Raw genomic sequence first — 57,671 nt, forward strand, 5'->3', positions numbered from 1 at the left:
ATATAACATTACACTCAGACCAGGGATGGCAATATCAAATGCGACAATATCAGCAACTCTTAAAGGAAAAAGGAATTAAACAAAGTATGTCAAGAAAGGGCAATTGTCTAGATAATGCAATCATTGAAAACTTCTTTGGAATACTAAAATCGGAGTTGTTTTATCTTAAAAAGTACAACTCTATAAATCAATTAAAAAAAGAGATTAAAGAGTACATATTATATTATAATAACGACAGAATTAAATCAAATTTAAACAAAATGAGCCCGATACAATATCGAGCTCACTATTATCAAAATTAATTATAAATTTGTCTAAACTTTTGGGTGCAGTCTAATCGAGAAGCTTTTTTTTGTTTAATTATTTAATAAATTTTAAAATAACGTATGCTTCATCTCTTTAAAATTTTTTAAAATAATTAAGTCTAATTAATTCATTTGAAAGGGAACTAATTATATAAAAATAATAGCTCTCATTATAAGGAGCTATTATTGTTTTTATTACTTTATTTTTCAGCAATCCAAGCATCGATATTTTTTTCTAACAAGGCTAGTGGCATGACACCTGATTCCAACACTTTTTCATGGAATTTTTTAATGTCAAATCGAGTTCCCATTTTATCCTGTGCTCGTTTGCGCAGCTCCATGATTTTTAATTGCCCTATTTTATAAGACAACGCCTGCCCCGGAATGGCCATATAGCGTTCGATTTCTGTGGTGATACTTGCTTCGCTTTCGGCTTCGTTTGCTAAGGAGTACTTTATGGCTTGTTCTCTGGTCCATCCTTTGCTGTGCAATCCTGTGTCGACAACTAGTCGTACTGCGCGGTGCATTTCGTTTCCTAACATCCCAAAATACTGATACGGATCTTGGTACAAGCCTAATTCTTTTCCTAAACTCTCGGTGTATAATGCCCAACCTTCTCCATAGGCACCAAACCAATTGTATTTTCTAAAATCAGGTAAGTTTGCGTTTTCTTGTTGTAGCGAAATCTGAAAATGATGTCCCGGAATGGCTTCGTGCAAGAATAGATCTTCGTCTCCGTACATATTGTATTCCGTAACATTTGGAATAGGGACATAAAATATCCCCGGACGCGATCCATCAGTAGCTCCTGGGCTGTATTCTGCACTGGCAGTTTGTTCTCTAAAGGCTTCTGTTCTTCTAATTTCAAATTTGGTTTTCGGCTGTAACGAGAATAGCTTGTCTACATTGGGTTTGATAACCGTGTAGATTTTTTCGAAATTGGCAATGACTTCTTCCGGCTTTTTAAACGGTTTTAATGCTGCTTGGTTTCTTACGTAGTCAAAAAATTCGAGTAGTGTTCCTTTGAAACCTACTTGTGTTTTTACTTTTTCCATTTCGGCATTCAAACGCGCCACTTCACTTAATCCCAACTCATGAATTTCCTCAGGAGTCATGCTCGTGGTTGTCCATTGTTTTACATACACAGCATAAAGGTCTTTGCCAAAAGCTAAACTTCCTATTCCGCTAGTTTTGCGAGAAGCGGGTAGGTATTCCTTCTTGAGAAATTCGGCCATTTTCTTGTATTGCGGAATCAGTTTGTTAGTAATGGTTGCCGTATATTTTGCTGTCAAGTCTTTTTTAGTTTCTTCTGAGAAAGCTGCGGGCATGATTTTTATAGCCGAATAAAAGAGATTGTCTTCGATATTCGGCGTTGCCATTTTATCAAACTGCGGAATCACTTTTTCTGTTAGTGATTGCGGTAGAACAGCTCCTTTGTCAATACCTTTTTTCATGTACACCATCGCCGAATCAATCCAAACACTATACAAATCCATTCTTTTCAAGAAATTGGTATAATCTTTTTCAGTTTTAAAAGGTTGGCCACTGCTTCCTCCAGCATATTGTCCCATGGTAAGGTGGGTTCCCCAAAACTGATGAATAGGCATTAAATTAGTGGGTTGGTTCAATAATTCTTTACCCATCGACAGTTCCCATTTTAAGATTTCGTAACTATTCAACTCTTCTGCAGCTAAGCTTTTTTGATCAACAGCATCGATTGTTTTCTGGTATTTATCAAAAAAAGCCATTTGTGATTTTCTATAGCCATCGGTCATTTCAAATTGCAACTGATCGTTGTACTGATTTTGTCCGTTTTGAGTCGCACTTAAAGGATCGAGTGCATTTTTATCATCAAAATAATTTTTAGTAATCGCCGTAAAATCGATGGTTTTTTTAGCATCGTCTTTTTTGCAATTGCTAAACAGCAAGCATACCGCCGAACCTAGTACGATGAGTTGTTTTGTTTTCATATAAATTAGTTTTAGAATAAAGGAAATAGGATTTAAAAAGAATGTATCACGAGCTTGTTCTCAATAATGGGTTACTCAAAAATAGGCAATATTATGATAGCTTTAGGTAGCGCTTTAGTTTAAACTATTTTTAGAATGCGTGGTAAATAAAAAATTCCATTTCGAGAATATCAAAATGGAATTTTTAAAAGCTGTAATAACATTGTTTTTCAAACCAAAAGCATTGCTACGGTTAGCCGTGGTAGACTCTGGAAGCAACAATTTTGTCTTCTCTAATGTCCAGTACTTCGGCTACTAGTACATCAGCTTCGTTGGCTACTGTTCTAATGTATTCCATGAAAACACGGTCTCCATTTGCGGTAAGTGATTTTAATTGGTACTGCAAACTAGGCGTTTTCTCAAATGCATCTTGCCACCAAGCACGCATAGCGTCTCTACCGCTAATTAAACCATTAGTTTCTGGTTGTTCAATTTTTAATCTCGGACTAAAATGTTGGGCGTCATCATCATAAAGCGATAATAATTTTTCAAGCTCTTTGCTGTTGCATGTTTCGATCCACTTAAAAGCGATCGATTGTAATTTTTCTGGGGTCATGGGGTGGGGGCGTTATAAAAAAAAATCCTATTCACGAATGAAAAGGATTTTTCTAATTATATTGTTTTCAAAGTCGGTTATTAAACGTTCTTTAAATTGATAATTTCTTGCTCAGTAAGCAATCTCCAGTTTCCTCTTGGTAAGTTTTTCTTAGTCAAACCTGCAAAAGAAACTCTGTCAATACGCAATACATCGTAGCTAAAGTGTTCAAATATCGAACGAACAACCTTAACGTTTGCTGATCTTAATTTCAAACCTATTTCGCTTTTCGCTTCTCCTTCGATATAGCTAATATCTTCTACAAATACACGGTGTCCGTCAAGAACTAGTCCTTTGTTGATTTTTTCTAAATCTTCAAATTTCAAGTTTTTGTCTAATGAAACGTGGTAAATTTTAGATGATTTGTTGGTAGGTAAAGTAAATTTACGAATCATGTCAGTATCATTGGTAAACAATAATAATCCAGTCGTATTTTTATCCATTCTTCCCACAGCACCAATTTTGGCAGTCGTAGAACCTTTAACCAACTCTAATACGTTACGAAATTCTTGACCTTCGTCAAAAGCAGTCGTGAAGTTTTTAGGTTTGTTTAGTAAGATGTATACTTTTTTCTCTGGAGTCAATGTTGCTCCGTCAAAGTTCACAACATCTCCTGGTTTTACCATGTATCCCATTTCGGTTACAGGAATTCCGTTCACTTTTACTGTCCCTGATGTAATATAAATATCAGCATCACGACGCGAGCAAGCACCAGAATTTGCAATATATTTATTCAAACGAATTTCGTCTTTTACTTTAGGTCTTTTTGGCGCTTGATTTGGTTTTTTCTCAACCTTATCAGTAGCAACTTCGGCTACTTTAGTGTTAACTTTCACTTTCTTTGGCCCTTGAGCGCGCTTCTGCATCGCAGGTTTTGGCTTATTCGAATGTGGTCGTGAGCTATTTGCTCTTCCGCCACTACTCTTATTATTGCCTTCCTTGTTATTCATAATAATCAATAATTTGCGCAAAGATAGTATTTATATAATTGGCAATCAATAACTACTAATTAAAATGCTAAAAGGTTAATGCAGAGTGATGTTAAATAAGTTCTCACAAGTTTTTTTAGGAGCTATTTCCTGCTTTCCGCTATATCTTTTACTTTTTAAAGAAAAAAGTTAAAGGATGCCGCTGCAATCAGGGCTAAGCATTCGATAAAAATAGCGGTTATAATGAAGTAACTATTAGATAAGTAAGAGTAGCTTTTTACCGTTCCACAATACGGTAGGGTTAATCAAAACAATGCAAAATACGCCTGCTACAATCAAGAATTTCAACACATTGTGTAGTAGCAAGTATTGTGCTTTGCTGCTGGCGCTCCATAAATAAAGCGAGAACAAAATCAGGATGATAAAACAGCTGTAAAAATAAATATCCATATAGCCTACGTCATAGACATCGATTAAAACGTAAACGGGGATAATAGTGACTATGATAAGTGCAGTAATAATCTTCTTAGAAACAACTTCTCCATAACGAATAGGGATGGTTTGATAATTGTTAACCAGATCACCTTTTAAATTTTCTAAATCTTTAATCATTTCCCTAATCAACAGTAATAAGAATAAAAAACTCGCATGTGCAAAAATTACCGCAAAGTGTCCTTTGTAATTTTCTATTTCTTCAAAACTAAGGTTGTTGTAATAGTGTAACAAAATAGCAAAAAACGGAATAACTGCCATTATAGCAGCTGTTAGATTTCCTACCACAGGGTATTTTTTGATTTTGTGAGAGTAAAACCAAATCATGAAAATATAAGCCGAGAAGAACAGGAAGGCTTGCCAAGAAGCCCACAGCGCAAGTAAGGCAGCTACGAAGTTCAAGGCAAAATACACTTTTAATTTGGTTGACTGACGCACTAAACGATCTAACATCGATTTGTTAGGTCTATTGATTAAATCCTTTTGGCTGTCGTAAAAATTGTTGATTATATATCCAGAGGCAATAGTAATCGCTGAGGCAAAAACAAGTAGAAATAAATTGAAGTCTAATAAAATAGCAATGGCACGTTTCTCAGGAGCTAAAATAAAAATAGCCGATAAGTATTGTGCTAATATTATAATTGGAATGTTATACCCTCTAATGACTGAGAATAAACTAATTACTTTTTTTAAAAAAAGCTTGCGCTTTCTACTTAATGCCATATATTATTAAAATAATAAAGCTTAAAATCACCAAGAATTTTAAGCTTTAAATTTATGTTTTGTGTTGGATTAAAACTGATAAACTACTTCAAGTTTGTAGTCGTTCAAGGATGCTTTTGCTTTTTCTAAATCTTCTGTAAATCCTAGAATGTAACCACCACCACCTGAACCACAAAGTTTTAAATAGTAATCGTTTGTATCAATCCCTTTTTGCCAAATGGCATGAAACTGTTCTGGAATCATTGGTTTAAAATGACTTAAAACCACTTTAGATAGTTTTTTAGTGTTACTAAACAATGATTTCATGTCCCCACCAAGAAAATTCTCCACGCAAGCATCGGTATGTTTCACAAACTGATTTTTCAACATGGTACGGAACCCTTTGTCTTTCAAGTTTTCCATGAAGATGTTAACCATAGGTGCTGTTTCTCCTACGATTCCAGAATCGATTAAGAAAACGGCTCCTTTACCATCAAAACTTTGATTCGGAATTCCGGTTGCTTCAATATTGTCTTTAGAATTGATCAAAATCGGAATGCTTAAATAACTATTCAAAGGATCTAAACCAGAACTTTTTCCATGGAAGAAACTTTCCATTTGAGAAAAGATAGTTTTCAATTCTAACAATTTTTCTCTCGTTAAATTTTCTAAAACCGTGATTTTGTCTAGAGCGTACTTATCATAGATAGCTGCAACTAATGCACCGCTACTTCCTACACCATATCCTTGAGGAATGCTAGAGTCAAAATACATACCTGATTCGATATCACTTTTTAAAGCAGCTAAGTCAAATGAAACTAGCTCAGGTTGCTCTGTTTGTAAAGTGTCAAGGTAAGTAGCAAAGCGATTCAAACTTGCATTAGAAGCAATTGCTTCTGCCGATGGGTTTTCATCTCTTTTTAAAGCCCCGTTGTAAAAATTATAGGGAATCGATAAACCCTTAGAATCACGAATAATTCCGTATTCTCCAAAGAGTAATATTTTTGAGTAAAATAAAGGTCCTTTCATATTATTTTAAATTAACAATTTGGGGTTGGTAATTATTCTGTTTTTTTAATCTTATTTGGGTCTTGTCTTGTATCGAAAATGCGAAGAATGTTTAAATTTTTTTCGTCAAAGTCATAATACAAGCTTATCTGTTTTGAAACCACACATTTTCGTGTATTTCGTACCATTGATTTTGGAAATAATTCAGGATTTAATCTGATTTTTTCAATATTTTTATTCAACTTCTGTGCGACTTTCTTACGAATACTGATAGACCATTTATTGTCTAGAAATTTAAATAAATCTTCTAACTCATATGTTGCTCGTTTAGAAATCACCACCTTACGCATTAAAGATAGTTGATTATAAAGTCATCCCAAGATGTTGTATTGCCGTTTTTAAAATCTTCAATTCCTTCTTCGATTCCTGCTTTCTCTTCCTGTGTCAACTCCTCCCAAAAATCTTTTTTTTCTTTTGTTAAAAGGGATTTAATAGACGCAATAATTGATTCGTCATTGGTTTGCAATAACCGTTCAATAATTTCCTGTTTTTCTAATTGAATATCCATGCTTAACGCTTTAATCTCATAAAGATACGAAAATTATAATAGGATTGCTCCATTTCCAATTTCGTCACAAATGTACTGCCCATTTTGACAATAGCCAACTAATTCGTCTTTAATAAATTGCAAAACTTTTTCGGTAACGTTTTCGGGGTATAAAACATGCACATTTGCTCCTGCATCAAGGGTAAAACAAACGGGTATTTGGGTTTCATTTCTGAATTTCCAAATTGTATTAATAATCTGCAAGGTGTTTGGTTTCATCAAAATAAAATACGGCATCGAAGTCATCATCATCGCATGCAATGTTAGGGCTTCGCTTTCTACTATTTTAATGAATGCGTCTAAATCCCCGCTCTTAAATATCGCTTTTAAAGCATCTAAATTTTCGTGAGCTTGAGCAAAACGGCTGCTGGCATAAGGATGATTATGCATCAAATCATGACCTACCGTACTTGAGACTTGTTTTTCACCTTTGTCTACCAGTAAAATAGTGTCTTGGTAATTCTTGAAGTTAGCATGGATTTCGTTAGGGAATTCCACACCATATAAATCAGTACTGCCTTCTATGTTCGCTTGTTTTCCCCAAACTACCACCTGTCCTTTTACGCTACGGCAAGCGCTACCTGATCCTAGTCGTGCTAGTAAGGAGGCTTTTTGGTAAAAGTACGCATCAGTCATTGCTGGATTTAGTGCTTTTTCTAAACTTATGAAATTCATGGCTAGCGCAGCCATTCCTGACGCTGATGAAGCAATGCCTGAACTATGCGGAAACGTATTTTGTGTGTCTATCGTAAAATGATACTCTTTTAGAAAAGGAAGGTACACTTCGATTCTTTCTAAAAATTTCTGGATTTTTGGTTTGAAATCTTCTTTCGGTTGCCCTTCAAAAAGCAAGTCAAAAGAGAGACTGTCTTTATTTTCCTTTTTGGCGAAAGCCAACTTAGTAATGGTTTTACAATTGCTCAAAGTAAAACTCACCGATGGATTTGCTGGAATTTGGTTGTCCTTCTTTCCCCAGTACTTCACCAAGGCGATATTACTAGGTGCGCTCCACTGGTACTCACCACTTTCTATAGTTTGAGAATAGGCCGCTGGGATAAAGTCTTTTGCTGTTAACATGAATGGTAAAATTTTCACAAAGATACTTTTTTTGGTGAACACATCAATTGGTTTATTTGTCGAAAACTCTTGAATTTTCATTAATTTTGGTTTCTCAAAGAAATAGAAAAATGAATAAGATTACAAAAATACTTACCGTAGTGGTTACCTGCTTGGCTGTTGGTTACTTATCAAGTACAGTTACAAAATCAGCAATAACAACTTGGTATCCTACCTTAGTGAAACCAAGCTTTAATCCGCCTAATTGGGTTTTTGCGCCAGTGTGGAGCACACTGTATATTATGATGGGAGTAGCGGCAGGACTAGTGTGGAATCGCATTGATTTTGAAAAAGAGATTGTGAGAAAAGCATTGGTTGTATTTGCCGTTCAGCTAGTGTTGAATGCTTTGTGGTCGTATTTATTCTTCGGATTAAAAAACCCTATGCTCGCCGGAATCGAAATCATTATTTTATGGTTGATGATTTTTGAAACGTACACGCAGTTCTCAAAAATTAATAAAATTGCAGGGTACTTATTGTTGCCTTATTTAGCCTGGGTGAGTTTTGCTATGGTTTTAAATGAAAGTATCTGGTGGTTGAATAGGTAGGTTTCAGTCTTGGTTTGCGGTTATTAGTTTGCAGTCTCAGTCTCAGTTTTCAGTTTTCAGTTTCAGCCTGTTCTGTTGTGTGATCAATTAACTATGTTTAGATTTTTAAAGGCGGTGTTTTTTTCGAATAAAAAGTCCATTAAACTCAGGGTATTTTGGTCGGCGGCGATGGTTTTTGATTTAGGGTCAGCATCGCAAAACTGAAGAAAAAGTTCTATTTGATCCGGTTGTAGCATCAAGGTTTTGATATAAAAGTTTTGGTCATAGCTATTTTTGGCAAGGGTGTAGAACGCAATTTCAGGAACTGTTCTTTTAATTGGTTCTTTCTCTTTTTTGAGTTTGTCCACAATAAAACCCACTACTCGTATTACATTCAGTCCCTTATTTATACTTAGATCGTCAACATTTAAAGGTTTTAATTTTCTTTCTTCCCTGTCTGCTTTAATTTCATCTCTTTTTATTTGCTCAATTTTTGTATTTGTTTTCAGTGTAACAGCAGTAGTATTTGTAATTAAAATTTCATTTAACTCTTCCGCTACCAAAGTTACTTTAACTATAAGTTTATCGTTTACTAATAGCGCTGGGTTGAAAGGCAGTTGTTTTAATTCGTGGTTCTTTGATACAAATACCAGTAAATCACCCTTTTTTGCAGAAATAGAAAAATTGCCATCAGCATCGGTCAAAGCGAACTCTTTAGTGTCATAATTAATTACTTCAACATTAGAAAGTACAAATTTATTAAACATCACTGTTCCGTCAATTTTTTGGGAAATACTTTTGATGGAGAACAAGAGGAGTACAATTAATAGATGGTTTGTTCTCATGGGATGTAGTCTTAGGTTTTAGTCTTGGTTTGCGGTTTGCAGTTTTCAGTCTCAGTTTTCAGTTTTCAGTCTCAGTCTTCAGTCTCAGTCTTCAGTCTCAGTCTTCAGTCTCAGTTTCAGTTTGCGGTCACAGTTTTCAGTCTCTGTCTCAGTTTGCAGTCACAGTCTCAGCCTGCTTGTGTGTGGTTAGTTTGCTGTGGCTAGATTTTTAAAGGCGGTTTTTTTTTCGAATAAAAAGTCCATTAAACTCAGCACATTTTGGTTGGCGGCGATGGTTTTTGATTTAGGGTCAGCATCGCAGAATTCTAAGAATAATCCAATCTCTTCGGGTTGTAGGTGTAGTGTTTTTTTGAGATAAACGGTATCACATTTTGATTGGGCAAAATCTTTGAATGCTATTTCAGGTGCTTCTTTTTTGGCGGGTCCTTTATCTTTAAGGAATAGGTCTAGAAGCATTCCGCCTATTCGCATAAAGTCAAGACCATTTACTATTGTTCCTGTATAAACGCCCTGTACTTGCGGAGCAGCAGTTGTTTTTTCTAATGTGTATTGGTCTAATTTAGTTTGTTCCCACTTCTGGTCTGTGCCTAATTTTATTGAAGGTATATTTGTTACGACAACTTCACTCAATTCTACGGCCTTTAAAATTAGATCAACTTCTAACACGCCATTAGTATATAGCAAAGGATTTAGCATCAGTTTTTTTAGTTGGTACTGTTTAGAAACAAAAATCAAAATGTCATTGGTTTTTGCATCGATGGTAAATTCTCCTTTAGCATCTGTAATAGTTAGTTGCCTTGTGTTGGAGTTGATTACTTCCACATTAGGAATCACATAGTTGTTATAGAGAACCGTGCCTTTTACTTTTTGTGAAAAACTATTTAAGGTATGTAAAATAACAACTAGGGAAAGTAGTTTTGTTCTCATAAATTATCGTCTAATAGCTTAACTGTAAAAGTATTAGATTGTTCTTAATGAAAACTTATCAATTGTGTAAATTCTTGTTAATTAATTTTAAGATATTAAATAGCATTCGCTACTATAAACCCACTTGTCCACGCATTCTGGAAATTAAAGCCACCCGTAATCGCATCGATATTGACTATTTCTCCAGCAAAATAAAGATTTGCATGTAGTTTACTTTCCATGGTTTTAAAATTGATTTCTTTTAAATCGATTCCGCCAGCAGTTACAAATTCTTCTTTAAAAGTACTTTTTCCATTGACTTGAAAACTTCCATTTGTTAGTTGATTGGATAGATTTTGCAGTTGCATTTTAGAGAGGTCTGCCCATTTTGTCTCGGAATCAATTCCTGATGCATGTACGAGACTCTCCCACAAACGATTCGGAAAATCAAAAGGGGATTTTTTAGAAACGGCTTTTTTGGCATGTTCTTGCTTGAGTTCTTTTAGTTTTTTCTCGGCTTCATCTGCATCGACATCATTTAGCCAATTCACACTAATAGTAAATTGATAGTTTTTGTCATGCAATATTCTTGCACCCCAAGCGGATAATTTTAAAACCGCAGGACCGCTCATTCCCCAGTGGGTGATTAATAAAGGCCCGGTTGATTCTAGTTTTGTGTCTTTTACCTTCACGGTTGCTAAAGCGGCAACACCTGGCAATTCTTTAATTCTAGGATCTTTGATATTGAAGGTAAACAAAGATGGCACCGGATTCACAATGGCGTGACCATAAGTTTGTAGCATTTCCCAAACTTTAGGGTTGCTTCCAGTAGCTAGAATAAGTTTTTCTGCTACATAATTTTCAGTTTGTGTTTCTATTTTCCAAATGTTTTCTCCCGAAATTTCGGGATTAAAAATAGACTGTACACTTTGTCCTGTCAATACTTTGATGCCTAGTTTTTGAGTGGCTTGCAAAAAGCAATCAATGATCGTTTGTGAGGAATTAGAAACCGGAAACATTCTGCCGTCATCTTCAATTTTTAACTCAACACCATGTTTTTCAAACCAATCGATAGTATCGCCGGAGCAAAATTGGTGAAAAGGACCACGCAATTCTTTCTCTCCACGTGGATAGAATTTTACTAATTCGTTAGGTTCAAAACAGGCGTGCGTCACATTGCAACGACCACCACCAGAGATGCGCACTTTTTGCAAAACTTCGGCACCACGTTCTAGTATGGCCACTTTTAATTTTGGGTTCTTCTCCACGATGTTTATGGCTGTAAAAAAACCTGCTGCACCACCACCTACTATAATTATATCAAAATCTTGATTCATGTTGTTTTTGTTTTTGCTTGAAGCAAAATTTATAATCTATCGGGAAAATCAGAAATGATTCCGTCTACTTTGTATGATTGTATTTTTTTTATGTCTTCGATTTCGTTAACCGTCCAAGGGAAAACTTGAAACCCTGCTTGCTGCATTGCACTAACATTGTATTTTGAAAGCAACTGAAAATCAGGGTTTATCGCTTGCGCTCTTATCTTTTTGGCGAAAGCCAGAGCATCTTCTATATTCGTGTCCGTCAAAACACCAATCGAAATCTCAGGATTCAATGAGCGCACTTTTTCTAAAGTATCCCACTCAAAACTAGAGACGATAAACTGGCTGAATTTCCAATGTTTTTTAGTTATGAATTGCTCGAGGACTGTGACTAATTTGTCAGCCAAATTAGTACTTTTTATTTCGATATTAACAGAGCATTTTCGATCAATAAGATTTAAAACTTCGATTAATGTTGGAATATGCTGCTGTTCTTTGATTCGGAATTGTTGTAATTCCGTACAAGTCAAACTATTTACACAGCCGCTACCATTGGTCGTTCTATCTATAGTTTCGTCATGAATTACCATGATTTCACCATCAGCACTGAGATGTATATCTAATTCGATTTGGTCAACACCTAGCGCTAGTGCTTTTTCAAAACCAATCAAAGTATTCTCAGGTTCGTAACCTTTAGCACCACGATGACCTATTTTGAGCATAGTTTAATTTTTTACAAAGGTAGCTAAAATAAAAAAGCACAAACCGAGTTGGTTTGTGCTTTTAAAGTTTAAAAAGGTGGTGGTATTCTTTGGGAAATCTATTCTTTCAAAAATTTGCAGCATTAGAATTCTGCGGTAATCCTTTTAATCTGCATCCAACTATTGTTTTTCTAAAAGTGCAATGTCAAATGGGGTGTCAAGACTAACTTTTCCGTCTGTTACAGTGACTAATTTTCCAGAGTAAGCATCTATTAATGTAATTCCGTTTGCGAAAATTGATCCAACAGATAACTCTTTTTTGCCTATTGGTAAATTTAGTCCCACGACTACTTGATCCGTGTACTTGTCGTTATAGAAAGTTCTCGAAAATGTATATGGTTGTGCGGTAATCTCTTGATGTACACCGGCTCCAATTGATGGGTGATTTTTTCTAAACTGTCCTAGTTTTTGCCAATGCAAAAGCGCTTCTTGAGTTGCTTTGTCTGACTTAATATCTTCCCAGTTCATGAATGAGCGCAAAGTTGCATCACCTTCAGTTCCTTCAACAACAAGTGAACGTGCCGATTCATCTCCATAAAAAACCTGCGCTAATCCTGGCGAAAGCAATAATTTTGTTGCCGTTTCTTTGTTCTTAGTTCTATTAGCGTCAAACGGACTTCCATCATCATGAGACGATAAGTAGTTTAAAACACTGTGTCCTTTTAATTCACCATTTAAGGCATTAGAATATTTAGAGAATATAAATTCGTACCCTTTTAATGCATCCGATTTGAATTCGAAATTGATCATATTGCTAAAACCATTGTCGTAATAATTGACTTTTTTATCTCCAAAATCAAAATATTTTCCAGCACTAATATTATAATTGTACACTTCGGAGATGGTATAAAATGGGTTGTTGTCTAATACTTTTGTTGGATTGTTTTTCTTCCAAGTGGCAAAAGCATAATCACATTGCGTTTTAAAGTCGCTCCAAACACTCAAATTGGTGTGTTTAACCGTATCGGCTCTGTAGCCATCAATTCCGTAAGTGACGATGTAATCTGTCAACCATTTAATAATGTAGTTTTTTGAAGTTCTTGGATATCCTGTTCTCTTAAAAAAGGCATCAAGTGAAGCGACTTCTTTTTCGTAACGGCCTTCTGCTTTCCATTTTTGGATTAAAAAAGGAGGGAGGGCAACCTCTTGATTGCTTTCGGTTTTAATATCTGGTAAGTTCTTCACTAAAGTGCAAGCCGTTGTAGTTTCAAATGTTTTGTAATCACATTCGGGATCTGTTCGTACCCAATCTTGTGGCCATACCGAATCCTCAGGAGTTACCGGCCCGGTGTGATTAATTACGCCATCAAGAATAATTCTTATTCCGTGAGCATGTGCTTTTTCAACTAATGCTGCAAGATCATCTTTAGTTCCAAAATTAGGATCTAATGCCGTCCAGTCTCTCGTCCAGTATCCATGAAACGCATAACTGTACCCTGTTCCTTCATCAACACCATCGTGAATTTGCTCTACTATTGGTGTAAACCAAATCGCATTTATCCCCAGTTTGTCAAAATATCCCTCGTCAATTTTTTGCGAAATTCCTTTGATGTCACCACCTTGAAAACCACGCAATTTGCCGCTAGTTTTAGTTCGGTTGTAATTCTGGTCATTTGCTGTGTCTCCGTTATTAAAACGATCAGTCATTAAAAAATAGACACTTGCCGCTTCCCAAATGAATGGCGTTTTGGTTTCTTTTTTAGTTGTAGAAACCATTTTTGAGCTGCTACAACTTGCTAAAAATGCTAGAGCAAATAATAGCACATATGTATTTTGTTTTTTCATGTTGCTAATATTGAATGTTTATTTTTTGTGATGATTCTTTTGTCCATTTTACTGGAATGTTAAGTTGGTTGCTTGCCGCTGTCCAAGTGAAATCAATCACTTTATTGTTTTGTTTTATCTTCTTTGGTTTTTTTGCGCTGTTGTGAATTACAAGTACGATGTCACGATCAATACTTTCATAATTTGCGCCTATTTGAGACTTTAAGTCTATAGTCAATTTACTGTTTTTATTTGTTCCCGTAAAATGTAAAATTTCAAAATTTCCTTTCTCGAAAGCTTCTGGTGTTTTACCATCATCGTTGTACATTTTACCAGTGCTTACTTTTAGATCGTTGTCCTTGTAATAATGCAGTGTTAGTTTTGAAGTAGTGTAATCACGTGTCGTTTGTACCAAATCTGCCATGGGGATAAAAGCACCGCCTCGTACAAATACCGGAATGTGCTCAGGTACTACTTTAATGTTTTCTGTGCTTGCTGCCGCATATTTCTTGTCAGAGTAAAAGTCGAACCAATTGCTGCTTTTAGGAAAATAAATTGTTTTTTCAGTTGTTCCAGCATGTGTAATAGGAGTAACGAGAAAGTCATTTCCCCATAAGTAGGTTTCGTTTACTTGTTGGATAACGGTATCATTAGGTTCTTCAAAAAGCAGCGGACGCATTAATGGTGTTCCTTTTTGATTGTTTTCGAAAGCGATAGTGTAATTGTACGGAATCATTTGGTAGCGTAATTCGATGGCTTTGCGCGTTCTGTTTTTTGTGATTTCGTCTTTAAAAATCGGTTCAGATGGAACGTCTTCCTGAGCATGTGGACGAAAAACAGGTTGGAAAACGCCATATTGCAACCAGCGTGTGTACAATTCATTGTCATCCGTTGCTCCAGCAAAACCACCCAAGTCAGAGTGCATGTATCCCATACCTTGCATTCCCATTTGAAGTGCAATTTCTGTTTGTGCTTGCAATCCGCCCCAAGAACGACTAACATCTCCTGACCACGGAATCATACCGTATCTTTGGGATCCAGAGTATCCTGCGCGCATTAAAATAAAAGGTCTTTGATTTGTAAAATCCTTTTTATAACCGTCCAGAACAAGTTTTGCCCAATTGTGGCCATAGATATTATGAACTTCATCTGCTTTTCCAGCAGCGGTAATTGCTTCAGACGGAAAAACTTCGGGTTCGCCAAGATCACCCCACAATCCAGCAACGCCTTGATTGATTAAATTTTTATAAATATCCCAAAACCATTGCTTGCCTTCGGGTTTAAAAATATCGATGATTCCAGTATTTCCAAAATAGAAATCGTAGGTAAATGGTTGACCAAGGCTATCCGTGGCTAAGATTTTTTTATCAACTGCTTCTTGCCATTTGCTTGAAGTAGTTAAAATAAAAGGTTCAGTGATTAGAATTGTTTTGACGCCTGCTTTCTCAAGATTGGCAATCATATTTGTAGGCTCAGGAAAACTTTCTTTATCCCATTCCAGGTTTCCCATAGTTCCTTGAACTGTTTTTCCGAACCAGTATAAATCCAGAATTACAGCGTCTACAGGAATTTTTTCATCTCTAAATTTTTGAATTGTTGCTTCGGTTTCAGCTTGGGTGTGGTAACCAAAACGACTGGCAAAATTACCAAATGCCCAGCGTGGAGGCAGGGGTTGTTTTCCAGTTAAGTTGGTGTAGCTGTCTATCAAGTCAGTCCAACTGTCGGCTGCGATAACTTGATAGGTTTTTCGGCCAGATATTGTTTCGTATGCTAATATGTTGTCTTTTTTACTGTCTAAATCTAAGTATCCAATCGCGGCATTGTCAAAATGGACTGCGTAGATTTTTGATGACATCACTAGTGGCATGGTAAAATTCATTAATTCTGAATGTGTTTCATAACCGTAATGTGCACGATTGTACAATTGCAATCGGTTCCCACGGCGGTTCATTCCTAAAACGCGTTCGCCTGTACCATAAAGCATTTCGGTCTTATCTAAATTAAAATCGAGCACTTCAGTGCTGTCTTTTTTTACATAGCCATTTTTCTCAGAAAGTAGTGCTTTGGACTTATAGAAATAATTAATTTGGAAAGGAGATTTGGTTACCGTAACCGCAATTCCTTGAGTAGACAAAACGATTTGTGTATTTGTTTCTTTTACTTTAGCAATGTTGTTTTCAGGTTCAAGAACAACTGCGTGCGATGTTGCGTTTGGCTTATTTTTTTCGAATGTTGGAATAAAAGTAGTCGCTACAATTTTGTCAGAATATGCAGTGATACTATAGTTACCATCTGAAGTTGTTATATCTAATGTGTTGTGGTTGTAACTGCTGTTTTTAAATTTTCGGTCTGCATTTTGCGCAAATGAAAATGTGATTGTAAAAACCAGTAGTAAGATGCTGAGAAGGAATTTGTTCATAGTACTTTTTTTTAGCCCTGATAGGACCGATATCCTCGTAACGTAGTGAAGAGATAAAGGGGATAGCAGGAAATAGCTTCTAATAATTACAAGCAAAAAATAGTGTTGTTGCTACTTGAAATGTTCAAAGTAGGCGAGAATTATAAATAATATTGAGACATTACGTACTTTGAAAAAATCATTTGGGTAATGCCTCGATATCATTTATTCATTGGGAATTTTATGCTGTAGCATGTTCGTTTGCGCGTACTAGCACCGGTTGGTCATTTACATAAACGGTTAAATCTTGCGAACCTTCAAGCGTGATTTGAGTTTCGTTATGGTTTATAATTACTTTCAAAATTTGGTTTCTAAAATTAATTTTGAACGAATAACCATCCCATTCTTTAGGAATTTTTGGGGAGAAATGTAGTGTGTCATTCTTAACACGCATTCCGCCAAAACCTTCAACAATACTCATCCAAGTTCCTGCCATCGAAGTGATGTGGCAACCCTCTTCAACCTCTTTGTTGTAATCATCAAGATCCAACCTAGATGTTCTTAAATAGAACGTGTACGCCATGTCCATTTTGTCTAACAATGCTGCTTGAATAGAGTGTACGCAAGGCGAAAGCGAACTCTCATGCACTGTGAATGACTCGTAAAAATCAAAGTTTTTATTCAGCTCTTCTTTAGAGAAATGATCTTCAAAAAAGTAGAAACATTGCAGAACATCGGCTTGTTTTATGTATGGCGAACGCAACACTCTATCCCATGACCATTTTTGATTGATGGGTCTTTGTGAAGGATCTAGATCTTTTACAGGAACCAAATCTTTGTCTAAAAAGTTGTCTTGCTGCAAGTAGATTCCTAGTTCTTTTGATTTAGGGAAATACATGTTATCAGCTACTTTTTTCCATTCTTGGATTTCGCTATCACTTAATTTTACTTTCTCGATGATTCGCTTATGATCAGAAGCATATTCTAATGATACTTTTTGAATTTGTTCGAAAGCATAATCAATACACCATTTTGCAATGTAATTAGTGTAGAAATTATTGTTGATATTGTTTTCATATTCATTAGGACCCGTAACTCCAAGAATCACATATTGGTTTTTGGCTGTCGAAAAAGAAGCTCTTTGATGCCAGAAACGAGCGATGGCAATCAATACTTCTAAACCTTTTTCGGGAATATAAGAGTAGTCGCCTGTAAAACGGTGGTAGTTGAAAATGGCAAAAGCGATGGCGCCATTTCTATGAATTTCTTCATGAGTGATTTCCCATTCGTTATGACATTCTTCCCCGTTCATCGTCACCATAGGGTAGAGGGCAGCACCGTTTTTAAAGCCTAAATTTTTCTCGGCATTTTCAATAGCTTTGTCTAATTGGTTGTAACGATACGTCAATAAATTACGTGCTACTTGCTGGTCTTTTGTCGCCATGTAAAAAGGAATACAATACGCCTCTGTGTCCCAGTAGGTAGAGCCACCATATTTCTCGCCAGTAAATCCTTTTGGACCAATATTTAAACGACTGTCCTTACCTAAGTAGGTTTGGTTTAATTGAAAAATGTTAAAACGAATTCCCTGTTGTGCTTTTACATCGCCATCAATTGTAATGTCTGACATTTCCCAAATCTTTGCCCAAGCAGCAATTTGGTCTTGTAATAATTGATTATATCCTTTGGCTAGAGCCGCTTGAATTGCTTTTTCGGCAGCTGTTTGCGTGTTGTTGTGATTTAAAGAAACCGTGTAACCAGCGATTTTTTGGATCGAAGACGTTTTTCCTTTAGCCACAATCACTGCATACAAACTTTGAATTTTGTCTGAGGTAGTATTGAAATTTGTTGGAGAAAGATTCAAGTTTTTACCATTTTCGAAAACGCTATTGTGCATAAAAGTAGTCACCTTAAAATGCGTCTTGAAAGTTTGTGCCGTTACATAGGCTTCGTTTCCAGAATGTTTAACTTCTAATGGCTCCCAGAATTTCTCGTCCCAGTTGGCATCTTCATTTGTAACACCTGCATCTACATAAGGTTTGTAAACAATTTTGGCATCTTTATTAAGAGGTGTAATTTCGTAATGAATAGCTCCAACCTCATCTAAATCAAGAGATAAAAAGCGCATTACATTTATGGCAACTTCAGTTCCGTTTTTTAAGGTAGCTTCAAGAGAGCGGCTATACCAACCCTCTTTCATATTCAACTCTCTACGAAAATTTTTAACGTTAGTACACGCATTTAGATCGAAAAGCTCATCGTTGATTTCGATTTCGATTCCAATCCAATTGGGTGCATTCAGCACTTTTGCAAAATATTCAGGATAGCCATTTTTCCACCAGCCTACTTTTGTTTTGTCTGGATAGTAGATTCCGGCGATGTAACTTCCTTGAAAAGTGTCTCCAGTATATGTCTCTTCAAAATTGGCACGTTGCCCCATGGCGCCGTTCCCAATACTGAACAAACTTTCAGATGATTTTACACGCTCTACATCAAATCCTTCTTCAATGATAGACCAGTTATTTGGTTTTATATAATCTTGATTCATTTTTTCTTTTGTTTAAAGTTTAAGCATAACTTGTCCTAAAGACGGCTTTACTTTTCTTCCTTTTATCAATTATTTTTTAATCAAGTCTTCGACGAAACTTGTTTCCATTTGGCTGAAGTTGGCAAAAATGTGCTGCGCTTCAAAGAGTGTTTTTTTGTCTCCAATCCCAATGCTGGTCATTTTTGCGATATTTGCAGCTTGCACACCAGCAACCGAATCTTCAAATACGATCGCATCATGAGCTGGAATTTGCAATAGCTGAGCAGCAATAAGGAATACTTCAGGATCTGGCTTGGCGTTAGTAACATCATTCCCGTCAACAATTGCGTCAAAATAATGTAGAATTCCTGTTTTTTCTAAAATAGGTCTTGCATTTTTACTTGCAGATCCAAGAGCTATTGGTTGGTTGTTTTGTTTCAGAAATTCTAAAACGGCTAATACACCAGGAAGGAGTTCGCTTTGATCCATATCTACCAAGTAAGTAAGATATTCTTCATTTTTTTGAACGAGCCACTTGTTTTTATCTTCTTGTGAAGCTTCGACATTTCCTAGTTCTAAAATGATATCCAAAGAACGCACACGGCTAACGCCTTTAAGAAGTTCGTTATGCTCTAGTGTGAACTCGATATTTAATTCTTGGGCAATTTTTTGCCACGCTAAAAAGTGGTATTTGGCGGTATCGACAATGACTCCATCAAGGTCGAATATAAATGCTTTTTTACGCATGTTTGTTGGAATTTTAATGTAATGTGTAATTGAGAAAGCTGTTATCTCCTATTGAAAAATAGTCAAGTAGTGTATTTAAATTATCGTTTTACGACATCATCAACATCTTTTACTTTAGCTACAAGTGCAGCCGCAATAAGGAAACTTACACCACTAGTAACTAGTGCAAATATGGCATCATCATTGTATAGATATTTGACTAATGGACCACCAATTAAGGCGTTGATAATTTGCGGAATCACTATAAAGAAATTGAAAATCCCCATGTAAACTCCCATTTTTAAAGGCGATATCGATCCAGCTAATATTGCGTACGGCATGGATAATATACTTGCCCATGCGATTCCTACACCAACCATAGAAAGAATTAACCAATCTTCGTTAGGCATAAAATACATTGAGATCAATCCGATACCTCCAATACTTAGTGAAATAGAGTGAGTGAGTTTTCTACCAATTTTTTTAGCGATGTATGGTAAAGCAAAAGCATAAAAAGCAGAAACAAGATTGTAGATCCCAAAAAGGACACCAACCCAGTCACCAGCATTTTGATAGGCTTCGCTTTTACTATCGTTGATAGGCAAACCATAAATGTGATGTGCGATAGCAGGAGTAGTAAAAACCCACATCCCAAAAAGTCCAAACCATGAGAAAAACTGTACCCAGCTTAACTGCCTCATAGTGGTTGGCATTTTTCTAAAATCTTCAAAAATATCTAGAAGGCTAGATTCTTTTTCGATTACAACAGTATCTTGATGCGCTTGCTCATCTTCAAACTGTGCTAGTTCTTCAGGGGAATATTCCTTAGTGGTAAAAATGGTTACTAGTATCGAACTAATTAAGATTACTGCACCAATCACAAACGAAAGGATCAAGTGCATAGGAACGCCACCATCTTCATCTCTATTAGAAACTCCAAACCAGTTAGTCAAGACATAAGGAAGCCACGAACCAATTACGGCTCCAAAACCAATTAGGGCAGTTTGAACGCTAAATCCTAATGTACGTTGATCTGTTCTTAGATTGTCACCTACTAAAGCTCGGAAAGGTTCCATAGCAATATTAAAGGAAGCATCCATAATCATGAGCATACCAGCTCCAACCCATAAGGCAGGGAGTAGTGCGATAAAAATTTCGGCTTGTGGCATTAATATCAGTCCCACTGAGGCTAATACTGCACCTACTAGAAAGAAAGGTTTTCTTCGTCCAAATTTCCCCCAAGTCTTATCACTATAGTGACCTATTATGGGTTGGACAATTAAGCCCATCAAAGGAGCAATAATCCAAAACCAAGAAAGTTCGTGGACATCGGCACCAAAAATTTGAAGAATTCTACTAGCGTTCGCATTTTGAAGGGCAAAACCCATCTGTATTCCCAGAAAACCAAAACTCATGTTCCAGATTTCCCAAAAACTTAATTTACGCTTTTCCATTATCGTAATTTAAATATTAATACGATAAGCGCGATGCTTATCAAAACTTAACTTGTTTTTCGAAGTAAAAGTAAAAGCTTTGATTGGGGTAAATGTAGAAATTTATTTCAAACATTTGTTTTTTGGATCTAAAAAAATCTAAAGATTAACAACTACAAGGTTGTAGTAATGAATAGTATAGCGGTAAAATATTAATTTGTTGATTCTCTTTCGACCAAATGGGTTTCTATAACCTCTGTTTTGTAATTTTCATCTTCCTCTTCGTCATCCTTATGTTCTAGTTCTAAACGTTCTATTAACATTTTTGCTGCCCTATTTCCCATTTTCTTACCACTTTGACTTACAGTGGTAATTGTAGGAGTCGAATATTTAGAGATAATTCCATCAGTAAAAGCGATAACGGCTAGATCCTCTGGAACGTTTAATCCCATTTTGTTTGCCGCTTTAATACTCGTTACAGCAAAAAGTTCGTTCACAGCAAAAACAGCATCGATCGCTTTGTCCTCCAGTAGTTTACCAATAATTACTTCACAGGTGTCTACATCTTCAATCTTGATGATGAGGTTTTCATTAAAAGGTAAGCCGTTATCAAGTAATGCTTTAGTATATCCATCCGTGCGTAGTTTCCCCACACTAACGTAATCGACTGTTGTGACTAGTGCAATTTTCTTTCGACCTTTGTCAATCAAACTTTGCACCGCTTCATAAGCTGCGGATTTGTCGTCGATAATCACCTTGTCACACAAAATTTCACTAGTGACACGATCAAACATAACCACTGGCATTCCTTGATTGATCACTTCGGTGATGTGATGAAAATCTCCTTTTAACTGTGTCTCCTTAGAAAGAGACATGATAAAACCATCAATACTACCATTAGCAAGCATTTCCATATTTCGAACTTCCTTATCGAATGAATCGTCAGACAAACAAATGATTACGCTGTATCCATTTTCATTTGCTACTTGTTCGATACCATTAATAACTGTAGAGAAAAAGTAGTGTACAATCTCTGGAATGATAATCCCGATTGTCTTCGTTTTTCGGTTTTTTAAACTTAAGGCAATATTATTGGGTTTATAATTATAGAATTTGGCAAACGCTTGCACTTTTAGTCGCGTTTCCTCTCCAATTTCTAAACTGTTTCTAAGCGATTTTGAAACGGTTGAAATAGAAACATCTAGTTCCTTTGCAATTTGTTTAAGCGTTACTTTTCTTTTCATAATAATAAAACTGATAATAGTTATTTTCGTAATAAAGGTATGTTTTGTTTTTATTAATGACAATTTTACCTTTAAAAAATTGGATTATTCAGAAAGTTTTCAACACTATTACGTTTTCGTAAACCTATCTGAGATGCGCTTTGTCGAGAGTGTCAAAATTTACATAATTTTAACATTCGAAGTAAGAGTAAAGTTCAAATAAAACTAATCAATTTAAACAAAAAGTATGAAAACAATTTATAAAAAGTTGTTATTTTTATTACTATTACTACCAGTAAGTATTCTAGCACAGAATACTTTAAATGGAGTTGTTGTTGATAAAGCATCAGGACAACCTATTCCCGGAGTAAATGTAAATATTCAAGGCGCCATAAATGGAGTTTCAACTGATTTTGATGGAAAATTCCAACTAACAAATTTGAAAAGTGGAAACAAAGTAGTTTTCTCATTTATAGGATACGCTAATTCGGAAATCACGTATACGAATCAAAAAACCTTGACGGTATCTTTACAAGAAGACCAAAATGTATTGCAAGAAGTTGTGGTACAAGTAGGGTATGGAACAGTGAAGAAGAAAGATGCAACAGGATCTGTATCGCAGATTTCATCTAAGGAATTCAATAAAGGACAAAATGTAACTCCTGAAAGCTTAATTAGCGGAAGAATTTCTGGTGTAAATGTAACAGGCGGTGGATCTCCAGGAGCTAAGGCAGATATTCGTATTCGTGGAGGATCATCTTTAAATGCTTCAAACGAACCTTTAATTGTATTAGATGGTTTGCCATTAAGTAATACAGTGCCATCTGGTTCTACAAGTATTTTGTCAACGATTGACCCAAATGATATTGAGTCATTTACCGTTCTAAAAGATGCTTCTGCAGCAGCAATCTACGGATCTAGAGCAGCAAATGGAGTTATTGTAATTACTACTAAAAAAGGAAGTAAAGGCGCTGTGAAAGTGAATTTTAGTTCGCAAGTGGGAATCAATACCGTTGCTGACAAAGTAGATGTTTTAAATGCGGATCAATTTCGTGCTCTTGTAAACGAAATAGGATCAGATGCTCAAAAAGGATTGTTAGGTACAGCAAACACGAACTGGCAAGATGAGATTTTTCAAACGGCTTTAACTACAAACAACAATATCTCTGTAAGCGGTGCTTTGTTTAACAAATTGCCTGTGAGATTATCTGTTGGTAATGTTTCTAATCCGGGTATTCTTAAAAACACATCATTCGAAAGAACAACGACTTCATTGTCTTTAAACCCAGTTTTATTTGATAATCATTTAAAAATTGATATCTCTGGAAACTTATCTTTTGGTAAAAACAGATTTCAAGATGAAGGTGGTGTGATAGGAAGTGCTATAGGTTTTGACCCTACGCAATCTGTATATGATGCAACTTCTCGCTACGGAGGATACTTTGAGTGGCTAGAGCCAAATGGTAACTTACCATTATTGCCAGCTAGAAATCCAGTGGCTAGATTGAATCAAGATGAGAGAAGAGCGACTTCGACTAGAAAATGGGGTAATGTAAGATTAGATTATAAATTGCATTTCTTTGAAGATTTAAGAGCAGTTGTTGAAGCAGGAATTGACCGTTTTGATAGCAGTGGTTCTACTACAGTAAGTACAGAAAGTGCTTTAGGTTTTCAACCAAAGGCGTTCTCTGATCCTGAGTATGTGAACTTAGGAAACTATTCGACTTACACAGATGCAGTTCAAAATAAAAACTTAAATGCGTATTTTAATTATACCAAAGATTTAGGGAAAATTAAACTTGATGCAACGGCAGGGTACAACTACCAGTTATTCCAAAAGGAAAAATATGAATCAGGTGAAACAAGACAACCTAATCCTAATGAAGATGTAACGACAGATCCAGATATTAACTTACAATCATATTTTGGACGTTTGAATATAGGATATGACAGCCGTTATTTATTGACTGTTAATTATCGTAGAGATGGTACATCACGTTTTTCTGAAGAGAACAGATGGGGGAATTTTGCGGGAGCTGCATTTGCATGGAACTTGTCTGACGAGGCATTCTTGAAAGATAATGAAACACTTTCGAACTTAAAATTAAGAGTGGGTTACGGTACGACAGGTCAGCAAGACATTTCGGCTCAGTACGATTATTTACGAAGAGTGACTATTGGGAACATTAACTCTCAATATATTTTTGGTAATACAATATATTCAACTGCGAGACCAGAAGGATATAATGAAAATATCAAATGGGAGGAGCTTGCTGAGATGAACGTAGGTATTGATTACGGTTTCTTAAATGATAGAATTACAGGGTCAATCAACTATTTTGATAAAAAATCTACAGACCTATTAGCAGATATTGCCGTTCCTGATGGAGCCAATCTACGAAATCAAGGTTTCTTTAATATAGGAAGTGTACGAACAAAAGGTCTTGAATTTAGTATCGCTTCAGATATCGTTAAAAACGACAACTTGACTTGGAATTTGGCTTTTAATACGACTTACATTGATCAAAAAATCGAAGAATTAGGAATTACAGTTCCGGGTTTTCAAGGATATTTAACTGGAGATAATATCTCTGGAGGTAACGGAAATAAGATCCAAATTAATAGTGTAGGCTTTACGCCAAATTCATTCTTAGTGTACGAACAGTTATATGACGCTGACAATAGACCAATTCAAGGAGCTTACGTAGATAGAAATAACGATGGTAAAATTGATACGGCAGACAGATACCGTCATAAAAAACCAGCTCCAGATTACACTTTTGGATTTTTCTCTACAGTAAATTATAAGAATTTTGACTTTACAATGAATTGGAGAGCGAGTTTAGGAAATTATATTTTTGATAACGTGAGTTCTAATTTAGGATATTCTGATGCGGGATTAAGAAGACAAACTGACTTATCAAACATTAGCAGTGATTATTACAATACAGGTTTCAAATTTGAAGATAATGGAACACAACGTTACCTGTCTGATTATTTTGTAAAAGACGCTTCTTTTGTGAAATTAGACAATGTAACAGTTGGTTACACCCTTAATAAGTCTTTATTAAAAGCAGCAACTTTGCGATTTACAGCTGGTGTTCAAAACGTGTTTACACTGACAAAATACAACGGTTTAGATCCAGAAAAATTTAACGGAATTGACAATAACGTGTATCCAAGAGCGAGAGTTTTCTTGGTAGGTGTAAATGCTAATTTCTAGTAGTATACTGATAAATTAATTTTAAAAATAAACGAAATGAAAATATCATTTAAATATATATCTTATTTCCTCCTGTTGATAATGGGAGTGAGTATGACGCTTTCATCGTGTACAAATGATTTGAATGTAACGCCAGGAGATGATGACGAATTCTTATCGGAAGCTTTCTTTCAAGATCCTGCTTCTTATAAGCAAGTGCTAGCAAAACTATATGCGGGTTTGTATGTGGGAGGTAATGATGGAGATTCTAAAGCAGATATCGCTGGTATTGGAGGAGACTTTAGTAGCTACTTGCGTTTGCTTTTTGTGACCCAAGAATTTTCTACCGATGAAGCAATCATTGCTTGGGCAGATGGTACTTTGCCAACTTTAAATGCTCAAACTTGGTCGCCAGCTAACGAATTCTTAGAAGGAACTTTTTCTCGAGCATTTTATCACATTAGTGTTGCTAATGAATTTTTAAGACAAACTACTGAGGAGAAATTAACTGCTAGAGGTGTCGATGAAAGCTTAAAGGCTGAAATAGCTACTTTTAGAGCTGAGGCACGTTTCTTGAGAGCCTTTTCATATTACAACTTAATGGATTTATTTGGTAATGTGCCTATTACTACAGAAAATGATCCTGTTGGTTTTTTCTACCCTGAACAAAAAACAAGAGCAGAGGTTTTTGCTTTTGTAGAATCGGAATTGAAAGATATAGATGGTAGTTTGGCTGCATCTAGATCAAATGAATATGGGCGAATTGATAAAACAGCAGCTAAGTTTTTATTAGCTCAAGTATACTTAAACGCTCAGGTTTACATAGGTGAAAACAAGTATAATGAAGCAGCAACAATAAGTAATGAGATTATCACAAGCTCAGGATATACATTTGCTCCTATTTACAAAAATATTTTCTCAGCAGATAATGATAGAAATGGTGCTCAAAACGAAGTAATCTTTCCTATCGTAGGAGATGGAAATGCGATTAGAGCAACTGGTGGAGGAATGAGTTTTATTATGCACGCATCAATAGGTGGTAGTATGGATGCTGCCAGCCGCGGTATGGACGGTGGATGGCAGGGGATACGAACTCGTAGAGAGTTTGTTAATCTTTTTCCTGACGCTAACGGAATTGCCGACAAGAGAGGCTCTTTCTATACTGATGGGCAGTCACTAGATATTAATAATGTAGGGACTTTTACAGATGGTTATGCAGTAACTAAATACATTAATAAGAACTCAGATGGAACAGCGGCACAAAGAAACGATATTCCAGATATTGATTTCCCAATGTTTAGACTGAGTGATGTGTACTTAATGTATGCCGAAGCTACTGTAAGAGGAGCCGCTTCTGGAAACATGGCGACAGCTTTGACTTATGTGAATAAAATTAGAGCTAGAGCAAATGCATCAGCAATTACAGCGAGCAACTTAACTTTAGACTTTCTGCTGGATGAGAGAGGTAGAGAACTTCACTGGGAATGTCACCGTAGAACAGATCTTATCCGTTTTGGAAAATTCACAGGAAGCTCAAAAATCTGGCAATGGAAAGGTGGAAGCATCAATGGAACAGCTACTGAATCATATCGTGATTTAATGCCTATTCCGGCTCGTAACATTCAAGCAAATCCAACATTGAAACAAAATCCAGGGTACTAACCACTGATAAAAAATAATAAGATGAAAAAGATAAGTAAATTTCTAATCGCATTTGTCAGTGTATTAACGGTGGCTTGTAATGCAGATGATGTTGATAGCCGCCCTATTTTAAGTGGTACAGCTATTCCAGAAGTGCTAACGCCTAAAACTGGTGATGCATTTGTTTTACTAGAGGAAGATGCTACAAAGGAGGCTACTATGTTTTCATGGTCAGCAGCTGAATATAGTGCAGTAGTCCCGGTAGATTACACCGTTTTAATGGATAAACAAGGAGGTGATTTTTCAGCACCAATTACATTAGCAACTACAAAAAATGCATTGACTACTTCAATATCAGTAAAACAATTAAATCAATCAGCAATTGATCTAGGGGGAAAGCCAGATGAGACTACTTCATTTGATATTATGATTAGATCAAAAGTTGCCACAGGCGCGTTGTTACAATCGACAAAAGTGGCTACAATTACGGTAACGCCATACTCAGGTAAGGTTGCTTACGATTTTGAAGAATGGTATTTAGTAGGTAATGCTACAGTTTCTGGTTGGGACAACAACAAAGGAAACCAAATCCTTTTTAGAAGTGCTACTGATCCTAAAGAATATAAATTCACAGGATACTTTACAGCAGGTGCGTTTAAAACGATTAAAGATTTGGGAAGTTGGATACCTATGTACGGTGGAGAAAAAGGAGCGCTAGCATTTCGTGGTACTGATGCAGATGCAGATCCTGTTAGTTTTGTAATTGCTACTAGTGGGTACTATACTTTTTCAATGAATATCGAAACGTTGAAATATAGTCTAGTGGCTTATAATGCAACTGCAGCTCCTGCTTACAATACTATTGGGATTATAGGAAGCAGCACTCCAAAAGGATGGGATGCTTCTACTGCAATGGTACAATCAACTTTTGACAAACACATTTGGTCTCTAGCAATTACTAGTCTTAATGAAGGGGAGTTAAAATTTAGAGCCAATGATAGTTGGGATGTAGCATGGGGTGCAACAACTGCATTCTCAGGTGTGAGTTCAAACGCTGCAGGAAGTGCAAATATTCCGGTAGCAAAATCTAAATATGTCGTTTACTTCAATGATTTAGATGGTAGTTACTTAATGATTCCTAATCAAGGATAAAGGGTATTCTTAAACCTACAATTTTTTAACAATTACAAGGTTATAAAAAAAGCTACTTCAATGATGAAGTAGCTTTTTTTGTTTCTTTTTCGAATATGCAAATTATAATTTCCCTTGTTTGATTTCTTCCACAATCTCAGGATTTAGTAAGGTGGTAATATCACCAAAATTATCAAATTCTCCTTCGGCTATTTTACGCAAGATTCTACGCATAATTTTTCCAGAACGCGTTTTAGGTAATCCAGACACAAACTGTATTTTGTCTAACTTGGCTATAGGTCCTATCTGGTTAGAAATTTGTTGGTTAATTTCTTTGATTAAGTTGTTACGATCTCTTTGTTCACCAGTTTCTTTTAAAATTACAAAACCATATAAAGCATTTCCTTTTACATCGTGAGGGAAACCTACAATTGCACTTTCAGCAACAGCCGGATGTTCATTTATAGCATCTTCGATAGGAGCAGTTCCTAAATTGTGTCCTGAGACAATCACTACGTCATCCACACGACCTGTTATTCGATAATAACCTACCTCATCACGTAATGCTCCATCACCCGTAAAGTATTTTCCTGGAAAGGCAGAGAAGTAAGTGTCTTTATAACGCTGGTGATCTCCCCAAATAGTGCGTGCAATTCCAGGCCATGGAAATTTAATGCACAAACTTCCCACCACTTGATTTTCTTCAATTTCATTTCGCTTTTCATCCATCAAAACGGGTTGAATTCCTGGTAAAGGTAATGTGGCATATGTTGGTTTTGTTGGAGTTACAAAAGGAATAGGCGAAATCATAATTCCTCCAGTTTCTGTTTGCCACCAAGTATCTACTACCGGGCATCTTTTATCTCCTACGTGGTCATTGTACCAGTGCCAAGCTTCTTCATTAATAGGTTCACCCACAGATCCAATTACTTTCAACGATTTCAATGGGAATTTTTGAACGTAATCTAAACTCTCTTTTGCAAGCGCTCTAATGGCTGTAGGAGCAGTATAGAACTGTGTAATATGGTGTTTTTCGATAATTTCCCAAAAACGGCTGTAATCTGGATACGAAGGAACTCCTTCAAATATTACTGTGGTCGCTCCGTTTAATAAAGGACCGTATAAAATGTAGGAGTGACCAGTAATCCAACCAATATCTGCAGTACACCAGTACACGTCATTTTCTTCGTAGTTAAAAACGTTTTTAAAAGTATAAGCGGTGTAAACCATATAACCAGCAGTGGTATGTACCATTCCCTTTGGTTTTCCAGTAGATCCAGATGTGTAGAGGATAAATAAAGGATCTTCAGCATCCATTATCTCAGCTACATTATTTTCTAAAGCTACGTCTAGTAGAGGCTGCAACCACTGGTCACGACCTTCTTTCATCGTCACCGCATTGTTTGTTCGCTTAACCACCAATACCGTTTTGATACAATCGCATTCTGTCAAAGCTTCGTCGATAATTTCTTTAAGATCAATCGTTTTGTTTCCGCGGTAACCACCATCAGAGGTAATGACTATTTTACATTCGCTATCTTTAATTCTAGTTGCTACTGCAGAAGCTGAAAACCCTGCAAAAACTACAGAGTGAATGGCTCCAATTCTTGCACAGGCTAATGTTGCTACTGCTAGTTCAGGAATCATAGGCAAGTAAATGCACACGCGATCTCCTTTATTGACACCTTGTTCTTTTAATACATTTGCCATCTTGCTCACACGTAAGTGTAAATCATTGTAGCTAATGTGTTGTGCTTCTTCTGCAGGATCGTTTGGTTCGAAAATTATGGCGGTTTTATCCCCTTTTTTAGCTAGGTGCCTGTCGATACAATTTTTTGTAATATTCACCTTTGCTTCGGTAAACCATTTTACTTCGGCTTCAGCCAAATTAAAGTCGACTACCTTGTCCCATTGCTGGTACCAAGTAAAATTTTCTGATGCGATTTTGTCCCAGAACTTTTTAGGTTCGCGCACTGATTTTTTATATTCTTTAAAATATTCTTCGAGGTTATTTATTTTATAGCGACTCATTTTATTTCCTTTTATGTGGTTTTGTAAAAACCAATTTTATATTCCTTTAATACTTGTTCAATTTCTTCAATAATACTTTCATCGTCAATGGTAGAAGGGATTTGGTACGCTTCTCCATCAGCTAAGCTACGCAATAATCGCCTTAAAGTTTTGCCCGATCTTGTTTTTGGTAACCTTTTAACAACAACGCAACTTTTTAAGGATGCAACAGCGCCAATCTGGTGTCGCACTAAGTTTTCTATTTCTTGTTGCAGTTGAAAATGACTCATTTCGGTATTTGATTTGGTTACTACTAATGCAAAAGGTACTTGACCTTTTAATTCGTCGTGAATACCAATGACTGCACACTCTGCAATTTCTTCATGTGAAGATACAACTTCTTCCATATCTGCGGTCGAAAAACGGTGCCCAGCAACGTTTATCACATCATCAACTCTTCCTGTGATAAATATATAATCATCATCATCTTTGTATCCTCCATCACCAGAGAGATAATAGCCTTCAAATTTAGTAAAATAACTGTTTTTAAAACGTTCTTTATTTTTCCAAATTCCAAGCATATTTCCAGGAGGGAGCGGCAATTTTATAACCACAAAGCCTTCTTCATTGGGACCTAATTCTTCACCGTTTTCATTGAAAATTTTTAAGTCATATCCGCAAACAGCTTTAGTAGCAGAGCCACTTTTTACTTTCATTTTTTCTAAGCCTAGTGAATTAGAAACCATGGGCCAACCTGATTCTGTTTGCCACCAGTGGTCAATGACTGGAATGGGTATGTGTTTTTGATACCATTCTATCGTCGCACTATCGCATCGTTCCCCCGCAAGAAATTGCTTTTTTAAATTGCTGAGGTCATAATTTTTGATGAATTTGCCATCAGGATCTTCTTTTTTTATGGCTCTAATGGCAGTAGGAGCAGTAAACATGGTGTTGACTTTGTGATCTGCAATTACGCGCCAGTAAGTGCTTGCATCTGGAGTTTTTATGGGTTTTCCTTCAAAGATGATTGTAGTCGTTCTGTTGAGCATTGGTCCGTACAAAATGTAACTGTGCCCAACAGCCCAGCCCATATCTGATGCTGCCCAAAAAGTTTCCTCTGGTTTTACATTATAGATATATTTCATAGAAAATAAAAGCGCCACTGCATAGCCTGCAGTATCTCTCACAATTCCTTTAGGTTTGCCGGTTGTGCCTGAGGTGTATAATATGTAAGAAGGGTGATTTGATTTTAATGGAACGCAAGGGATTTCTTCTGAACCATAAACTAAATTGTCATAGTCAACATCGTATTTCTTAAAAGGAACTCGAGCGCCTAACTTTCGATTAAAAACAATCACTTTTTTAGGGCTGTGCGTGGCGAGTTCGATAGCTTCATCTACAAGAGGTTTGTAAGCAATCAAGCGGTCAAATTCAATTCCAGATGAGGCGGTAATAATCAATCGAGGTTTGCAGTCATCGATTCTAACTGCTAATTCGTGAGGAGCAAATCCGCCAAAAACCACGGAATGAATCACACCAATTCTAGCACATGCTAACATAGCAAAAGCCGTTTGCGGAATCATAGGCATGTAAATAATAGCTGTGTCTCCCTTTTTTAAACCTAGAGCGAGCATGCCACTAGCAAGCTTTGCGACCTCTGTTTTTATCTCGCTATAAGTGTATTTTTTAACTGTTTGTGTGACTGGCGAATCATAAATCAACGCAACTTGATCACCATATCCATCTTCAACATGTTTGTCTACACTAAGGTAACAAAGGTTGAGTTCTCCGTCTTCAAACCATAAAGGGTAATCATCTTCATCTTTTGATAAAATAATTCCTGGCTTTTTATACCAAGCAATTTGTTCGGCTTGTTTTGCCCAAAATTGCTCTGGCTCATGAATGCTCTCGTTGTGAAAATCGTTGTAATTCATAAGGCAATTATTTTTTATTGGATTAAATCATTTACTTGTTCTACTAATTTTTTTATCGAAAATGGTTTTACTACATACAAATTAGCGCCTAATTCGAGGCCTTTGTCAATGTCTTGCTGTTTGTTTTTTGCCGAAAGAAAGACGACTTTACAATGAGTAAGTTTTGGATTGTTTTTAATTTGTTCTATTGTGGCGTAGCCATCAACCATGGGCATCATTACATCTAAAATGATAATATCAGGTTGCTGTGTTTTTAGGATTTCTAAAGCTTCTAAACCGTCACGAGCAATGAAAACCTCGAAATTATTTTTTTTAAAAGTATATTCGAGTGACATGACAATGTTAGGTTCGTCGTCTACAATTAAAATTTTTTTCATAAAGGGCTGTTTTCTTTTGTGTTGTAATTGGGTAATGTGAATATAAAGGTTGCGCCAGCACTGGTTTTTTCTGTCCAGATTTTGCCTTTATGCAGTTCAATAATTTGTTTGCAAATCGCAAGACCGAGTCCGCTACCAATAGGTTTTTTTACATTTTGATCGCGTGATTGATAGAATTTATCAAAGATGCTTTCCCTGTCTTCGGCTTTAATTTCGTTCCCATTGTTATAAATTTTAACTACTACATTCTGCTGTTCTTCAGTGACTGTAATGGCGATTTTCCCAGACGACGAAGAGCAGAATTTAATGGCATTAGAAATTAGATTTTGAATCACTTGAATAATTCTTTCTTCGTCATAAAAAGCTTTTATTTCGTCGCTATCAGGATCAAAAACAACAGTGATATTTTTGTTTTTTATAAGCTGCTGTAATGGCGTTAATGTATTTGAAATTGTTTTTAGAATGTTGTTTTTAGAAAGGTATAATTTTTGTTTTCCTGTTTCGAATTTTTCCAAGTCTAGAATTTTATCAATAAGTCGGTTCAATCTATCAGACTCAGTGATAATGCTTTTTAGAAATTGCTTTCGCACTTCTAGCGGAATGTCGTCATCATCATGTAAAATTTCACTTGCAGCTCTAATTGCTGTAATAGGCGTTCTCAATTCGTGCGTAACGGTATCTAGAAATTCATCTTTTTGAATATCCTTGTTTACTAATTTTATGTTAGCGTCTTTTAATTGCTCCGAAATAGTTTGCAGTTCTCTTGACGTGTCAGTCAGTTTCTTATTGATAATAAGATTTTCCTTTGATTCTTCTAAAATTCTTAGAACTTCAGGCAAGCTAATTTTATCTTCCTTAATTACACTAGCGATTAAAATTTTGGCGGAAGCCGTACCAATGTGACCTGTAAGTAAATTTTCGGCAAACTTGATAAATTTGGCATCAGCCGTATTGTTGTTTTTATCAACATTGTACTTTAAATTAAAAATTGCTAATGCTCTAGCTGTGCGTGCTTCTCCCAAGAACCTTTTCAATACTTTTTGAATATCTGAAACGTAGGCGATACCTTTCCAAACAAAAGCATTTTCATGATTAGTGATGTATTTATCAATATCTACAAACATTTCTGCATAATTGCGTTCTCTATAATTGCCCTTAAAACTAACCGAAACCGCAAGATAACTCATCACATTAAGTAACATACTCCAGAAAAAAGCATGCGGAATAGGATCGAGGTAGTTAAGTCCAAAGATCTCAAAGGGTTTGAGCATAGTAAATCCCCAAGGTCCCTCTTGAATAAAAGTACTAGAAGATTTAGTAACTCCTATGGCATAAGGAATCAAAATAGTGTACAAGCAAACTAGAAAGCCTAAAATAATTCCAGTTACAGCACCTTTCTTTGAACCTCTTCGCCACAATATAGCGCCAAAAAAGGCTGGTGCCAATTGAGCAATAACCACAAATGAAACTAAACCAATGGATACTAAGGAATAGTCTAAAACAAAGCCGCGGTAGATAGCATATGCAAATAGTATCAAAAGAAAGATGCCTATTTTTCTCGAAAGAACAATACGTTTGCTATTTTTTTCTTCGGAAATATCCTGAAGCGATCCCACAAAGCCATACGGAATTAATAAGTTGTTACTTAACATAGTAGCAAGTGAAATGGAAGAAACAATAATCATCGAAATAGCGGCAGAAAAACCACCCAAAAACACCATCACAGTGAGAAACTTATTGTCAAAATACTGTGGTATTAATAGGGAATAGGTATCGGCATTTAAATGTTGGCCTTCAAATAATATGTTACCTCCCCAGGCTATTGGGTATACAAAAACATTAAAAAGTAATAAGTATAAAGGGAAAAGCCAAATGGCTGTTTGTATGTGTTTCTCTTTATTATTTTCTACAATCGAAGTGTGAAATTGTCGTGGTAAAAGGAAAATGGCAAACATGGACAATACGCATAGAAAAAACCAGTTCAATCCTTCGGAGAGACCGCCTATTGTGTTTTTTTGTGCAAAATTTTCTAGTAAGGCTGCTTTTTCATAAATGTCATCAAAGTCATCAAAGACAAAGAAGGTAACATAAGATCCTATGATTATAAAAAATACAAGTTTTAATATAGATTCGATAGCTACCGCGGTTACAATACCTCGTCTTTTCTCTGAAGCATCAACATATTTTGTACCATAATAAGAAGCAAATAAAGCCAATGCTAGACACACATATGTAGTAGTATCACTGAAAATATTCGTACTCGATTGTGTTCTAGTGACTATATTAAAAGTGTCTGAGATAGATTTTAATTGTAAAGCGATGTAGGGTAAGATTCCAAAAATGCAGACTAAGGTGACTAATGCGCCTAGAAATCGACTATTGCCGTAGCGAAGCGAAATAAAATCGGCAATGCTTGTAATTTTATTAACCCTTGAAATGCGAATAATTTTTTTTAAAATAATCATCCACGTTGGAATAATTATTATGGGACCTATGTAAATCGTAAGGTAGCTGAGTCCAGAGGTTGCTGCTACACCAATACTGCCATAATACGTCCAGGCAGAACAATAAACTGCTAACGAAAAGGAGTAGATGTACGCATTATTTGTCCATTTTGAATGGCTTTTTTTCTCTGCCCAGTGTGCTATGTAAAACAAGATAGATACATAGAATGCGAGTACGATAAGGAGTCCAATACTACTCATAATATCTTTTTATGATGAGGTACGAAATGCCAACAGAAAACAACCATGCCGAAAAAATATGCAAGTAAATAATAGGAAAGCCACCTATTGCTGACGCGCTATCAAATAAAAGCAATAAAGGAATGTTCAATACTAATAACATTAATATTGAAAGAATAATCAATTTTTGTTCGTGGCGTTTTTTCATAAATAAATAATACAATCTCTACATGATGGTGCAGAGATTGTATCTAAAATAAAATAATTATTAATGTGTTGCTTCTCCTGCTCCAGAAGGGATTCTAATATTTTCTACAATTTCTTGCACATGAAGCGGCGGTGCAGCAGTAAAACTTTTTACAATAAAAGCAACTACAAAGTTGACTACCATTGCTACAGTTCCAAAACCTTCTGGCGATATGCCAAACCACCAAGCTGACTTCAATTCAGCGACAGCATCTTTTCCACCATCGAATAATCCAAATTTAAATTTTAACATGTAAAATAGCATCAGTAATAAACCGGTTACCATTCCTGCAATTGCTCCTTCTTTGTTCATTTTTTTGTCAAAAATCCCTAAGATAATCGCTGGAAATAATGATGCGGCTGCTAAACCAAAAGCAAGTGCAACGACAGCAGCTACAAATCCGGGAGGATTAATTCCAAAATATCCTGCAATAATAACCGCTACTGCGGCAGCAGCACGAGCCGCCCATAATTCTCCTTTTTCAGAGATGTTAGGGTTGATCATTTTTTTAATAATATCATGTGATACTGATGCTGAAATTACTAATAACAACCCTGCAGCAGTAGATAAAGCAGCTGCCAAAGCTCCCGCTGCAACAAGTGCAATTACCCAATTAGGTAAGTTTGCAATCTCAGGATTTGCGAGAACCATAATGTCTTTGTCAATTGTTAGTTCGCTCCCTTTATTTCCTTTGGATTCTTGTGCGGCTATAAAAGCAACATCGCTAGATTTGTCGTTATAATATTGAATTTTTCCATCACCATTTTTATCTTCAAATGTTAGTAATCCCGTAGTTTCCCATTTAGTAAACCACGCTGGCATCGATGCATATTCTTTTCCGTTTACGGTTTCAATCAAATTAGTTTTTGCAAATACAGCAATCGCAGGAGCAGTTGTATATAAAATAGCAATTAATACTAGTGCGTATCCTGCTGATTTTCTTGCGTCTTTTACTCTTTTTACAGTGAAAAAACGAACAATCACGTGCGGTAAACCTGCTGTTCCTACCATCAAGGCAAGTGTGATTGCAAACACATCAATCATTGATTTTGTTCCATTAGTATAAGTAGCAAAACCAAGCTCTGTTGATAAACTATTTAGTTTATCTAACAAGTAAGTGTCTGATCCCGTTATTTTTCCTCCCATTCCTAATTGTGGAATAGGATTTCCAGTCATTTGTATCGAAATAAAAATAGCGGGAACCATAAAAGCGAATATTAAAACACAATATTGTGCAACTTGAGTATAGGTGATTCCTTTCATTCCTCCAAGTGTCGCATAGAAAAGGACAATGACCATTCCTATTATAACCCCAGTATTAATGTCGACTTCTAAAAATTTCGAAAATACCAATCCCACACCACGCATTTGTCCAGCTACATATGTAAATGAAACAACTAAGGCACAGACAATTGCGACTGTTCTCGCGCTGTTAGAATAATAACGTTCTCCAATAAAATCTGGAACAGTAAATTTTCCGAATTTCCTTAAGTAGGGTGCAAGTAGCAAAGCGAGTAAAACGTATCCACCAGTCCATCCCATCAGGTAGACTGCTCCATCATATCCATCAAAGGAAATGATTCCAGCCATAGAAATAAATGAGGCAGCACTCATCCAGTCGGCAGCTGTCGCCATCCCGTTTGCCAAAGGTGATATTTCACCACCAGCTACATAAAATTCTTTAGTTGATCCAGCACGCGACCAGATTGCAATTCCGATATATAAGGCGAAGGTAATTCCAACAATTATATAGGTCCAAGTTTGTAAATCCATGATAGTGTGTTTTTTATTGATTAGAAATTATTCGTCGTAACCGTACTTTTTATCCAGCTTGTTCATTAGTCGCACATAGACAAAAATGAGTATTACAAACACATAAATGGAACCTTGTTGTGCAAACCAAAATCCCAGTGGAAAACCACCTAATTTGATTGCGTCTAAAGACTCTTTGAATAAAATTCCTGCTCCATAGGAAACGGCGAACCAAATACTTAATAAAATGAGGAGATACCTAAGGTTCTCTTTCCAATAGGCTGTGGCTTTGTCTTGATCTGAATTCATAATAAAATAGTTTTAAGTAGATAGATTATAGATAAATCATGGCTTGTAAAGTCACTGTATTTACCGCTTTGTTTGTAGCATACTTTAAAGATTGATATTCTAATGTAAGCTTAGAATTGTGACCGCTAAAAAATGCGTTAGCACCAATGCCTATTTGTGAGGCGTTATCGTTTATAGCATCAATTTCCCTATGGTCATAAGAAACATAAGGTTGGAAACGCGTTTTAGATTTACCAGGTAGAACATATCCCAAGTGTCCATGTAGCATAGAACCGGTTTCGTAGGTAGTTCCTAAAGTATAGTTTTTTCCGTAGTCAGAATTTTGATAAAGGGCATAAGCAGTGATTGCGGCATTTTTTTGTCCGATAGGGGTGTCGTAAAATGCATCAAGTCCTAAGATGGTCACATCTTGGCCAGATAGATTTCCGGCTAGGTCAGCGATCACTGATCCATTAGGGTGAGAGAAGAATCCCGCTCCAATATTAAAAACTTTTTTTGTCCCCAGATAAGTTCCCACTTTGTAAGGAAGTAAATTACTTTCTGAATCAAAAATCTCGTATTCGAAATAACCAGCATAAGTGCGACCAGCTTCCTTAGTTCCTAGTAATCGTGCTCCGCTATAAATAGCAGCGCCACCATTCACAGGTGCATTAACACCTTCAAGATTATTTGTAGCAGCACCATTTATTGCAATGCGGTATTGTAATTTTCCAAACGACCCTTTTGCAAAAGCACCTATGTGTCTTGCAAACTGATCAGACAGCCCTAGTGTTGCCCACGCTTGACGTTGATTATCTAAGGTTAATAAATTTAATGTACTTTGATTGTTTAAACGGGATATTCCGTTCCAATAATGAAGTCCGGCTCCAACTGCATTTTTTGATCCCAAACTGTATTGAACGTAAGCGTCGTGCATAAATAATTGAGAGCTCTCTCCTTTACCCGTAGGAGTAAGGTTTGAAGTGTTGAGGCTGTTCAGTCCAAAATGAGTTACAATCATAAAGTCCTTATTAATCTGAGCATATAACAATACTCTTGCGCGTCTCACGCTGAAATCTAGATCTGCTTGTTCGTTACCATTCGGATCTAGTGGACGGTCAGAGTTGTATTGTCCCCAAACTTGTCCCCATGACAGCACTCGAAGATATTTTGAACCATCATCATTTAAATTAAATTTCATTCCAGAGCCATAATCTGGTGAGCCTTGTGAGAATCCTTTGATGGAGAGCAATAAGAGTATCGCAATTGAATAAACTTTTTTCATATTAAATTTAATTTGGTTCGAAATAGTTTTCGTTTTAGTTGTACCAAATTCTAAATTTTTGTTAATATAAAAAATAACGATATATTAAATTGTAAAGTAGTATAGTTAGTCCTTGAACCTTTCCCATTTAATAAGCATGAATTTATCACCTAATTCGGTAATGATCATTCCTGCACCAGAGAGTAATTCTTTGTTCTTAATATACTCAACTAGCTCTAAGTGATTGAATATTTTATAAGTAGGATGGTAGTTTCCATGTGACGGTTTCTTGATATTAAAAGATTTTACCCAATTGCTTATTGTGACATGTGACACGCCAATAATGCGTTCGATTTCACGATAACTCAAACCCTCTAAATAGAGCTGTAAAGCCTTAGTTACATAATACTCATCTATTTTTTTTCCAATTTTGTTAACAGTAAAAAAGTAATGGCATTTTTTACATAGATACCTTTGTTTGTTGTTGATGACACCGCTTTTAATAATATGATCTCCTTGACATTTTGGACAGGCTAAAATCTCCATATATATGTATTTTGCATAAATATATCAAATTAGCAATTATGAAAAGAGAATTTAATAATTTATTTAAAATAAAATTACAATAAGAATAATTATTCAGTTGTTTTGTTGAGTAATTGTTAGTAAAGTGTGTTTTATCTCCTTTAAAGCTGTAGTTTCAAGCTTCAATCTGTAAAGTTTTTGAGAATAGTAGATTGATCCTTCAATAAGAGAATTGAGTAGTCCTCGTTGTCAGAAAAGCGGCGACAATGCATATTTGGTTTTATTACATAATAGAGAACTCAAACAGTGCTCCTTGGGTTTTGGTGGTGCCTATAATTGCGAAGTAATGGAAGAACCACTGACGCACATAATTTTCTGGATTTGTTATAAAACAAAAAACCCAAACATTGCTGTTTGGGTTTTGGTGGTACCTCCAGGGATCGAACCAGGGACACATGGATTTTCAGTCCATTGCTCTACCATCTGAGCTAAGGTACCGTGCTTATTGCGAGGGCAAATATAGTATGTTTTTTTGTTTGTGCAATACATTTTAAAAAAAAAATCTATTCGTACCTTTGCAAAAAAGATTTAGACCGTTATGATATTAACAATTGACGTGGGGAATACTAGAATCAAAGGGGCTGTCTTTGAAGGAGATAAGTTGCTGGAAAAAATCCTATTCGATAAGGAGAATTTTACTGAAAATATTTTAAAAATTATCGAAAAATTTCCTGCAATCCAAGATATTGTTGTTGCAACAGTGGCAGATATAGATTTTGAGGCGCTTTCAAATGTGGTCAATACTATTAATATCCATTACATCACCTCTGATTCTGCATTTCCTTTTATAAATAAATATGCAACACCCAAAACTTTAGGTATTGATCGAATGGTTTTGGCTGCAGGGGCTACTTTGCGATTTCCTAAAACGAATAGATTAATAATTGATGCGGGAACTTGTGTGACCTATGACTTTGTAGACTCAAATGATAATTATTTAGGTGGAGCTATTTCACCAGGATTGAGATTGCGCTATGAAGCATTGCATAATTTTACTTCAAAGTTGCCTTTACTGCAATTATCGATGCCTCAAAATTTTATTGGAGATCAAACTACTGCTGCGATTCATTCAGGTGTGGTGAACGGATTGGTCTATGAAATAAATGGTTTTATAGATGAATATGCGGCATTAGACAAAAAAATTATAATAATTTTAACGGGTGGTGATACAGATTTTTTGGCTAAACGATTAAAAAATACCATATTTGCCAATTCAAATTTTCTATTAGAGAGTTTGAGCCAAACATTTCAATATAAAATCAAAAATGATTAAAAAAATTCTTATCAGCAGTTTTTTGCTTTTGTCACTGGCTACCTTCGCTCAACAAGGTTCCGCATCGCCTTATTCATTTTATGGTATTGGAGAAGTTAGGTTCAAAGGAACGGTCGAAAATCGTGCTATGGCAGGGATTGGTCTTGAAAAAGACAGCATTCATATAAACTTAGAGAATCCAGCGAGTTATGCAGGTTTAAAGTTGACTACATTTACAATAGGTGGGACGCAGAGCTCAAATACTTTAAAAAATAGTACTACAAGTGAAAGCGCTAATAGAACTACAATCGATTACCTTGCTGTAGGTTTGCCGTTAGGTAAATTCGGTCTTGGTTTTGGTTTAATTCCGTATTCTTCTGTAGGATATAGAATCAGAAGTACTTCTATTGAGATTGAAGGAGTGAATACAGAGTACAGTGGTTCAGGAGGTTTGAATAAAGCATTTATTGGTTTAGGATATACAGTTGCTAAAGGGTTGAGTATTGGAGCTGATATTAATTATAATTTTGGTCGTATTGAAGCAACTAGTATTGCAGCAATTAACGATGTTCCTTATGGTACTACTGAGTTAAATAGAGCCGATTTATCTGGTGTTAACTTTAACTTTGGAGCCATGTACGAACACAAGATTGGTAAGAAATTAAATGCTTACGGAAGTTTGTATTATTCATTAGAGAATAGTTTAACATCAACTAATATTAGAAGTGTTTCTACATTTTTTGATATTTCAAGCATAGATACTTTCGAACTTCAAGAGAGTTCTAAAAAGCTGTCTTATCCTAGCAAAATTACTATGAGTGCTGGAGTAGGGGAAGCGAGAAAATGGTTAGTAGGAGCAAAATTGGCTTATCAAGAGAATCCTGGAGAGGCTAATGAATACAACAGTGCAGCTAATGTAGGTTACGGTCGTTATGCTACAGCGAGTGTCGGGGGGTATTATATTCCTAATTACAACTCTTTTACTAGTTATTTTAAGCGCATTGTTTACCGTGGAGGTATTCGATTTGAAAAAACTGGTTTAGTTGTTAATTCTGAGTCAATAGATGATAAAGCAATCACTTTAGGTATGGGATTGCCTTTGCCAGGGACTTATTCTAATCTTAATTTAGGTTTGGAAATTGGGCAAAGAGGAAGTACAAAAGGTGGATTAGTACAACAAGATTATATTAATATAAGTGTTGGATTTTCGTTTAATGATAAATGGTTCCAAAAAAGAAAATTCGATTAATATTAAAACCTTACATTTGCAGACCTCTTAGTCGACAATGATAGATGATACTATTTACAAAATATAGAATAAAACAACTGGTCACAGCTCTTGCTGTGATTCTGTTTTTTGGGTGTGAAAGTAATTTTAAGGAAGTTCAAAAAATCAATTTCACGGAGTTTACTCCTGGTGGTGATGCCGATAAGGTGAACTTAAAATATACAGATTCAGGCCTCATAAAAGTGATTTTAATTAGTCCGAAAATGCTAGATTATATTAGTGTGGCTTTTCCTTTTACTGAATTCCCTAAGGGTATCGACGTTACTTTTTATGACGATAAAGCTCAAAAAACCCATGTAACATCTAATTATGCTGTTTCCTACAAGCAAACCGGAATTATTGATTTGCAGGGAAAAGTGCGCATAAGTACAGAAAAAGGACAGTTGTTAGAAACGGAGCAGCTTTACTACGATCAAAAAAACGAATGGTTTTTTACCGAAAAAAGATTTAAATTTACAGATACTAAAGGAGTTTCTAATGGTCAAGGTATTGACTTTAGTAGAGATTTTAAAGTAGTTAAGTCGCAAAAAATTACTGGTGAATTTGAATCATCAGAGAAATAAAACACGAACATTATGAGTTACATGAAATATACCCCGTATTTATATTTAATATTTTCCCTTTACTTTTTTTACGATAGTATCGAAAAATGGAATGATCCGCAAGCAACGCCTATATTATCTTTGTTAATAGGAGCTGTGGCTTTATTTATGTTCTTTTTTAGGATGCATTTTGCCAAGAAGATGGCCAATCGTAAAAATAACTCCTAATTTATGGAAACTAGTATTATTATACTATGCTTAATACTAAGTGCTTTCTTTTCTGGGATGGAAATCGCTTTTATTTCATCTAATAGGATTTATCTCGAAATAGAAAAGAAGCAGGACAATTTCCTATCTAGAATACTGACAAAACTTACTGAAAAGCCTTCTAAATTCATAGCGGCGATGCTAATTGGTAACAATATTGCACTAGTTGTTTACGGTTTCTTCATGGGGGAACTGTTAATGAACTGGATCGAATCCTTATCTTTTCATTTTTCAAGTTTATCTAATTTACTGATTCAAACGGCTCTTTCTACTTTACTAGTTTTAATGACAGCAGAGTTTCTGCCAAAAGTATTCTTCCAGATTTATGCTAATACATTAATAAAAGTATTTGCAATCCCGGCCTATTTTTTTTACCAACTGTTTTACTTTATTTCTACATTCTTTATTTGGGTTTCTGATTTTGTTTTGAAGAAATTTTTCAAGACAGATGGGGATCAGGTGCAATTATTTTTTAGCAAAGGAGAGCTAGGTGATTATATTACTGAGCAAATGAGTTCAGTAGAGGATGATGACGAAGTGGATTCTGAAATTCAAATGTTTCAAAATGCACTTGACTTTTCTAGTGTAAAAGCTAGAGACATCATGAGTCCGCGCACAGAGATTGTTGCAATGGATTTATTTGAATCGATCGAAGATTTAAAAACGTTATTTATTGAAACGGGTTATTCTAAGATTCTAATCTATCAAAATTCTTTTGATGACATCCTAGGGTATGTGCACTCTTTTGATTTGTTTAAAAAACCAAAAACGATAAAATCGATAATAATTCCAGTAGAATTTGTTCCTGAGACCATTTTTATTAAAGATGTTATGGGTTTGTTGACAAAAAAGCGTAAAAGCGTTGCTGTTGTATTAGATGAATACGGAGGAACTTCAGGAATTATTACAATTGAGGATATAGTCGAAGAACTGTTTGGTGAGATCGAAGACGAACATGATTCAGAAGAAGAGTTAATTGAGAGTCAAATAGAAGAGGGGGTTTACTTATTCTCGGCTCGATTTGATGTAGAATACTTGAATCAAAACTACAAATTAAATATTCCTGAGAGTGATTCGTATGGAACACTAGGAGGATTTATTGTTGATTTCACAAATGAGATTCCGCAAATAGGAGAGGAAATCACGGTAGGAAGCTACCATTTTGAGATACAAGAGGCAACAAACAAGAAAATAGAATTAGTAAAATTAACAGTAAAAGAGTGATTTATTTTATAAAAAGGTTTTTTTTGTAAAATAAAACGTTACTAGTATTATTATTAATTAGATAATTGTATTTTCGCAAACTGAATATAAAAATAACAACAATAAAAATGGCAGTTTTATCAAAAATTAGACAACGTTCCGCTTTAATGATTGCAGTTATTGCATTAGGTTTATTCGCATTTATTATCGGCGATTTATTCAAAAGCGGTAGTTTCGACAGTACATCTAAAGACGTAGGAAGTATCAATGGAAATGGAATTTCGTTTGAGGATTTCAGACTTAAAGTAAGCAACGTTGAAAAAAGTGGGGAAGGTATTTCTTCTACTGCTGCAGCAAATAGAGTTTGGGATCAAGAAGTTTCAGTAGCTTTATTAACTGCAGAATTTGATAAACTGGGTTTAAGAGTTGGTGAAAAACATATTTTAGATGTTTTAAAAGCAGATCAAAGTATTGGTCAAAACCCAATGTTCTTAAACGGTGCTGGAGTATTTGATTTAAATAAATTCAAAGATTATTTCAAAGCAAATCCTGCTCAAGCACAATTTTTAAAGGATAGAGAAAAAGATGCTGAACTTAATGCAAAGTTCCAAATCTACAATACAATGATTAAAGCAGCTGTTTACACAACTAAAAGTGAAGGTAAATTGCAATATGAAATGGAGTCAAACAAAGTTAGTTTTGCTTACGTTTCTGGTTTATATTCAACAGTAAAAGATAGTGATGTAAAGATTTCTGATAGTGAAATCGCTGATTATATCAAGAAAAACGATAAAAAATTCAAAGCTGACGAGTCTCGCGAAATCGAGTATGTTTTAATCGAAGACAAACCATCTACTGAAGATGTTGCTGAGGTAAAAGCTAAAATTACTGAGCTATTGTCTGGTTCTGTGGTTTACAACCAAAGCACGAATAAGAACGATACTTTGTCTGGATTTAAATCTGCTAAGAATGTAGCTGAATTTGTAAATTCAAATTCTGATGTAGCTTATGATTCTACTTATATTGCTAAGAAAGATTTACCAGCTGTAGATGCTGATAAGTTATTCAACTTGGCTCCAGGAGAAGTTTATGGGCCATACATGTTTGGTAAATACTACTGTATTTCTAAGTCATTGGGTAAAAAGAATGGTGTAAACGCAAAAGCGAGTCATATCTTAATTAGTTATGAAGGAACGCAAGTGCCAAACCAAAAATCAAAAAGAACTAAAGAGGAAGCAAAAGAAAAAGCAGAAGAGATTCTAGCTCAAGTTACTTCTAATCCTGATAGTTTTTTAATGTTGGCTTACAGTACATCTGACGATTCATCTGCGCAACAAGGTGGAGATTTAGGTTACTTTGGACAAGGTCAAATGGTAAAACCTTTTAATGATTTCGTTTTTAACAATGGTATCGGAAAAGTAGGTTTAGTTGAAACTCCTTTTGGATTTCATATCATCAAAATTACAGATAAACAAGACGGAATCCGTTTAGCAACTGTAGCTCAAAAAGTAGAAGCTTCTGAAGCAACTTCTGATAAGATCTTTACTCAAGCAACAAAATTCGAAATGGAATCTGCGGATAAAGATTTTGCAAAAGTGGCTAAAGAAATGGGATTAAAAATCGAAACTCCAGTTACAATTAGCGCAATGCAAGAAAACTTTGGTCCTTTAGGAAACCAAAGAACTATCGTAAGATGGGCATTCGAAGATGATTCAAAAGTAGGAACAGTTAAACGTTTTGAAGTTGCAAACATAGGTCACGTTATTGCAAGAGTGAAAGCAATTGATGATTCAGGGTTAGTTTCTGTTATACAAGCGAGACCTTATGTAGAGTCTATTCTTAAAAACAAGAAAAAAGCGGAAATAATTAAAGGTAAAATGTCAGGAAGTTCACTTGAAGCTATCGCTAAGCAAGTAGGGTCGACAGTTCAACAAGCTACAGATGTTACTTTAAGCAATCCTCTACTAGCAGGCGTTGGGCAAGAAGCAAAAGTAGTAGGTACTGCCTTTACTCTAGCAGCTAATAAAATGTCTGGTACAATTGAAGGGAATATGGGTGTGTATGTTGTTAAAAATACAAATACAGTTAAGGCAGCAGCTTTAAAAGATTATTCTCCATACATTGCCGCATTAAAAGGCCAATCTGCAGTAAATGTAAACAGAGTTTTACCTGCGCTAAAAGAAAATGCTGATATTAAAGACAACAGAAAACAATTTAATTACTAGTATTTAAGATAGGTAATTATTTAATTCATAAAAAAAACTCGATACATTGTATCGAGTTTTTTTATGCTTTAAAGTATCAAATAGAAACTAATTTATAAGATCATTTCTGCAAATGTTAGAAAGGTATTGTAACCTTTTGCAGCAAAATATTCTTTGGGATTTTGATTTGCGATTACCATAACAAAATCGCCTCCCCATGCACCTAAGCTTTTTATTTGACCTTGGAAATCACTGAACAAATCCTCTTGTATAGTAGTTGTCTCTAATAGCTGACTCATGATACGTTCATGAGTGTGCATCACTGCCGCAAATTGTGTGCTATTGCTTGCTGTTAAAGCTGCTGTAGTTAGGTTATTGACAGCTTCAATATCTGTAGAGAATATCTTATTCTTATTTTCTTTGTATTTAGCAATTGCTGTTTTGCTATTTTGCTTTTGATTTAAGTACACAAAGTAAATGCAATTTGTAAAATGAGGTTCAAAGGATACTTGCTCTACACTAATTTTGTCCTGTGCTATTTTATACGTTATAGGAGAGTTATTTTGAGCACAGGCGATATCGTATCCGCTGCCTCCAAAACTAGTTTTTAGTAATTCAAATGCATCTATTTCTAACCATTGAGCAATGTTGTTAATCAATGTCGAAGAAGTGCCTAATCCCCAATCTCTTGGGAATGTTAATGAGGTAGTAACTGCATATCCTCTTCCTTCTTGTAAATAAGTGGGATTCGATAAATATGCTTGCTGCAAGATCTTTAACAAGGTAGCTCTAATAGAATTTTCATCAGAGGATTGATTGATAATTTCAGTAAAAGTAAAAGTGTCCTTAAACCATATGCTTTTATCATTATCATAACTAGTCCATATGATCTCGTTACTTTCACAATCTTCTACAATAAGGTTTTGTCCAAATTTAGTAGGTAAAGCAAAAGCTTTTGCACCGTCGAGAACAAGGTATTCGCCTGTTATTAACAGTTTGCCGTTACTATAAAAGGTCTTCTTCATTTTGTGCTATTGTTTTGTATAGCCACTACTGCAGCTGCATTCCAACTTTTTTAAAGATTATTTTCACATATAGTGTGATTAGCTCTTATTTATTATTTTCTTAAATTTTCTATGAATTCAACTACAGCACTGTGCGTCACGGTATTGCTTTTAAAGTGGCGACTAGTCGCTAAGCGTTCCACATCGGTGGTGTTGTACTGATTTAAAATATTGTTCAAGTGCATTTTCATATGTCCTTCTTGTATTCCTGTAGTTGTTAGCGAGCGAAGCGCAGCAAAATTTTGTGCTAAACCTGCAACGGCTACAAACTCCATTAACTCTTTAGCAGAAGGGTTCTCCAGCATTTCTAGAGATAGTTTTACTAAAGGATGCAATGAAGTTAAACCACCTACTGTTCCTAAAGCTAATGGTATTTCCAACCAAAAACTAAATATACCATTTTCTACTTTTGCATGAGACAAACTAGTGTATTGACCAGATTTTGCAGCATATGCATGAATTCCGGCTTCGACGGCTCTAAAGTCATTCCCGGTTGCTAATACAACAGCGTCTACGCCATTCATGATTCCTTTATTATGCGTTACCGCTCTAAAAGGTTCTACTTCGGCTATTTGTACTGCCTGCACAAATCGCTGTGCAAAATCTTCTGGGTTTTCTATGTTCTTCTCTTTTAGGTCGGCAACTGGGCATGAAACCTCGGCTCTTACAATACAGTTAGGAACGTAGTTTGACAAAATACTCATTACTACTTGTATGTCTTTTTCTTCGTCAGAAAATAGGCTGTAGTTTTGTGCTTCGTCCTTTAGAGTTTTTGCAAATTGTTCTAGACAAGAGTTTATAAAATTAGCTCCCATACTATCTTTAGTTTCAAAAGTAGCGTGAAGTTGGAAGTAATTTTCTAATAAATTTGTTTTGTCATTTAATCGAATGTCTAAAATTCCGCCACCTCTTTTTTGCATGTTCTTAGTCATGCTTTCGGTATTAGCGAAAAGTTTTGATTTGATTTGGGCAAAAAACAATTCAAGTTTTGAAGTGTCTCCTTTATAGATAAAATGAACTTGTCCTATTTTTTCAGTATCGATAACTGTAGCTTTAAAACCCCCTCTCTCAGACCAAAATTTGGCTGATTTTGATGCCGCAGCCACTACTGAGCTTTCCTCAATTGCCATAGGTATCGTGCTGTATTTTCCATTAATCAAGAAATTAGGCGCTACTCCCAGTGGAATATAGAAATTTGTTATGGTATTTTCGATAAATTCATCGTGTAACTTTTGTAGTTTTTCGTCAGAATTCCAGTAGTTTTTTATTAATTCGATGGCATCGTTCGGAGAAGAAAAGTATTCTTTGGCTATCCAATTTATCTTTTGTTCTTTGGATAATTTTGAAAATCCAGCAATAGGGTTATTCATTTTCAATAGATTATAAAGTAGTATGCCACAAAGATACTGATTTACAGCTTTTATATTCGAATAAAATTGCCCTATCGCTCCTACCTCAATAATATTGTTTTGAATATTTAACACGCCAAATGTAAATTAATTGTAAAATTTTCACTAAAATTGAACTCTTTTTTACATATAAATCAACAGTATGAAATCTCAGTATTTTTCGGTCTTATTTTTATTTTTGTGTTTGAGCGCTCTAGGGCAAGAAAAAATCACAGTTGAAAAAATTTATTCAGGTAGTTTTCGTACCCAAGGTATGGATGAGCTACAGTCTTTACAAAATACCAATCAATATACTGTGCTAAATCAAAATCGTGATGGCGGTCAGCAAATTGACTTGTTTGATTTTGCTACTTTAAAAAAGACCAACACCTTGTTTAATACTAAGGATTTTGAAGCTATTTCAGGCACTGTTTCGAGTTATACATTCGATACAACTGAAAAAATGATGTTGATTGCAGCAAACGCTAATCAAATCTTTCGTCATTCTTTTACTGCAGATTATTATTTATACAACACAAATAATAAACAATTAACCAAGCTGTTTGACTTTCAGGTTCAAGAGCCTACTTTTTCTCCAGACGGTAAAATGATTGCTTATGCAAAAGATAATAATTTATTTATTTACACCATTGCATCAAAAGCGATTCAACAAATTACTACTGACGGTAAAAAGAATGCCATTATCAATGGTATTACTGACTGGGTTTATGAGGAAGAATTTGCCTTTGTAAAAGCCTTTGACTGGAGTGCAGATAGTAAAAAAGTGGCTTACATCCGTTTTGATGAAAGTGAAGTTCCTGAGTTTTCGATGTCGATGTTCAATACTGGTTTGTATCCTACTATTGAAACATTTAAATACCCTAAAGCTGGTGAAAAAAATGCAATCACCTCTTTGCATATTTATGATATTGCTGCTAGCGAAACTAAAAAAGTGAACTTAGATAAATACAATGATTTTTATATTGCTCGCATGCAGTGGACAAACGATGCGAATGTTTTGTCAGCGCAGGTTTTAAATCGCCACCAAGACAATCTTGATTTATTATTTATTGATGGTAATTCGGCTGCAGCCAAAGTGGTTTTGAACGAGAAAGACAAAGCATACGTAGATGTTACAGATAACTTGACTTTTTTAAAAGACAATAGTTTTATCTGGACTAGTGAGAAGGATGGTTTTAATCATATCTACTTATATGATAAAAACGGAAAGCTTAAAAATCAAGTAACTTCAGGAAACTGGGAAGTAACATCATATTACGGTTTTGATGAAAAATCGAATACAGTGTTTTATCAATCTACAGAAAATGGTTCTATCAATAGAGCGGTTTATAGCATCGCTTTATCAGGTAAAAATAAAAAAGCATTATCTAATGAAGTAGGTACAAACGCAGCTACTTTTAGTCCTAACTTTCAATATTATATCAACACTTTTTCTAGTACTACTCAAGCAACTCGTTATACATTGAACGAAGCCAAGTCGGGGAAACAATTACAAGTTATTGAAGATAACAAAGCTTTAGCTAGTAGTTTAAAGTCTTACAATCTACCTACAAAAGAATTTTTTGTTTTAAAAACAGAAAAAGGGAATGAGTTAAACGCTTGGATGATCAAACCTAAGGATTTTGACCCTACTAAAAAATATCCCGTGTTCATGTACCAGTATTCTGGGCCAGGATCTCAGCAAGTTGCTAATCAATGGAACAGTTCAAATGATTATTGGTTCATGATGTTAGCACAACAAGGGTACATAGTAGCTTGTGTTGACGGGCGTGGAACTGGATTTAAAGGTGCCGATTTCAAAAAGGTTACTCAATTAGAATTAGGAAAATACGAAGTAGAAGATCAAATTGATGCTGCTAAAGTTATAGGTGATTATCCTTATGTCGATAAAACGAGAATTGGAATATTTGGTTGGTCTTTTGGAGGTTTTATGGCTTCAAACTGTTTGTTTAAAGGTAATGATACTTTTAAAATGGCAATTGCTGTTGCGCCAGTGACAAACTGGAGATTTTACGATAGTGTTTATACAGAGCGATACATGCATACACCACAAGAAAATAAAAGTGGTTACGATGATAATTCACCAATCAATTACGTAAAAGGATTAAAAGGGAAGTTTTTATTAATTCACGGTAGTGGAGACGATAACGTTCATGTGCAAAACTCAATGGAAATGATGGAGGCGCTCATTCAAGCAAATAAGCAATTTGATTCCCAAATATATCCTGATAAAAATCACGGAATATATGGTGGTATGACTAGAATTCAATTGTATAATAAAATGACAAATTTTATTACTTCAAACCTTTAATCTAGTAATGAGCACTACTAATTTATCTTTGGAAGACATTCAAAACTTCAAAGGAAAATACCCAAAACAGTTGTGGTATTTGTTTTTCAGCGAAATGTGGGAACGCTTTTGTTTTTACGGAATGCGGGGCATGCTGGTTATTTTCATGGTGTCAGAACTGGCTATGAATGACCGCGTTGCAAACCTACAATATGGCGCTACTCAAGCCTTCGTTTATGCATTTACATTTATAGGAGGATTATTTGCAGATAAAATTTTAGGATATCGAAAATCATTGTTCTGGGGTGGTTTATTAATGATTGTTGGGAGTATGATTTTGGCTTTCGATCCCAAACAGTTTTTCTTCTTCGGAATAAGTTTTACGATAATAGGAACAGGTTTTTTCAAGCCAAATATCTCTACCATGGTAGGGAAATTGTATAAAGATGATGATCATAGAAGAGATGCTGGATTTTCACTTTTTTATGCAGGAGTAAATCTTGGTGCTTTAATTGGCGGATATTTGTGTATCGCCGTTGCAAATGGGTCGATGCTTACTTCAATAGTACCACCAGCATTAAGATGGAATGTTGCCTTTGGGTTTGCTGCATTTGTGATGTTGATTAGTTTGCTAACATTTACACAAACACAAAAAAGTTTGGGGACCATTGGTCTTTCTCCTTTAGCTTTAGAAACAAAATCAAAAAGAAGAACATTAGAAATCACCACGTATGTGGGTTCGCTTATCATCATACCCATTATTATGACGATGGTTTCTAATACAGACTATACAGATATTTTCATGTTCATCATAGGTCCAGCTTCATTGCTTTATCTGTTGTACGAAATGCGAAATTTCACAATAGCAGAAAACAGAAAATTATTAGCAGCATTAGTGTTTATATTGTTTTCTATTTTCTTTTGGGCATTTTTCGAACAAAGTGGAGGGTCCTTAAGTTTGTTTGCTGCACATAATTTAAATAATACGGTACTCGGAATTCCATTAGATCCAAATGGAGTGAACAATTCGGCTAATTCATTTTTTGTGATTATTTTCGCTGCTGCTGTAGGATTGATTTGGCTATGGATGCACAAACGAAAGATTGAGCCAAATACAGTTGTAAAATTTGGTTTGGGGTTTCTGTTTCTTGCTGGAGGGTTTTATGTTTTTTATTACACAAAATTCTTTGCAGACGCGACAGGCAAAACTTCTTTAGATTTGTTTACATTTGGGTGGTTTATAATTACTTTTGGTGAATTATGCTTATCGCCAATAGGAATGTCGGTGATGACCAAGTTGTCGCCTCACAAAACACAGGCTGTAATGATGGGAATGTGGTTTCTAGCAAGTGCTTACGGGCAATACTTTGCTGGACTATTAGGAGCTAATATAGCAGAAGCGTCAGAGAACGCATCAAATTTAGAAAAATTAACGGTTTACGCCGACGGATATAAAGATTTAGCACTTTATGCATTGATTGCTGGATTAATTTTAATTGCGATTTCGCCTTTGGTGAAAAAGTTAATGCAAGAAGTAAAATAAAATACAAACCTAAAAACTGATTATGTCAAACACTACCGCAGATGCTCACTTAAAATCAACATTATTTGGACACCCAATAGGATTGTACATCTTATTTTTTACCGAGATGTGGGAACGCTTCTCTTACTATGGGATGCGAGCATTATTAGTGCTATACATGACAACAGAGACTTTAGGAGATGCTAGAGGACCTGGTTTAGGATGGACTAGTCAAGAAGCATTGGCATTATACGGTTGGTATACGATGTTAGTTTATGTAATGTCTATTCCGGGAGGAATGATTGCCGACAAATTGTTAGGACAAAAAAAGGCAGTGCTTTTAGGAGCAGTAATTTTATGTATAGGTCATGGAGTTCTAGTATTTACAGAAACTTGGGCTTTTTACACGGGACTTGGATTAGTTATTTTAGGAGTTGGGTTATTGAAACCAAATATTTCTACGATGGTTGGTGGATTGTATCCGCAAGGGGATATTAGAAGAGATAAAGGATTTAGTATATTTTACATTGGTATCAACACAGGGTCATTATTAGCAACATTAATCATTGGATTTGTTGTTGCGCAATGGGGATGGCATGCTGGTTTTGGACTTGCTGGAATAGCGATGGTATTAGGATTAGTAGTATACTTATGGGGGCAAAAATATTTGACTCATGTAGGAAACTTAGAAGTTCAAGATATAAAAGAAGAAGAAGAGAGTTCTTATGGAACGCTTTTTCAAAATTTATTGATTTCGAAAAAACAATTGATAGTAACAATCGCCCTAGCAATTTTGTCTCTTTTTGGATGGTATAGTTTGGGTTGGGGATATGGATTGTTGTTTATCTTCTTGACAGTAATCGCTGCCTTAATGATGATGATTTATAAGGAATTAGATTCACAACAAGATAAAGATCGTTTTTTAGTACTGCTATTATCATTTATCATGGTAATTATTTTCTGGGGAGCTTATGAGCAAGCTGGAGGTTTAATGAACTTATACGCTGATACAAAAACAGACAGAATGTTATTAGGAATGCAGGTTCCTACAGTAATGTTTCAAAGTTTAAATGCAGGGTTTATTATTATTTTTGCCGCTATTGTAGCTTCTTATTGGGCTAAAAGAAAATTAAAGGGTAAAGAAGCTTCATCTATTTTTAAAATGGCAATAGGTATCATTATTATGGGATTTGGTTTTCTTTTCATGGTATTTGCGACAATGGAATTCGAAAAAGTGGGTTCATCTAGCATGCTTTGGTTAGTAATGGCGTACTTATTTCATACAATAGGGGAACTTTGTATTTCTCCTGTGGCCTTATCATTTATTACAAAATTATCTCCAGTGAAATACGCGTCATTAATGATGGGTGTATATTTTGCAGCAACAGGATTAGGGAATAAAGTTGCGGGAATCTTAGGTGAATCAGCGAGTGAATTAGGTGAATATGCAGTGTTTTTAGGAATATTAGTTTTTACAATTATTGTAGGAACATTATTTTTGATGCTTTTAAAACCATTAAAACGATTGACTCACGGTGCTGAGGACAACGAGAAATAATAAATAATTAGAATACATTTAATATAATTACATATGAGTCAAGATACTTCTTCGGATCAATTTTTTAAAGATTCTGTTTTAGGGCATCCAGCAGGATTGTTTGTATTGTTTTTTACAGAGATGTGGGAGCGTTTTTCTTATTACGGAATGCGTGCTTTATTAGTATTATTTTTAACCTCTTCAATTGCTAAAGGCGGTTGGGCATGGAGTGTTGAGGATGCATTAGGATTGTATGGAACGTATACCATGTCAGTTTATTTCACACCAGTAATAGGAGGTTTTTTAGCAGATAAATATTTAGGCTATCGCTGGGCAGTAATTTTAGGGGCCTTAGCAATGACCATGGGTCACGCTGCGATGGCATTTGAAACACCATTGATGTTGTACATAGGTATTGGTTGTTTGATTGTAGGTAACGGATTGTTTAAGCCTAACATGACATCGATTATTTCTAATGCATATGAAAAACACCCTGAGAAAAAAGATGGTGCTTACTCTTTATACTATATGGGAGTAAACGCAGGAGCCTTTTTAGGTATTATGCTTTGTGGATACATAGGTGAAAAAATATCTTGGAGTTGGGGATTCGGTCTAGCTGGAATATTCATGTTCTTTGGTATGTTGCAATTTTATTTCACACAGAATATTTTTGGAAATATTGGTTTAAAACCAACAGCAGCTTCAAAACAAGAATCTATAGATAGAGCAGCACAAGTTAAAGTACCAGCTAATATTGTTCGTGATCGTATAATAGCGGTTTTAATATTTTCAGTATTTACTGTCTTCTTCTGGGCTGCATTTGAGCAAGCAGGTGGATCAATGACTATTTTTGCTGAGAAATTTACTCAAAGAGAATTGTTTGGTAGTAGTGCTTCTATGTTCAAGCTAGCCGATACTTTGCTAACAATAGTTCCTTTATTGATTATCACTTATGTGCTAATTAAATTATTTTCAAAAACATTCAAAAAGTATTCTATAGGTAATCTAATATTATCAGTTAGTTTCATAATTATCTGGGCAATAGTTTTATGGAAAGTAGGAAGAGAATATGCAGCTGTTGGTACTGAGGTGCCTGCAACATGGTTTGGTATATTAAACTCTTTATTTATTGTTGTATTTGCACCTGTGTTTTCAAAATGGTGGGAGAGTAGATACAATTTATCGGGTCCAATGAAATTTGGATTAGGTCTTACCTTATTAGGTGCTGGTTTTGGTTTCTTAGCATACGGAAGTATGGGTATTGATGCTGATTCTGTAGTACGCGTAAGTATGTTTTGGTTAATAGCTGCATACTTGTTTCATACGCTTGGTGAGCTTTGTATTTCTCCTGTAGGTTTGTCTTATGTGAGTAAATTAGTTCCTGCGAAGTGGATTGGTATCATGTTTGGTGTATACTATTTGTTTATTGGTATGGGAAATAAGATTGCTGGTTTGATGGGTGGAATGATTGAAACGATCACTACACAATATAGCTTGTCAACGTTTTTTCTTATATTTACACTTGTACCAATGGGAGCTGGACTGCTAATGGTTCTTCTTTCTCCATTGATGAAAAAATTAATGCACGGAGTCAAATAAGAAAACTTCACTTTTTAAAATTTTTAACTTACACAATATGAAAAAGTTTCTTCTGTTATTTTTACTGGTATTCGGTACTCAATTTGTTCAAGCTCAAGATTTAGTTTGGCATACAAATGTAAAAGAAGCTATTAAAATTAGTGAAAAACAGAAAAAGCCACTTATGTTATTCTTTACTGGAAGTGACTGGTGTGGATGGTGCATTCGATTACAAAAAGAAGTGTTGAAAACCCCAGAGTTCCGAAAATGGGCTCAAGATAATGTTGTCTTAGTAGAGTTGGACTTCCCTAGAAGAACACCACAAGCATTAGAAATTAAGCAGCAAAATAATGAGTTACAACAAGCATTTGGAATTAAAGGCTTTCCTACAGTTCATTTTGCCAAAGCGAGTACTAAGGACGGTAAAGTAAATTTTGTAGGTTTAGGTAGTAGCGGCTATCTTAGTGGTGGGCCCACAGTATGGTTAGCAAACGCTGACGAAATTATTAAGAGTAAAAAATCGTAAATAGCTACTTTTCTGTATCGAATGATACAAATTGAAATGGTAATTATTTAATACTATAAAATCCCTTTTCTGCAGTTGCATGAAAAGGGATTTTCATTTTTATGCACGTTGCGTTCCACTGCTCTTGGTATGACTTGTAGTTTGATGCATCGGCAACAATTATTTTTGGATTCATCAAGGCAACTACGCGTTCCAAATTTATCTTTGGTGATTCGGTTAATACGATAATGTCTGGCTTACAATTTTTGGGGAACACTGCAGAGGAGTCAATCAACAAGATTTTTTTACCATTAAAAAAGAAGCTGTTAGTTGCAGGCAGCGATGCGATGATTGTAGAGAAGTTGGCAACAGCATACGTGTTCAGTAATTGAGATTTTCTTCTCAAAATACTATCGTTTCCATAAGCTGTAATGTGATTTCCAATTCTTCCTGTTATGATAGTGTTGCGACTACTATTAAACACGATCCATTCTTTCTGGGAAGCAGTTTGCCATCTGTTATGAATAAAGCTCAATTGCAATAGCAAAACGGTAGATAACGCAACTACTGCTTTTTTAAATGTGGGTTTATCCAGAAATAGCCCAGTAGCAATTATAGCTAGATATAATATCAGCATCAAAAAAAGATTTAAGGCGATGTTCTTCATTATAAATTGCTCTAGTGATGCAATGCTGTTTATAATTGCATTGAGAGCAACAATTAGCCATTCTAAAGGTTTAATAAAATAAATTGGGACAACTGTAAATGCAGCGATTGAAAACGTGACAATTCCTATAATCATAATAACGGTTAATAACGGAATCACAAGAAGATTTGTAATGAAGAATAATCCGGGAAATTGATGAAAATAATAGATTGATAATGGTAAAGTACCAAGTTGTGCTGCAAAAGTTACCGTAATTACATCCCAAAAATAATTGGCAACTATGTTTTTTGGTTTCCAAATTTTAGCTAAAATGGGTTGGAACCAAAGAATAAAAAATAGCGCTAAATAGCTCAATTGGAATCCTACTTCGAACAAAAAGCTGGGTTGAACTAACAAAATTACAAACATGGAAAGTAATAACGTGTAATATATCGAGTTTTTTCTTCGAATATATAAACCTATTGCTACAAAAGAAAACATAGTCACAGATCGCACAACTGATGGTCTTAATCCTGCCAACAAAGCAAAGAAAACCAAGAATGCTATGGTAAGAATTAGTTTGATTAATCTTCCTCTTTTTGAATTAGGGAAGGGCCTTAATATGAAATTAATAAAAGCAAGCAGTAAGCCCACATGCAAACCCGAGACAGATAAAATATGAATGGCTCCTGCATATTGGTAGTTTTGTAACAACTCTTGTGAAAGCTCTTGTTTTTGTCCCATAATTAATGCGACAGCCACATTAAGTTCTTCTTGTTGAAAGCTGCTTCGTTTTAAATTATCAATAATGATTGCTCTGAGGGTAGCAACATAGTAGAAGATATCTGTTTTTTTAGTTTTTGAAACGGTGACAAATTGATCATTACTGTAAATTTGAGCGTAGATATGCTGCTTTTTTAAATAAGCACTATAATCGAATTGATCTGGATTTTTAGCCACTTTGTAAGGAACTAATTTCTCTTCTAATTTTAAAACAGAACCTGTCGATAAACTGTCGAGGGCAGCTGTGGGTGAGAAGTTGACTATGATTTTA

General features: G+C 35.4%; 45 protein-coding genes and 1 tRNA gene (1 of these 46 running past the window's edge). 15 read left to right on the forward strand and 31 right to left on the reverse strand.

What is annotated here, in order from left to right; translation table 11 throughout:
* The coding region (locus H603_RS0108730; protein ID WP_026708226.1) for an IS3 family transposase at positions 1-302 on the forward strand (302 nt) is incomplete at its 5' end.
* Positions 303-505: 203 nt separating this feature from the next.
* Here the strand turns inward: H603_RS0108730 and H603_RS0108735 are convergent.
* From H603_RS0108735 to H603_RS0108770, 8 genes are all read right to left on the reverse strand, one after another.
* A complete protein-coding gene (locus H603_RS0108735) occupies positions 506-2,275 on the reverse strand; it encodes a DUF885 domain-containing protein (RefSeq protein WP_026708227.1) in 1,770 nt (589 codons plus the stop codon).
* A 232-nt stretch (positions 2,276-2,507) separates the two neighbouring features.
* On the reverse strand, positions 2,508-2,870 hold the full coding sequence (locus tag H603_RS0108740) for a nuclear transport factor 2 family protein (protein ID WP_026708228.1): 363 nt from the start codon (positions 2,868-2,870) through the stop codon (positions 2,508-2,510).
* Between the two features lie 80 nt (positions 2,871-2,950).
* Positions 2,951-3,859 (reverse strand): pseudouridine synthase, encoded by a 909-nt coding sequence (locus H603_RS0108745; RefSeq protein WP_026708229.1) that lies wholly within the window; start codon positions 3,857-3,859, stop codon positions 2,951-2,953.
* Positions 3,860-4,093: 234 nt separating this feature from the next.
* Positions 4,094-5,053, reverse strand: coding sequence for a geranylgeranylglycerol-phosphate geranylgeranyltransferase (locus tag H603_RS0108750; protein WP_026708230.1), 960 nt, complete (start codon positions 5,051-5,053; stop codon positions 4,094-4,096).
* Between the two features lie 69 nt (positions 5,054-5,122).
* Entirely contained in the window at positions 5,123-6,061 is a 939-nt protein-coding gene (locus tag H603_RS0108755) for a mevalonate kinase family protein (RefSeq protein WP_026708231.1), read from the reverse strand.
* A gap of 32 nt (positions 6,062-6,093) precedes the next feature.
* Entirely contained in the window at positions 6,094-6,390 is a 297-nt protein-coding gene (locus H603_RS0108760; protein ID WP_026708232.1) for a type II toxin-antitoxin system RelE/ParE family toxin, read from the reverse strand.
* On the reverse strand, positions 6,390-6,608 hold the full coding sequence (locus H603_RS0108765; protein ID WP_026708233.1) for a hypothetical protein: 219 nt from the start codon (positions 6,606-6,608) through the stop codon (positions 6,390-6,392). Before H603_RS0108765 ends, H603_RS0108760 begins: the two co-directional genes overlap by 1 nt.
* A gap of 33 nt (positions 6,609-6,641) precedes the next feature.
* On the reverse strand, positions 6,642-7,724 hold the full coding sequence (locus H603_RS0108770) for a diphosphomevalonate/mevalonate 3,5-bisphosphate decarboxylase family protein (protein ID WP_026708234.1): 1,083 nt from the start codon (positions 7,722-7,724) through the stop codon (positions 6,642-6,644).
* A gap of 110 nt (positions 7,725-7,834) precedes the next feature.
* On the opposite strand from H603_RS0108770, the gene H603_RS0108775 reads away from it, so the two are divergent.
* Positions 7,835-8,311: a TspO/MBR family protein gene (locus H603_RS0108775; protein ID WP_026708235.1), complete on the forward strand. Its 477-nt coding sequence runs from the start codon at positions 7,835-7,837 to the stop codon at positions 8,309-8,311.
* Positions 8,312-8,394: 83 nt separating this feature from the next.
* Here H603_RS0108775 and H603_RS0108780 read toward each other — a convergent pair whose 3' ends face one another.
* From H603_RS0108780 to H603_RS0108825, 10 genes are all read right to left on the reverse strand, one after another.
* On the reverse strand, positions 8,395-9,057 hold the full coding sequence (locus H603_RS0108780) for a hypothetical protein (RefSeq protein WP_026708236.1): 663 nt from the start codon (positions 9,055-9,057) through the stop codon (positions 8,395-8,397).
* Positions 9,058-9,321: 264 nt separating this feature from the next.
* A complete protein-coding gene (locus tag H603_RS0108785; RefSeq protein ID WP_026708237.1) occupies positions 9,322-10,062 on the reverse strand; it encodes a peptidase associated/transthyretin-like domain-containing protein in 741 nt (246 codons plus the stop codon).
* A 95-nt stretch (positions 10,063-10,157) separates the two neighbouring features.
* Entirely contained in the window at positions 10,158-11,378 is a 1,221-nt protein-coding gene (locus tag H603_RS0108790; RefSeq protein WP_026708238.1) for a BaiN/RdsA family NAD(P)/FAD-dependent oxidoreductase, read from the reverse strand.
* Between the two features lie 29 nt (positions 11,379-11,407).
* Positions 11,408-12,085, reverse strand: coding sequence for a glycerophosphodiester phosphodiesterase (locus tag H603_RS0108795; RefSeq protein ID WP_026708239.1), 678 nt, complete (start codon positions 12,083-12,085; stop codon positions 11,408-11,410).
* Positions 12,086-12,244: 159 nt separating this feature from the next.
* Positions 12,245-13,909, reverse strand: a complete 1,665-nt coding sequence (locus tag H603_RS0108800; protein ID WP_026708240.1) for an alpha-amylase family glycosyl hydrolase — start codon at positions 13,907-13,909, stop codon at positions 12,245-12,247.
* A gap of 4 nt (positions 13,910-13,913) precedes the next feature.
* Entirely contained in the window at positions 13,914-16,307 is a 2,394-nt protein-coding gene (locus tag H603_RS0108805) for a glycoside hydrolase family 31 protein (RefSeq protein WP_026708241.1), read from the reverse strand.
* 220 nt (positions 16,308-16,527) lie between these two features.
* The gene (locus H603_RS0108810) at positions 16,528-18,834 is read right to left on the reverse strand and encodes a glycoside hydrolase family 65 protein (RefSeq protein ID WP_026708242.1); all 2,307 of its coding nucleotides are present in this window, start codon (positions 18,832-18,834) and stop codon (positions 16,528-16,530) included.
* A 69-nt stretch (positions 18,835-18,903) separates the two neighbouring features.
* Positions 18,904-19,560 carry a beta-phosphoglucomutase gene (pgmB, locus tag H603_RS0108815; RefSeq protein ID WP_026708243.1) on the reverse strand — a complete coding sequence of 219 codons (657 nt, stop codon included), beginning with the start codon at positions 19,558-19,560 and terminating at the stop codon, positions 18,904-18,906.
* A gap of 80 nt (positions 19,561-19,640) precedes the next feature.
* On the reverse strand, positions 19,641-20,993 hold the full coding sequence (locus tag H603_RS0108820) for an MFS transporter (RefSeq protein WP_026708244.1): 1,353 nt from the start codon (positions 20,991-20,993) through the stop codon (positions 19,641-19,643).
* Between the two features lie 191 nt (positions 20,994-21,184).
* Complete coding sequence (locus tag H603_RS0108825; protein ID WP_026708245.1) at positions 21,185-22,216, reverse strand: LacI family DNA-binding transcriptional regulator; 1,032 nt, start codon at positions 22,214-22,216, stop codon at positions 21,185-21,187.
* Positions 22,217-22,442: 226 nt separating this feature from the next.
* Here H603_RS0108825 and H603_RS0108830 point away from each other — a divergent pair, with 226 nt between their 5' ends.
* From H603_RS0108830 to H603_RS0108840, 3 genes are read left to right on the forward strand one after another with little or no spacing between them, the layout of a single operon-like run.
* A complete protein-coding gene (locus tag H603_RS0108830) occupies positions 22,443-25,418 on the forward strand; it encodes a SusC/RagA family TonB-linked outer membrane protein (RefSeq protein WP_026708246.1) in 2,976 nt (991 codons plus the stop codon).
* 36 nt (positions 25,419-25,454) lie between these two features.
* Positions 25,455-27,059, forward strand: coding sequence for a RagB/SusD family nutrient uptake outer membrane protein (locus tag H603_RS0108835; RefSeq protein ID WP_026708247.1), 1,605 nt, complete (start codon positions 25,455-25,457; stop codon positions 27,057-27,059).
* Between the two features lie 21 nt (positions 27,060-27,080).
* A complete protein-coding gene (locus H603_RS0108840; RefSeq protein ID WP_026708248.1) occupies positions 27,081-28,190 on the forward strand; it encodes a SusE domain-containing protein in 1,110 nt (369 codons plus the stop codon).
* A gap of 102 nt (positions 28,191-28,292) precedes the next feature.
* Here the strand turns inward: H603_RS0108840 and acs are convergent, their stop codons facing one another.
* The 10 genes from acs to H603_RS0108890 all read right to left on the reverse strand — a co-directional run bounded on the left by acs (position 28,293) and on the right by H603_RS0108890 (position 39,748).
* Positions 28,293-30,200, reverse strand: a complete 1,908-nt coding sequence (acs, locus tag H603_RS0108845; RefSeq protein WP_026708249.1) for an acetate--CoA ligase — start codon at positions 30,198-30,200, stop codon at positions 28,293-28,295.
* 11 nt (positions 30,201-30,211) lie between these two features.
* Positions 30,212-32,113 (reverse strand): acetate--CoA ligase, encoded by a 1,902-nt coding sequence (locus tag H603_RS0108850; RefSeq protein ID WP_026708250.1) that lies wholly within the window; start codon positions 32,111-32,113, stop codon positions 30,212-30,214.
* A 14-nt stretch (positions 32,114-32,127) separates the two neighbouring features.
* Positions 32,128-32,490 carry a response regulator transcription factor gene (locus tag H603_RS0108855; RefSeq protein ID WP_026708251.1) on the reverse strand — a complete coding sequence of 121 codons (363 nt, stop codon included), beginning with the start codon at positions 32,488-32,490 and terminating at the stop codon, positions 32,128-32,130.
* Positions 32,487-35,195 (reverse strand): ATP-binding protein, encoded by a 2,709-nt coding sequence (locus H603_RS0108860; RefSeq protein WP_026708252.1) that lies wholly within the window; start codon positions 35,193-35,195, stop codon positions 32,487-32,489. Before H603_RS0108860 ends, H603_RS0108855 begins: the two co-directional genes overlap by 4 nt.
* Entirely contained in the window at positions 35,188-35,382 is a 195-nt protein-coding gene (locus tag H603_RS17540; RefSeq protein ID WP_026708253.1) for a hypothetical protein, read from the reverse strand. The genes H603_RS0108860 and H603_RS17540 overlap by 8 nt, the downstream gene beginning before the upstream one ends.
* Before the next feature lie 60 nt (positions 35,383-35,442).
* Positions 35,443-37,194, reverse strand: coding sequence for a sodium:solute symporter family protein (locus H603_RS0108870; RefSeq protein ID WP_026708254.1), 1,752 nt, complete (start codon positions 37,192-37,194; stop codon positions 35,443-35,445).
* 27 nt (positions 37,195-37,221) lie between these two features.
* Positions 37,222-37,482, reverse strand: coding sequence for a DUF4212 domain-containing protein (locus H603_RS0108875; protein WP_026708255.1), 261 nt, complete (start codon positions 37,480-37,482; stop codon positions 37,222-37,224).
* Positions 37,483-37,507: 25 nt separating this feature from the next.
* A complete protein-coding gene (locus tag H603_RS0108880) occupies positions 37,508-38,746 on the reverse strand; it encodes a hypothetical protein (RefSeq protein ID WP_026708256.1) in 1,239 nt (412 codons plus the stop codon).
* A 105-nt stretch (positions 38,747-38,851) separates the two neighbouring features.
* Positions 38,852-39,271 carry a transposase-like zinc-binding domain-containing protein gene (locus H603_RS0108885; protein ID WP_026708257.1) on the reverse strand — a complete coding sequence of 140 codons (420 nt, stop codon included), beginning with the start codon at positions 39,269-39,271 and terminating at the stop codon, positions 38,852-38,854.
* 401 nt (positions 39,272-39,672) lie between these two features.
* Positions 39,673-39,748, reverse strand: a tRNA-Phe gene (locus H603_RS0108890).
* A 100-nt stretch (positions 39,749-39,848) separates the two neighbouring features.
* Between H603_RS0108890 and H603_RS0108895 the strand changes: the two genes are divergently transcribed.
* The 5 genes from H603_RS0108895 (at position 39,849) to H603_RS0108915 (ending at position 46,087) form a co-directional block, all read left to right on the forward strand.
* Entirely contained in the window at positions 39,849-40,583 is a 735-nt protein-coding gene (locus H603_RS0108895) for a type III pantothenate kinase (RefSeq protein WP_026708258.1), read from the forward strand.
* Positions 40,576-41,811, forward strand: coding sequence for a membrane protein (locus tag H603_RS0108900; protein ID WP_026708259.1), 1,236 nt, complete (start codon positions 40,576-40,578; stop codon positions 41,809-41,811). The genes H603_RS0108895 and H603_RS0108900 overlap by 8 nt, the downstream gene beginning before the upstream one ends.
* A gap of 44 nt (positions 41,812-41,855) precedes the next feature.
* A complete protein-coding gene (lptC, locus tag H603_RS0108905; protein WP_026708260.1) occupies positions 41,856-42,413 on the forward strand; it encodes an LPS export ABC transporter periplasmic protein LptC in 558 nt (185 codons plus the stop codon).
* A 210-nt stretch (positions 42,414-42,623) separates the two neighbouring features.
* Positions 42,624-43,883 carry a hemolysin family protein gene (locus H603_RS0108910; RefSeq protein ID WP_026708261.1) on the forward strand — a complete coding sequence of 420 codons (1,260 nt, stop codon included), beginning with the start codon at positions 42,624-42,626 and terminating at the stop codon, positions 43,881-43,883.
* A gap of 107 nt (positions 43,884-43,990) precedes the next feature.
* A complete protein-coding gene (locus tag H603_RS0108915; protein ID WP_026708262.1) occupies positions 43,991-46,087 on the forward strand; it encodes a peptidylprolyl isomerase in 2,097 nt (698 codons plus the stop codon).
* 92 nt (positions 46,088-46,179) lie between these two features.
* Here H603_RS0108915 and H603_RS0108920 read toward each other — a convergent pair whose 3' ends face one another.
* Positions 46,180-47,091, reverse strand: coding sequence for a GYDIA family GHMP kinase (locus H603_RS0108920; RefSeq protein WP_026708263.1), 912 nt, complete (start codon positions 47,089-47,091; stop codon positions 46,180-46,182).
* Positions 47,092-47,183: 92 nt separating this feature from the next.
* Complete coding sequence (locus H603_RS0108925) at positions 47,184-48,500, reverse strand: hydroxymethylglutaryl-CoA reductase, degradative (protein WP_026708264.1); 1,317 nt, start codon at positions 48,498-48,500, stop codon at positions 47,184-47,186.
* 181 nt (positions 48,501-48,681) lie between these two features.
* On the opposite strand from H603_RS0108925, the gene H603_RS0108930 reads away from it, so the two are divergent.
* The 5 genes from H603_RS0108930 to H603_RS0108950 are packed head-to-tail and all read left to right on the forward strand — an operon-like array spanning position 48,682 to position 55,992.
* Positions 48,682-50,850: a S9 family peptidase gene (locus tag H603_RS0108930; protein ID WP_026708265.1), complete on the forward strand. Its 2,169-nt coding sequence runs from the start codon at positions 48,682-48,684 to the stop codon at positions 50,848-50,850.
* A gap of 7 nt (positions 50,851-50,857) precedes the next feature.
* A complete protein-coding gene (locus H603_RS0108935) occupies positions 50,858-52,372 on the forward strand; it encodes a peptide MFS transporter (protein ID WP_026708266.1) in 1,515 nt (504 codons plus the stop codon).
* Between the two features lie 22 nt (positions 52,373-52,394).
* Positions 52,395-53,909: a peptide MFS transporter gene (locus H603_RS0108940; RefSeq protein WP_026708267.1), complete on the forward strand. Its 1,515-nt coding sequence runs from the start codon at positions 52,395-52,397 to the stop codon at positions 53,907-53,909.
* A 33-nt stretch (positions 53,910-53,942) separates the two neighbouring features.
* The gene (locus H603_RS0108945) at positions 53,943-55,487 is read left to right on the forward strand and encodes a peptide MFS transporter (protein WP_026708268.1); all 1,545 of its coding nucleotides are present in this window, start codon (positions 53,943-53,945) and stop codon (positions 55,485-55,487) included.
* 37 nt (positions 55,488-55,524) lie between these two features.
* Complete coding sequence (locus H603_RS0108950) at positions 55,525-55,992, forward strand: thioredoxin family protein (protein WP_026708269.1); 468 nt, start codon at positions 55,525-55,527, stop codon at positions 55,990-55,992.
* A gap of 43 nt (positions 55,993-56,035) precedes the next feature.
* On the opposite strand, the gene H603_RS0108955 is transcribed toward H603_RS0108950, so the two are convergent.
* A protein-coding gene (locus H603_RS0108955) for a ComEC/Rec2 family competence protein (protein ID WP_026708270.1) crosses the window boundary here: on the reverse strand, positions 56,036-57,671 show its 3' portion. It continues 395 nt past the right edge of the window; only the last 1,636 of its 2,031 coding nucleotides appear in the window; its start codon lies beyond the right edge, outside the window; it ends in the stop codon at positions 56,036-56,038.

The organism is Flavobacterium frigidarium DSM 17623, assembly GCF_000425505.1.
Taxonomy (GTDB): Bacteria; Bacteroidota; Bacteroidia; order Flavobacteriales; family Flavobacteriaceae; genus Flavobacterium; species Flavobacterium frigidarium.

Coding starts and splice junctions, on each gene's coding strand:
- H603_RS0108735 (WP_026708227.1), bottom strand. CDS start 2,275: ATGAAAACAAAACAACTCATCGTACTAGGTTCGGCGGTATGCTTGCTG.
- H603_RS0108740 (WP_026708228.1), bottom strand. CDS start 2,870: ATGACCCCAGAAAAATTACAATCGATCGCTTTTAAGTGGATCGAAACA.
- H603_RS0108745 (WP_026708229.1), bottom strand. CDS start 3,859: ATGAATAACAAGGAAGGCAATAATAAGAGTAGTGGCGGAAGAGCAAAT.
- H603_RS0108750 (WP_026708230.1), bottom strand. CDS start 5,053: ATGGCATTAAGTAGAAAGCGCAAGCTTTTTTTAAAAAAAGTAATTAGT.
- H603_RS0108755 (WP_026708231.1), bottom strand. CDS start 6,061: ATGAAAGGACCTTTATTTTACTCAAAAATATTACTCTTTGGAGAATAC.
- H603_RS0108760 (WP_026708232.1), bottom strand. CDS start 6,390: ATGCGTAAGGTGGTGATTTCTAAACGAGCAACATATGAGTTAGAAGAT.
- H603_RS0108765 (WP_026708233.1), bottom strand. CDS start 6,608: ATGGATATTCAATTAGAAAAACAGGAAATTATTGAACGGTTATTGCAA.
- H603_RS0108770 (WP_026708234.1), bottom strand. CDS start 7,724: ATGTTAACAGCAAAAGACTTTATCCCAGCGGCCTATTCTCAAACTATA.
- H603_RS0108775 (WP_026708235.1), top strand. CDS start 7,835: ATGAATAAGATTACAAAAATACTTACCGTAGTGGTTACCTGCTTGGCT.
- H603_RS0108780 (WP_026708236.1), bottom strand. CDS start 9,057: ATGTTTAATAAATTTGTACTTTCTAATGTTGAAGTAATTAATTATGAC.
- H603_RS0108785 (WP_026708237.1), bottom strand. CDS start 10,062: ATGAGAACAAAACTACTTTCCCTAGTTGTTATTTTACATACCTTAAAT.
- H603_RS0108790 (WP_026708238.1), bottom strand. CDS start 11,378: ATGAATCAAGATTTTGATATAATTATAGTAGGTGGTGGTGCAGCAGGT.
- H603_RS0108795 (WP_026708239.1), bottom strand. CDS start 12,085: ATGCTCAAAATAGGTCATCGTGGTGCTAAAGGTTACGAACCTGAGAAT.
- H603_RS0108800 (WP_026708240.1), bottom strand. CDS start 13,909: ATGAAAAAACAAAATACATATGTGCTATTATTTGCTCTAGCATTTTTA.
- H603_RS0108805 (WP_026708241.1), bottom strand. CDS start 16,307: ATGAACAAATTCCTTCTCAGCATCTTACTACTGGTTTTTACAATCACA.
- H603_RS0108810 (WP_026708242.1), bottom strand. CDS start 18,834: ATGAATCAAGATTATATAAAACCAAATAACTGGTCTATCATTGAAGAA.
- pgmB (WP_026708243.1), bottom strand. CDS start 19,560: ATGCGTAAAAAAGCATTTATATTCGACCTTGATGGAGTCATTGTCGAT.
- H603_RS0108820 (WP_026708244.1), bottom strand. CDS start 20,993: ATGGAAAAGCGTAAATTAAGTTTTTGGGAAATCTGGAACATGAGTTTT.
- H603_RS0108825 (WP_026708245.1), bottom strand. CDS start 22,216: ATGAAAAGAAAAGTAACGCTTAAACAAATTGCAAAGGAACTAGATGTT.
- H603_RS0108830 (WP_026708246.1), top strand. CDS start 22,443: ATGAAAACAATTTATAAAAAGTTGTTATTTTTATTACTATTACTACCA.
- H603_RS0108835 (WP_026708247.1), top strand. CDS start 25,455: ATGAAAATATCATTTAAATATATATCTTATTTCCTCCTGTTGATAATG.
- H603_RS0108840 (WP_026708248.1), top strand. CDS start 27,081: ATGAAAAAGATAAGTAAATTTCTAATCGCATTTGTCAGTGTATTAACG.
- acs (WP_026708249.1), bottom strand. CDS start 30,200: ATGAGTCGCTATAAAATAAATAACCTCGAAGAATATTTTAAAGAATAT.
- H603_RS0108850 (WP_026708250.1), bottom strand. CDS start 32,113: ATGAATTACAACGATTTTCACAACGAGAGCATTCATGAGCCAGAGCAA.
- H603_RS0108855 (WP_026708251.1), bottom strand. CDS start 32,490: ATGAAAAAAATTTTAATTGTAGACGACGAACCTAACATTGTCATGTCA.
- H603_RS0108860 (WP_026708252.1), bottom strand. CDS start 35,195: ATGAGTAGTATTGGACTCCTTATCGTACTCGCATTCTATGTATCTATC.
- H603_RS17540 (WP_026708253.1), bottom strand. CDS start 35,382: ATGAAAAAACGCCACGAACAAAAATTGATTATTCTTTCAATATTAATG.
- H603_RS0108870 (WP_026708254.1), bottom strand. CDS start 37,194: ATGGATTTACAAACTTGGACCTATATAATTGTTGGAATTACCTTCGCC.
- H603_RS0108875 (WP_026708255.1), bottom strand. CDS start 37,482: ATGAATTCAGATCAAGACAAAGCCACAGCCTATTGGAAAGAGAACCTT.
- H603_RS0108880 (WP_026708256.1), bottom strand. CDS start 38,746: ATGAAAAAAGTTTATTCAATTGCGATACTCTTATTGCTCTCCATCAAA.
- H603_RS0108885 (WP_026708257.1), bottom strand. CDS start 39,271: ATGGAGATTTTAGCCTGTCCAAAATGTCAAGGAGATCATATTATTAAA.
- H603_RS0108895 (WP_026708258.1), top strand. CDS start 39,849: ATGATATTAACAATTGACGTGGGGAATACTAGAATCAAAGGGGCTGTC.
- H603_RS0108900 (WP_026708259.1), top strand. CDS start 40,576: ATGATTAAAAAAATTCTTATCAGCAGTTTTTTGCTTTTGTCACTGGCT.
- lptC (WP_026708260.1), top strand. CDS start 41,856: ATGATACTATTTACAAAATATAGAATAAAACAACTGGTCACAGCTCTT.
- H603_RS0108910 (WP_026708261.1), top strand. CDS start 42,624: ATGGAAACTAGTATTATTATACTATGCTTAATACTAAGTGCTTTCTTT.
- H603_RS0108915 (WP_026708262.1), top strand. CDS start 43,991: ATGGCAGTTTTATCAAAAATTAGACAACGTTCCGCTTTAATGATTGCA.
- H603_RS0108920 (WP_026708263.1), bottom strand. CDS start 47,091: ATGAAGAAGACCTTTTATAGTAACGGCAAACTGTTAATAACAGGCGAA.
- H603_RS0108925 (WP_026708264.1), bottom strand. CDS start 48,500: ATGAATAACCCTATTGCTGGATTTTCAAAATTATCCAAAGAACAAAAG.
- H603_RS0108930 (WP_026708265.1), top strand. CDS start 48,682: ATGAAATCTCAGTATTTTTCGGTCTTATTTTTATTTTTGTGTTTGAGC.
- H603_RS0108935 (WP_026708266.1), top strand. CDS start 50,858: ATGAGCACTACTAATTTATCTTTGGAAGACATTCAAAACTTCAAAGGA.
- H603_RS0108940 (WP_026708267.1), top strand. CDS start 52,395: ATGTCAAACACTACCGCAGATGCTCACTTAAAATCAACATTATTTGGA.
- H603_RS0108945 (WP_026708268.1), top strand. CDS start 53,943: ATGAGTCAAGATACTTCTTCGGATCAATTTTTTAAAGATTCTGTTTTA.
- H603_RS0108950 (WP_026708269.1), top strand. CDS start 55,525: ATGAAAAAGTTTCTTCTGTTATTTTTACTGGTATTCGGTACTCAATTT.